This window comes from Sphingomonas sp. DMC6, from assembly GCF_056314225.1.
Map to the genome: position 1 here is coordinate 563339 of NZ_JBQUYT010000002.1, position 56341 is coordinate 619679.

The window sequence follows — 56341 nt, forward strand, 5'->3', positions numbered from 1 at the left end:
ACGGATGGCGAGGATGGGGTCGCATCGGCGGTGCGGGCCGGATCGTTGCGATTGCCCGATTGCACCAGCACCCCCGACTCGCGCGCTGCCTTCAGTTCTGCAGCCATTCGCTCCCGTTCGGTTACGGCGGCCTGATCGGCACGCGGCGTCCCGCTCTCCGCTGGCGGCGCGATAGCCATGGCGCGCTGATGCTCGAGGATCGGCCGACCGAGGTCGCCCGGCAAGGGCGGGCCGAGCTTCGGCACGTCGCCATAGCTGCCCGGCAGGCGGTTAAGGGTATCGGCGGGTGCCTTCACCGCTACGGGCGTGTCTTGTGTTGGTGCAGCCAGGTGCAGGTCCGTCGACCGAAGCGCCACCCAGGCCGTCGCCGCCAGACTGACCGAGCCGAGCGCCGCTATGCCGACAATGGCGCCTCGCTTGAAGCGGATCGCACGCGCGGGCTGTGCGCGAAGCGCCAGCGTTTCCGGATCCACCTTGGCCGGGATGGCAGGCGCTTCGGGTGCCGGTGGGGATGCTGCCTCGGCGGTCATGATGCCCTCCGGTCAGGCGAACCTTCCGCCACCCTGCGGATGCGGACAATCTGCTGATGCTTCGTGCCGAGACGAAGCTCGGCGACGTCGAAGATGCGATCGACGACATAGAAGCGCCCCTTCACGCGGTAGTTGACGAGCTGGACCTCGCCCTTCCCGTCCACGAGGAAGAGGGGCGGTGCCTCCCCCACCGCCAGCGTTGCCGGAAACTCGACGAAGGTCTGGCGCCCGTCGTCGAACGCGCGAAGGGGCCGCCAGGCGGGTCGATCGCCCGACACGGCATAATTGAAGTGCAACTGCTCGACCTCGATCCCGGTGGCCACCGGTGCAACCGCCTCGGCTGCTGCGGTGGCGCGCTTCAACGCGATCAGCGCGTCCTGCGGATAGGTCCAGGCGAGCGCGACCATTGCCGCCTTGGCCCTGCTGGTCAGGTTGAGGTGATAGGTGCGCCGGTCGGTGGTGATGACGAGGTTGGTCGAGAGGCCGGCGCTGAACGGCTTGACAAGCACATGCGTCCGCCGCTCCGCGGCCGAACCGCTGGTGGTATCGCCGATCACCCAGCGGGCCGTGTCGCCGCTCGCGACCGCGACCAGCGTTTCGCCCGGCTGCAAGGCAATGTCGGTTACCCGCTCGGGCGCCGTGGCGACGGAGTAGATGGCACCATCGGCGAACGGATATGTCTGCACGGCGTTGACGGAGCCCTGCACGACGGGAACGTTCGTAGCCCCCTCCTCGGCGCCGACAATCGGCGAGGGAACGCGCCCGGCATTATCGCGCGGCGAAATTGCCCCTGCGCTGGCGTCTGCAACGATCAGGCAAGGCACCAGCAGCGCGGCGATTGCGAAGGGTCTCGTCATGGCTGTGTCTCCGTATTGACGGTGGGTTGCGCATCAAGGTTCGGGTCGAGCGGCGAGCCGAGCGGCACATTGCTGGACGGGTGCGCAGTATGCGTCGAAGCAGGCGACGCTGCGGGCTCGAGTTCACGGCTCCAGTAGATCGCGTCGATGTAGATACCGAGCGGGTTCTTCCGGAGTGTGTCGGCGGATACCGGCGGTTTGCTCAGGATCGTCAGGATGCCGGTCCAATGGGAAGTGCCTGCACCGCTCCCGCGCTCATAGGCGGTCTCGGTCCACTTCACTTGAGACATGCGCCGACGCCTTTAGCCGCAAGCGGCTTGGACATGCGCGTCGGCCACCCGGCAGTCTCGATGGCGGGTCAAACTTTCCCAAGCGAGGTTCTCAAGCCTCGGCGCCGCCCTCGCGGCGCGGCCCCAGACTAATGCGACGAACCGCAGACGCAATACCCTATTACAGAATTCTCGCCCTTCTCCAATGAAATGAAACACCGGACGCGCAGGCACTCAAACGACGATGCCGCACCTAGACTTTCGTATTTCAGCGTGCAGCACCGCTGCCTAAACTTGTTATCACACGATTGCGATAAAGTTGTACAGCAACCATCTTCTTTTCCGAATCATTAAAAACTACGACCTCTCACATATTCTATTTCAAAGCCAACTGAATAAATTGACTCCAAAAGGCGAACGTGCCCGCTTAGGTCGTAAACTCATAAACGGCTGACATGCAGGACGCCCTCAGCGCGGTTGCGACAACGCTAAGTGCATTAAGCTGAGTTCCACTGCTACGAAGGCACCGGCGAACCAAAGCCAAACGACCTCCATCCCGATCCAATTTTGAAGCAATCCCAAGGGCAAAAGCCCCAGGACAAGCACGGCTCGGAGCCAAAGCAGCGCCGATGACCCGGCCCGGCTACCAAAGAGCCCCCAATCTGAATCACGAAACTTCTTCGGCCGGCCGGGCCAAGGGTCATTGCCCTGCATCTCTCGATTTGCGGCATCGACACCCCGCCGGTAAGTCCGGCTGAACAGCATCCTTAAGAAAAGGAGGACAGCTGTCGCGCCGACGAAGATCGTGCTCGGCAGCAGAATGAAGCGCATGGGAGCGAACAGAATGCTGGCCACCGACGCGAGCCCCGCGAAGGCCGCGATCCAGAAGCAAACCGCTCTGAGTTGTCCATCTATCATCGGCACATTGTTAGCGAGCTTCCATCCTGCCCCAAATGCTGATTCAGCGTCGGCATGACGCCGATACGACCTGACTGACTTCGAGTGGCGCGTGATCGAGCCGCTGCTGCCGAACAAGCCGCTAGGCCTGCCGCGGATTGATGATCGCCGCGTGCTAAACGGCATCTTCCGGGTGCTGCGATCTGGCGCGCCTTGGTGTGACCTACCCGAGCGCTATGGGCCACGCACCACCTGCTACAACCGCTTCGTGCGATGGCGAAAAGCGGCCGGCGCCGATGCGACCGACGACCAGAATGTCGACCAGTTCATCCGCCGCCTCACCTTCAGCGTGCTGGTCGGCAATGGCGACATGCACTTCAAAAGCTGGTCGCTCATCCTCACCATCGCCATCAGCTTTCAGGGTGACCGCGAATCCTCAACGTCGTCAGCCACAGCGTAGCGCATCGCTGAAATAGGCCTTTGACATGATCCCGCTCGGCGGCTGACAAAATTTGCACCGTTACATACGGTATTCCGCATAAGACTATTTTATTCGTTTTTTCGTATCACCTTGTTAAATTCGAAAAACCGTATATACGCGTCGCACACGAAACATCGTATGAGAGCATATGCGCACTGTCATTCGATCGGCCAAAACCCTTGGTTCCGCGCTCCGAGAAGCGCGTCGCGCGGCAGGCCTGACGCAACTGGAGCTCGGCCAGAAAACCAGCCTTCGACAAGCCACGATTTCGAGCCTTGAGAATGGCGAAGGCGGCACGCTCGACTCTCTCTTCAAGGTCGTGACCGAGCTCAAGCTCGAAATGCGCTTGGAAACGCGATCCACGTCCCCAGCTGATTTGGACGAGATCTTCTGATGGCCAAGCGCCGATCCTCGACGCTATCCATCCTGCTCAATGGCCGTCTGCTCGGCTGGCTCAACCGGGCCGCCAATGGCGCAATCGACTTCCGCTATGCGCCAGACTGGCTCGCCTGGGAATTTGCAATACCCGTCTCGCTCTCGCTGCCGCTCAGTGACAAGCGCTATACGGGCGCGGCGGTATCGGCTGTGTTCGACAATCTGCTGCCGGACAATGACAGCATCCGCCGGCGGATCGCCGAGCGGATCGGCGCCGACGGGACCGACGCCTACAGCCTGCTGTCAATCGTCGGACGAGACTGTGTCGGTGCGCTTCAGTTCCTGGAAACCGGCAAAGAAGAAGCCCTGCCCAAGGCCGTCCAGGCCGAACCGGTAAGCGATGACGACATCGCACATATTCTGGCCAATCTGGCCGCCGCTCCGCTGGGACTGGAGCCCGACGATCCCTTTCGAATCTCGATCGCCGGCGCGCAGGAGAAGACCGCACTGCTTTGGTGGGAGGAGCGATGGCAAAAGCCGATCAGCACGACGCCGACCACCCACATCTTCAAGCCGCAGATCGGTCAACTGCCCAACGGCATCGACCTTTCAAACAGTGTCGACAACGAGCATTTCTGCCTTACCCTGCTGGGCGAGCTCGGTCTTCCGGTCGCATCGACCCGGATGGCCGCATTTGGCGACCGCAAGGTTCTGATCGTCGAGCGCTTCGACCGGCAACACGGGCGGGGCGGGCGCTTGCTACGCCGTCCTCAGGAAGATGTCTGTCAGGCCCTCTCCGTTCCGCCTACCCGGAAATATGAGGATCATGGCGGGCCGGGCGTCCTACAGATCATGAAACTGCTCGCGGCAAGTGACACGCCCGACCGTGATCGCCGTAATTTCATGAAGGCGATGATCGCATTCTGGCTGATCGGCGCGACCGATGGGCACGCCAAAAATTTCAGCATCTTCCTGATGCCGGGCGGTCGCTTCACCACAACGCCGCTTTACGACGTGCTCTCGGTGGATCCTAGCTTGGCCGCGCAACAGATCAATCAGAAGCAGATGCGGCTCGCAATGGCGATCGGAGACAAGCGGCGCTACCGGATCACGGAGATCGCCCCCCGGCATTTCGTGCAAAGCGCGATCCGCGCCGAGTATGATGTACGCGAGATGATGGCGATCTTCGATGAACTCCGCGGCGGAGGGGAAGCCGCATTGGAGCGTGCAGTGGCGGCGATGCCGACCGGCACTTCCGACGCCGTCACTGGCCCGATCGGCGATGCCTTCCGCTCGCGCCTACGAAAGATCGATCTTTTGTAAGCGGGCGTCATCCTGTGGATTACTTCGCCAGACGAGACCGGCGACGTCGATAGGTGTGACTGGGCCGACTGCGAGGGGTGAGCCGATAGCGTGCCCCTTTCTGCTCACCGGTCCACATGAAACCGCCACGCCGGACCAGAGCAGCGAGATCACGCGTCGCCGTTGCCGTCGAAGCGCCGGTGACGGCCTAGGACACGTTCAAAAAGTCGCCGTCCGAGCTCAAACGCGTTTGCGAACGAAGCTGTGTATGCTAGTGTGACTTCTGGCGAGGGTTCGTTGGAATTCCCGCTTTGAAACCAAGCCTTTGCGGAGCGATCAAGCCTCCTCTTCTGGGCACCACTTCCCCCCTCACGGGCGGAAACCCTGGATTTCCTGAGTTTTTGGCGGCCGGTGGCACATAATCCTGTCACATACGAGGTCGCACAAGAAGTGGCTCGGAAGTCCTATCTCATTCCCCGAAACGGGCGCTGGTACTATAACCGGGCCTTTCCGAAAGACTTGTGGCCTGTGGTCGGCCGCAAGCCGTTCCGCATCGCACTGGGCACGTCGTCGCTCGATGAAGCGCAGCGGCAGCGCGGATTAGCGGAGCAGCGGTATTGGGCTGCAGTGGACCAAGCGCGGCAGAAGCTGGAAGCGGTGCAACCCCGCCAGCTATCGGAAAACGAGGCCGTAGCAATCGTGTCGCGTTGGTTCGCCCAGCGGAACCGCGAGCTTGATCACGACCACTTGCATTCCCCGACGCCAGCCGAAGCGTGGGAGGAGGCGGTCACGGGCAACGTGTTCACCGTGTCCAACACCACGGAGCGGCTCGGCAGAAACCAGATAGACGACTTCGCGCCATTGGCAGCGCGCGTGTTGGAGGCGGAAGGGATCGTGGTCAACACGACATCCCGCGCCTACCGGACATTGTTGCAGCTGCTGGTGCGGGCGAACAAGGAACTGGCAGCAATCGACCTCGCTCGCCTCAAGGGCGACTTTGGCTACAAGCCAAGCGATCCGATGATGCTCGCGGTATTGGACGCTCCAGCGACCCGCAAGCACACCATCGCCGACCTTATCCGCGAGTATCAGGCCTCCAAGGAGCAAAAGCGCCGGTGGAGCCAATCCACCATCACGGCGCACAAGCCCGTGTACAGGCTCCTGCGAGAGACCTTCGGGGACACCCGCGAGTTGCGGACCATCGGCCGCGAGGATGTGTCCGTCGTCAGGACATTTGGCGAGATGGGGGCGTAAATTAGCGGAGAGCGGGCCTCGTCTTGGGGTTAATGTTAGGCGGCGAGCTTGCGATCGCTGTAGCTCGCCTCGAATGGCGTGCGTGGTCTTGGCGCTGCCTTGAAGAATCTGGCCCATAGCTCCCTCAGCTGCGATGGCGATAAATCTACACCATCACATGCTGGGACCAAACGCCTAATTCGGGTGTGAGCCGCGGTTCACACCCAGCTCCATCGCTGCCAGACAACCGAGCGGCGACGACCCGTGACGGGCAGCCCCACGCCCTTCACCTGCGCGGGACCGCGTCAGGCGGCGGGCGCGCGCGCCCTCGCGACATCTCCCGGTGCTCCCCTATCATGTTCGTGATGAACCGCGGCAACGTGCCGGCGGATGCCGCCGCGACCGCAAACGGCGTGTAAGGAAGCGAGGATGTCTATGCCCATGCCCCCCGCCCCCTTCTCACTTGACGGCAAACTGGCGCTGGTTACCGGCAGCGGCCTTGTGCCGCAGGCGATCGCCACATTGTTCCGGGATGCCGGCGCTGCGGTCGTGCACGCTGCCGAGCCGGTGCTGGACGAGCCCTCGGTCGCTGCCCTGTTCGAACCGCTCGACGCCCTCGACGTTCTGGTGAACGGCTCGGTCCGCGCCGGTCCGTGGCCGATAGAGCGCCTCGATCTTTCCGAATGGGATCGCGTCCATGCGGTCAATGTGCGCGGCGCCTTCCTGCTGATGCGTGCGGCGGTTCGCGTCATGCGCACGCATGGTCGCGGCGGGCGGCTGATCAACCTCTCCACCATCGGCGCGGTACATCCGGTCCTGCACGGCAACTTCGCCTATGGTTCGTCGCGCGCGGGAACCAATGCTCTCACGCGCCAGTTCGCGCTTGATTTTGCCGCAGACAATATCCTCTCTAACGCGATCCTGGTGGGCGCCATCCGCTCCGATCCGTTCCCGCAAGGCTGCCCGATGCCGCCGACCGGCCCGGGCATGCATCCGGAACGATTGCCGCTCGGTCAGGGCAAGCCCGAAGATGTCGCGCCGCTGGCGCTGCTGCTGGCATCCGATGCCGGTCGATACATCAACGGCCAGGCGATCGCCGTCGATGGCGGCTTTTCGATCGCGTGATGCCCCGGCCCACTTCAGAAAGGAACGATTCCATGGGACCAGAAAGCGCCTTCCGCCTGGATGGCAGGACCGCCATCGTGACCGGCGCGGGATCCGGGATCGGACGCGCGACGGCAACGCTGTTCAGCGAGGTGGGCGCCCGCGTGCTGTTCGCCGATATCGACGAGGATGCCGTGCGTGCGGCCGCGCAGGCTGTCGGCGGGGACTGGGCGGTGTGCGACATCGCCGACGAAGCGCAGGTCACAGCACTCTACGAACGCGCCGCCAGGCTGTTAGGGCCGCGGCTCGACGTGCTCGCCAATGTGGCGGCATATCGCCGCAAGGCGGACACGATGACGATGCCCGCGTCCGAATGGGACGCGATGCATGCCGTCACGGCCCGGGGCACCTTCCTGATGATGCGCGCGGCGATTCGCGTCATGCGCGAACAGCCGGACGGCGGCGCGATCGTCAACGTGTCGTCGGTCAGCGCCGTGCGACCGACGATCTTCAGCAACATGCACTATGATTCGGCCAAGGCGGGCGTCGATGCGATGACGCGGGCGGCCGCGATCGAGTTTGCGCCGCACCGCATCCGCGTCAATTCAGTCCAGCCCGGCGGCACCGCGAGCGACGGTTCCGCCCGCATGAAGACGGAACTGCCGCCAGCCGGGCCGATGGTGCAGCCCGGCCGCATGCCGCTGCGTCGCCTTTCCGAGCCGGTGGAGCAGGCCCGCGCCATCCTGTTCCTGGCGAGCCCGGCCGCCGCCTACATCACCGGCCAGCATCTGGCAGTCGATGGTGGCTATCTCGTCTCCTGACGACACACGACGGGTGGCCGTTCGCGGCAATATCGCCAAAACCGCGTGCAGCCCCTTTCCATCATGCACGTGATCAAGCGCAGCGAACGCAGGACGGATGTTGTCCGCGCGGCAGCCCGCCGTTACCCGACAACATGCACAATTCAGCGCTGTGGATGCAGCGACAACGCGGTGCGGCTGACAATCGAGACAGGACAGCGCGAGCGGGTTTGGCACTCGTTCGTCATCGGATGATCCGACGGCCAGAAAGGCCGCGGACGTTGGGAGAGGCAGAAAATGAAGAAATCTTTGATCGTTGCAACTTTGGCTACCGGCGTTTGCCTGTCGAGCGTGGCCCAGGCGCAGAATGCCTCGCAATCGGGCACGGTCGCGACGCAGCCCGCTTCTGGTCAGACCGGAGCGGTGCCGGCCCCGGAGCCTCAGGCCGCAGAAGAGCCGACCGATATCGTCGTCACCGCCCAGCGTCGGGAAGAGCGCCTTCAGAACGTTCCGATCTCGATCTCGGCGCTGGGTTCCGGGCAGCTCGAGACGCGCGGCGTACGATCCGTCGCGGATCTGGCGCGCGTGCCGATCAACAGCGTTTCCGTGCAGCCCTTTGCCGGCAATCCGCAGATCCTGGTGCTCGATCTGCGCGGCGTGACGACCTCGGACCCCGGCCAGGGGACGATTGAACCCGGCGTGGCGATCTATGAGGATGACGTCTATGTCAGCCGCGCGCAGGCGGCGGGCAACACGCTTTCCGATCCCGAACGCGTCGAGGTGCTCCGCGGGCCGCAGGGCACGCTGTTCGGCCGCAATGCCGAGGGAGGCGCCATTCGCATCGTCACCAAGCGTCCAACCGGTGTGTTTGGCGGCGATCTCCGCGTGTCGGCGGGCGAGTATGGCAATCGCCATTATATCGGCCATTTGAACCTGCCGGAATTCGCCGGCTTCTCGATCAAGATCGACGCGCTTCACGACGACGTCGACGGCTATGTGAAGAACGGCACCGCGCCCAATCCGCTTGTCGCGCACCAATATAATTTCGGTTATCAGAACAACACGGGCCTGCGCGGCGCGGTTCGCTTCAAGCCGAGCAGCAAGCTCACCTTCGACTATTCCTTCACTCACCTCATCACGCACGTCTCGAACGATTATTTTTCGTTGACGAACCCGGGCGCGCGCGCGCCGGCTTCCTATCCGCAGTTTCTGGCGCCCGTGCGTGGCACAACGGAACCCGACCTGCACAGCTTCAACGGCACATCCTGGACCGGGCTCTATCAGGACGTCTATCGCACCACGACGGACGCGCATGCCTTCACCGCGCAATATGACGTCACCAACAGCTTGAAGCTGAAGGCGATCACCGGATATCGCCAGCTGAACTTCGGCGGCTCCAACAATCTGGACGGTGCCTTTGCGTTTGTGAACAGCCCGTTCCTCATCCCTGCAGGATCGACGGTCGCCTCGCTGAACATTCAGCCGGTCTATGCCAACCAGTCGCTCGGCGTTCCGGGAACGACGCCGGTATATGCGATCAGCGGATCCAATCCCGTCGTCAACAGCGTCCGTTCGCGCGCGTTCAGCCAGGAACTTCAGCTGATCGGGTCAACTGAGACGCTGCAATATCAGTTCGGTGCCTATTATTATCATGAAAACGTGTTCGACGCCCGTCAGAACGCGTTCACCATCCTCTACACCAATCCCAGCTACACCAGCTTCGTCTCGCTCAACCCGTTCCAACTACGCGGTCCGGCAGCCGCCGCCGCGCTGGGAACGGGCGGCATCACGCAGATCACGGCAGAGGCACGGACGCTGGCAGGCTATGGCCAGCTGACTTGGTCGCCGAGATTCGCCAACGGGCGACTGCACCTGACCGGCGGCCTGCGCTACACGGACGACAAGAAGGATTTCCTGCGCTCGCTAAACAACGGTGCGCCGGTGAACAACATCGGCACGCCGTTCCGCGCGACGCGCTTCGATCCCATGGGCACCATCGCCTTCGACCTGACGACGGACATCAACGTCTATGGGCGGTACGCGACCGGGTACAAGGCGGGGGGCGTCAGCGTTCGCTCGCCCAATTTCCTTCCCTTCGGTCTGGAATCGGTGCGCGCCTACGAGCTCGGCTTCAAGAGTCAGTTCCTCGATCGGAAGCTGACGTTCAACACGGCGCTGTTCCAGAACGACATCCTCAACCGTCAGCTTAACTTCCAACCCAATCCGCTGGCGGCGCCGTCGGTAGTCGATACGGTGAACACCCCGGGCACTACCCGCGTCCGCGGCGTCGAGGTCGAGTTCGGCATCCGGCCGAACCGCGACCTCTCGGTCAGCCTCAACGGCGCCTACACGACGTTCAAATTGCCCGCCGAACTGCTGGCCGCGAACGCCGCGCTCCCGGCATCGGCGCGCGGCATCTACACCGTGCAGAACACCCCTGAGCTCCAGGCCAGCACGTCCATCGACTGGACGATGCTGCGCACGGACGACAACATCACGCTGAACGCGCATGTCGACTATGCGTTCGCCGACAGCGTCCGCGGCACCGGGCGGATCGCCCTCACCCAATATGTCTGGCCGCTGGAGCGCCACCAGGGCAATGCCCGTCTCACGCTGGACGGGATCAAGCTGGGCCAGACCGACGTGCGCATCTCGGCCTATGTGAACAACTTCGCCAACGAGATCTATCCGATCTACTCGGCTCCCAGCGGCAACTACATCCAGAACCAGCCGCGCCAGTTCGGTGCGGAACTGGGGGTTCGCTTCTGAGCGGCTGACGCTACCTACCCGATGGGGCGGCGGGAATGCCGCCCCCTGCGATCGCTAACGCCGTTCGGCGCACGGACGCGGCTTGGGCCGCCCCCCGATCGGGGGGCGGCCAATGCGTTAGAGGACGCCCTGCCGCCGCGCTGCCGCGCTCGCCGCTGTGAACTCCTCGTACACCGTGTGCGGCTCGTGCGTGATGGTCGCGTCGCAGATCTGCGCCCAATGGGCAGCGATGTCTTCCAGGCTCGGCGGTGCATCGGCCATCGGGGCCACCCAGCCGTCGCAGGCGGCTATCCGGACCTGGGCATACCGCCCGCTGTTCTGCGTGAAGATGCCGTGGGTATGCCCGCACTGTTCGCTGACGAGATACAGCGCCAGCGGGCTGTTATAGGCCGGCTCGGTGCGGCCTCCGGCTGCGGCGGCGCGGTCCATGTCGGCAACGGCCTTGGCGAAGGACGGAATCTCCAGGAAGCCCTTGTCCATCTCGGCCGCAAGCCGCGAGGCTGCGGTAGGCAGCAGCAGGTTCGAGGTGATGCCATGCGCCGCCCCCTCGATCGCTACGACATGGCTGAGCCCCATCAAGCCGCCCTTCGCCGAGGCGTAATTGGCCTGCCAGGCATGTCCGAACATCGCGGAGGCGGAGCCGGTGAACAGAAACCGGCCATAGCCGCGTTGCCGCATTGCGCGATACGCCGGCTGCGCGACGTAGAAGGCTCCCTTGAGATGCACGTCGAGGATCGCGTCGATCTGATCGTCGGTCAGATCCTCGAAGCGCGCGTTGCGCAGGAACCCGGCATTGTTGATGCAGATATCGACCGCGCCGAACGCGTCGAGCGCCGCCTCGACGATCGCTGCACCACCGGTGCGGGTGGCGACACTGTCATAGCTGGCGACGGCCTCGCCACCGGCCGCACGGATTTCCGCAACCACCTGATCGGCAGGTGCGCCCGACGCCCCCTGCCCACTTCCCGTACCGCCGAGATCGTTGACCACCAGCTTGGCGCCCCGCCGGGCGAGCTCCAGCGCATATTCGCGCCCAAGGCCGTTGCCGGCCCCCGTGACGATCGCCACGCGCCCTTCGAAACCAATGCGTTCGCTCACCTTTTCCTCCACCGCTGACGTTCCGGGCGGAACCGCCGGGCGCGCGATCTCGCCACGCCCGGGGAATTGCGCCATGCCGAACCGGGCGATCGGTGTAGCGGCGCGGTCCGCCAAACCAAGCGAGGGGCGGCGCCCGATCACACACGTGATCATCGGCGCGCAGCTGCCACGCCCGGCTCGCGCGGCGGCAGGGGCAGGCGCATATCTGATGCTGGCCGGAGGGTTGGCGTTCCGGATACAAGTCACTGCGAAACAAAAGAAAATCGTGGATGACATCACTTCGTGGAGAGGAGCCTGCCCGCCATGCCCAACGACTATCCTTCGCCATTCCGCGCCTGGTGGACGCTCGCCACGCTCGTCGTGCTGTACATCGCCTCGATGCTTGATCGGCAGATCATCGCGCTGCTGATCGGCCCGATCAAGACATCGCTGAAGGTCAGCGATTTCGAGGTGAGCCTGGTCTATGGCCTCGCCTTCGCAGTGTTTTTCTGCCTTGCGGCATTGCCGATCGGCTGGGCGATCGACCGGTTCCCGCGCCGCCCGCTGGTATTCGCCGGCGTCGTCTTCTGGTCGATCGCGACCGCATGCTGCGGGCTGGCGACGCAATATTGGCATCTGGCCGTCTCGCGCTTCGCGGTCGGCGCGGGTGAGGCGGTGCTCTCCCCGGCAGCCTATTCGCTGTTGGCGGATTCGATGCCTAAGAAGCGGCTGGGCCTCGCGCTCGGTATCTTCGGCCTGGGCGGCGCGCTCGGTACGGGCCTGGCGCTGGGACTGGGCGGCTACCTCCTCTCCAAGGTACCCCTGCACGGAATCGAGACGCAATTGGGCCATTTCGAGCCTTGGCAGATCACCTTCGTGGTGGTGGCGATCCCCGCCCTGCTGCTCGCGCCGCTGATCTTCACCTTTCCCGAACCGCGGCGGCGCGACCGGCTGGCAACCGCGAAGCCGACGATCGGCGCCACGCTGCGCTTCCTGCGGGCGCGGGGAAGCTTTTTCGGCCGGTTCTTCGTCGGCAATGGTGCGCTGGTGCTGTGCAGCTATGCCTTCGCCGCCTGGGCACCGACGTTCCTGGTACGCCGCCATGGTCTTGACATGCCGACGGCGAGCCATTGGGTCGCCGGCTGTTCGATCGTCGCGGTGCCGTGCGGGCTGCTGCTGCTCGGGCATATCGCCGATCGAATGTTCGCACGCGGCCAGCGCGACGCGCACATGAAGCTTTTCAGCGTCATCGGCCTCCTCCTCGCGGGCCTGGGCGTACTGATGGCGGCAACCAGCAGCTTCGCGACCGCGATGGTCGCAATGTTCCTGATCTTCATGGCAAGCGGCGTGGCGGCGATCGCGGCGGCACTGCCGCTCACGACGCCGAACCAGTTTCGCGGGCAGGTCTCGTCGGTCTACCTGCTCGTGACGAACCTGCTCGGTGCCGGACTGGGGCCCTCGATGACCGCCCTGTTCACCGACTTCTATTTCAAGGAGGACGCGATGGTCGGGTGGAGCATCGCAGCGGTGCTGACGGTCTTCGGCCCGCTCTCGTCGCTGTTGCTGTTCAGCGCCCGGCGGCCGATGCTGCGCGCGATCGATGCCGCCGACGCATGGGCCGAGCATCCTGCAGTTCCTCCAACGAGCGACTAGGGCGGAGGATGGGGCGGAGAGGTGTCAGGCGAGCAGCACCGCGCGCAGCGTCTCGCGACGTCCGCAATCCCACCCCGCTGCGGCGAAATAGGAGTCGATCGCGCCGTAGCGATCGCGGATCACCGCGAAGCTGGCATCGAGATACTGCGCGTCGACGCCGGTGAGCGCCGCCACCGCGCGGTCGGAGGGTAATGCGCCGAGCCTCGCCGCGAGCAGATCGCGCGTAAAGCAGACCACCCTCAGGTTTCGCCGCCGGCCGCTCTCCAGATAATCCGCGACGATTTCCCCGTGCTCAATCCCGATCGCGGCGAGCAGCAGCGCGATGACGACACCGGTGCGATCCTTGCCGGCACTGCAATGCACAAGCGTCGCCCCCCGCCCCGCGGCGATCGTCGTGAACAGCCGATCGAGATGCGGCAGCACCGCGAGGGGAAGTGCCGCATAGGTCGCCAGCATCATGGCACGCCCGCCCTCGTCCGGATTCTCGACGAGTGCGCGCCAGTGATCGCCGGCATGACGGACATCGGCGACGAGATCGATCGCCTCGATCGAGGCGCCCTGCGCGCGCCACCAGTCGTTGGGCGCAGCGTCCCGCTCCCCCGGGCCGCGCAGATCGAATACCGCGCCGATGCCGAGTGCTGCCAGGATCGCGGCATCCTCGCCACGGGGCGCAGGGAGCGCTTCGGAGCGATAGACCAGGCCTTCGCGGACCAGGCGGCCGTCCGGGGCGCGAATGCCGCCGATCGAGCGCAGATTGGGGAAGGTCTCACAGATCATCGTAGGCACCGTGATCGATCGCCGCGAGCGCGAAGCGCGGCGCCACCGCGGCGTTGTTGGCCTCGGCCTGGAACGCCACCGGATTGGTGAGCCACACAAACAGGCCATAGGCGAGATGCACGCGGAAAGCCTCCATGGCCGCCGCATGATCGGGCACGCCGCGCACGCCCTGCGCCGCCAACCGCTCCAGATAGAAGGCCATCAACGCGTCGATCCATGCTCGACGATCCAGCATGTCGAGCGCCGAGACGAGGAAATAGGTCACGTCATGCGCCCAATGGCCGCGCGACCATGTCTGCCAGTCGAGCACGCCCGGCCGGCCCTGGCCATCGTGGTACAGATTGCCGAGGTGGAAATCGCCATGGACCATGCACCAGGGCGCTTCGCGGCCCAGCCGATTGGCGCGCTCCAGCGCGGCACGCATGCGCCCGCTATCGTGGAAGATGCGCGGCAGCGCGCGTCCGCGCGGCAGGTCCAGATACTGGGCGAACACCGCCTCTTCGAGTTGCCCCTGCGCATAGGCGCCGCGCGGCAGCGCCGGCAGCGCTTCCCAATGGTTGATCCCGTCGAATTGCCCGCCCGGTTTCAACGCGGCCGAGTCCCAGAACCGGGCGTGGAGCCGGGCGAGCACGTCGAGATAGCCCTTCGCCGCGTCAAAGCCGATCGGCCGCTCCACGCGCTGGAAGCGCGTACCGCTGCAGTCGAGATCCTCGAGCACGCAGAGATATTGCCGCTGCCCGGGATCCTCGCCCGTCGCGAGGCAGCGGGGAACCCGGACATCGAGCAAGGGCGCAACCTCGCGGAAGAAACGCGCCTCGTGCGCGTAGATATAGTTCATCTTCAGCCGGTGGGCGGAGAAGCCGCCCTTGACAATCACGCTCGTCGGCCTGCCCGCAGGATCCTCCCATTCGAGCCGCACTCGCGCCTTGGTGGCGGTGCCGTTCATCGACTCGCACGGCGTCGCACGGCGCAGGCCCGCAAGGCCGCGCTGCGCGAGCAGGTCTGCGAGCCAGCCCGCAGTCAGTGCGTCGATCGTCGTGGGAACAGGCTGCGGCCCGATCGCCTCCAGGCCTTCGCCGGGCAAGGTGAAATAGGACGGTTCTTCCACTATTTCGGTCATGTCGAACCAGCCTTCCTGTTCGCGCGGGGGCAGGTCCGACGCGCATCGACGGACCTCCGCAGCAATGTGCCGCGCAACGGCAGGCCCGGCCATCGGGTCGGCGGGTTTCATCACGGTTGTGCGCAATGCCGCGCCCCGGCGCTTCGCCTTGTCGGCCCCCTCCGGCAGTGGCAGCCCTAGTGCATGCCCGCTGATCCACCCCCCATTTCCCTGCGCGGAGATCCCACCGCAGCCTTGCCGCTTCCGCTGACGCCGGCGGCGATCGATGCCGCCTGGCTGAGCCGGGCGCTTGCGACCAACATTCCCGGACTGGTCGTGCGCCGCGCCGAGGTGCGCGACGTGATGCTCGGCACCTCGACCAAGATCCGCGTGGAAGTCGAATATCGCGACCCGGCGCATGCGCGCACGCTGCCATCGCGCCTGATCGTGAAGGGCGGCTTCGAGGCGCACAGCCCGATCCTGGCCGCCATGTACCTGAACGAGGTCCGTTCCTATCGCGATGTAGCGCCGCTCGTCGAACTGCGCACGCCCCGCGCCTTCTTCGCCGCGAGCGATCCGTCGAGCCACCAGTCGATCGTGATCATGGAGGATCTCGTCCAGCGGGGCGTCACCTTCTGTTCGCCGCTGCGTCCCCAATCGTTCGAGACGACGGCGGCGCGCCTGCGCGCGCTGGCGCGCTACCACGCGCGCAGCTGGAACGCCGCCGACTTTGCTGCCGGCGGCTGCTGGGACTGGGTGCGCGATCGCTTCTCGAGCCATAGCGCGGCCTATCAGGCGCGCTATCTCGAACCGGACATATGGACAGAATATGTAGGCCTGCCGCGCGGCGCGGCCGCGTCGGCATCGCTGCACGACCGCGAATGGATGCAGCTGGCGCTGGCACGGCTGGGCGAACTCGATCGGGCCGCCGACCGCTGCATCCTCCACGGCGACACGCATCTGGGGAACCTCTATGTCGATACCGACGGCACGCCGGGCTTTCTCGACATGCAGGTCGCCAAAGGGAATTGGTCGCTCGAAATCGCCTATCACATCGCGGTTTCGCTCGATCTGGCCGATCGCAGGCGCTGGGAAGGCGCGCTGCTCGCAACCTATCTCGCGGCGCTGCGCAATGCGGGCGTCGCGGCCCCGGATTTCGACGCGGCATGGCAGGCCTATGTGCGGGCGCTGGCCTATGGCTATTTCATCTTCCTGATCAACGAAGTTCGCTTCCAGACCGAAGCCGTGAACACGGCGAGCGTCGCCCGCTTCTCGGCTGCCATGATCGACCATGGCACCAAGCAGGCCCTGTGCTGAGCCCCCACCAACAGTATCGAATATGTGCTGATGCTGGGCACGCTCTGGCACGCGGCGCGGCAGCAACTACCGTAGGGGTCCTGCACCACACGGCATCCGTCGCAACCGAAAGGGGCTTCAGGTTGGAACGCGTTCGATCGACACCGCGATGTTCTAGCAAAGGGATGCGCGGCGTCCGCCGTGCGTGGGGCGCGGGGCGATGAGCGAAGCTGTGCGCGCGCACTATTTCACCTCGCAGCGGCTTCGCCTTCACTATGCGGAATGGGGCTCACCGGACAAGCCGCCGCTGCTCCTCGTCCACGGATCGCGCGACCATTGCCGGGCCTGGGACTGGACGGCCGAACGCCTCGCCGCCGACTGGCACATCCTCGCGCCGGATGCGCGCGGCCATGGCGACAGCGACTGGGCATTGGACGGCGTCTACACCAGCGCAGCCTATATCTACGATCTCGCCGAGCTGGTTCGGCTTCGCTGCACGGCGCCGGTCACGATCGTCGCGCATTCGGCCGGCGGCAGCATATCAGCGGGCTTTGCGGCGCTCTATCCGGAGCGCATGCGCAAGCTGGTGCTGATCGACGGACTCGGCATCTCGCCCGAGTCCGGCCTGACCACGAGCCATACCAACCTCGTCCGGCGCCAGCTACCCGCCGACGAGGAACTCCGCAGTTGGATCGACGCGCGGCGCAGCTTCGCGGAGAAGGCGCCACGCCGCTATCCGTCCGTCGATGCCGCTGCCGAGCGCTTGCTGCGCGAAAACGCCTTTCTGCGCATCGAGCAGGCGCTGCACCTCACCACGCATGGCCTGCGCCGCACCGAGGACGGCGGCTTCGTGTGGAAGTTCGACAATCTGGTGCGGCTCGCGCATCCCCAGGACCGCCGCGACGACGCTTTTCTGCTGATGCTCAGCAAGATCGCCTGTCCCACGCTGCTGCTATGGGGTTCGGCGAGCTACACGCCCGATCCCCGGCACGACATCCGGGCACATGCCGTCCGCGATGCCCGCATCGAGGTTCTGGAAGGCGCAAGCCATTGGCTCCACCATGACGGCTTCGACTGGTTCATGGCGCAGTTGAAGGCGTTTCTCTGAAAGTCCGTTCAGCGCTTCCCGCCGCACACTTCGAGATTGACGCCCGTCACCATCGCCGCGCGGTCGGAACACAGGAACACCACCGCCTCGGCGATTTCCCGCGGCTGCACCGCGCGGCGGATGAGCTGGCCCTGCGCCGCGATGTCGGCCTGCTGCTCGATTGTGAACATGGTGGCGACGATCGCCGTGGCGGTAAGGCCGGGCGAGACGCTGTTGACGCGGACCCCGTCGGCGGCATGGGCATGTGCCGCATAGTGGGTGAGATGCACGACACCGGCCTTGGCCGCCGAATAGGCCGGCGAGGCGCCCGCCGAATAGCGCACGCCCGCCATCGACGCGGTGTTGACGATGGCGCCCCCGCCGGCCGCGATCATCGCGGGGATCTGGTGCTTCATCCCGAGCCAGGTCGAGGTCAACGACAGCGCGATCGTGCGGTCCCAGTCTTCCCGGGACTGGTCGACCACAGAAACCCCGGTGCTGCCGACGCCGACATTGTTGTGTGCGCAATCGAGCCGCCCGAAGCTTTCCAGCGTGTGCCGCACCAGCGCGGCGACCTGGGCTTCGTCGGTTGCATCCGCCGGGAAGAACGCTGCCCGCCCGCCCGCCGCGACGATCTCGCGCGCGACGTCGCTGCCGGCTGCGGCGATATCGCTCAGCATCACCGCCGCGCCGTCCTCGGCGAGCGCGATCGCCGACGCCCGGCCGATCCCCGATGCAGCGCCAGTCACCAGCGCGACGCGCCCGTCGAGCCGCTTCATCGGCGCCCACCCGCGGGCGGCGATGCCGGGTGTCCGGCGAAGCGGTCGGCGCGCGTGGCGCTTTGCATGGGAAGGAAAAGCGATTGTACCATCGCACAACCGCTACCGCCGGCCCTCCCGCGACGCGAGCGACACGGCCATCGCTTTGTCGCTCATCACATATGCGACGGCTAAGAGCTTGATCGGTATCGACGTTGCCGCGTGCCAGCCGTGCTGCCATCCTTCCCGCCATGCATTCGACCCAGGAAAAGTCGGCACTGCTGCTGACATCGGGCTGCGCGATCGCCTGGCTGGAAAGCGCCTTGCAGGCGGCCGGTTGGCGCGTCCACAGCCCCGCGTCCGATTTCGGCGACCGGGCGCAGCTCGAACGCGACGCCCGCCGGCTACTGGGCGAGAACGCCCCCGATCTCGTCCTGCACTGCCATTTGCCGGAGGACGCCGCCGCGATACCGCTGCGCGACACCGGCACGACGCAATGGCGGCATGGCTGCGAGGCGCCGCTGCGTCGAACCCTGATCTCGCTGCAGGTTGCGCATGCGCTGCTGGGGAACCGGGGGGCGATCATCGGCCTGGGACCGGCGTTCCCGCTCAACGGCGTAGCCGGCCTCGCCGCGCTGGGCGCCGCGGTGGAAGGTCAGCGCACGCTGGTCAAGGCGGCCGCGCGGCAATGGATCGGAAGCGAGATTGCGATCAACTGGATCGCGCTGAAAGCGGAGCGCTTGCTCCCGCGGCTCGCCGACGTCCCGCAACTCGGCCGCCTGGATATCGGTGGCCATGGCCGCCGCCCGCCCGATGCGGCGAGGCTCGCCGCGCTGATCACGGCGCTGGCGGGCGCCCCCGGCCTGGCGCTGGCCGGGCAAACGCTGATCGCCGATGGCGGAGACTGGATGACACCATGACGGAACGGCTACTCGAAGGGCGCACCGCGCTGTTGACCGGCGTGGGATCCGGCCTGGGGCGCGGCCTCGCCACGAGCTTCGCGGCCGCCGGCGCCAAGGTCGCCCTCGTCGCGCGCAGCAGCGCCGTGCCGGAGGCACTCGTCCAGGAGATTCGCGCGGCCGGCGGCACCGCGGCGTTCCTGAAAGGGGACATCACCGATCCAGCGTCGATCGCCCAGGCGGTGGACGAGACGGTCGCGACCTTTGGCGGGATCGACATCGTCGTCCAGATCGCCGCGCATGGCCAATCGCATCTGTCCCGCCCGCTCGACGACATCACGCTCGACGAATGGGACCAGCATGTCGCGATCACGCTGTCCGGCTGCTACCAGGTCGCGCATGCCGCCTATCCCGCACTCAAGGCCAGCGGGCGCGGGCGCTTGATCGCGATCACCTCGGCCCATGGTCTCGCCGGCGATGCCAGCAACCCGATCTACGCATCGCTCAAGGGCGCGATCCGCGGCTTCGCCAAGGCGCTGGCCAAGGAGTGGGGCGACGACGGGATCGCCGTGAACCTCTTCTCCCCCTCGAGCGAGAGCGAGTCGAGCAAGGCCTATTTCGCGTTGCATCCCGAAGCCTGGGAGGCGCTCCGCGCCGCCTTTCCGATGCGCCGGATGGGCGATCCGGCAATCGACATCGCACCGGCAATCGTCGCGCTGGCCGGCGAGCAGTTCCGCTTCGTCTCCGGCCAGACGATCCCGATCGACGGCGGCTTCTACACCACGCTGTAGCGCGGCAGAACGCGCTCATACCAACCTGCACGGATAAGAACCTATCTTCGTCCTCCACATCGTCACCCCGGCGAAAGCCGGGGTCCATTGCGGTCTCGCTATCGGCGTTTGCTGAGACCGAGAGGCGAATGGATCCCGGCTTTCGCCGGGATGACGGGGAGAGGCTGGAGGAGTCGGTATCAACGCAGCCTGGTATCAGGCGTTGGTATCGGCCAGGATCAGGTCGGCCGCACGCCAGGCGCTCGCCATGATCGGGCCGTTGGTATTGGCGGAAACCATGGTCGGCATGATCGAACCGTCGACCACCCGCAGGCGCGTCACGCCGCGGACGCGCAGCTTCTCGTCCAGCACGGCATCGGCGAAGTCGCCCATGCGGCACGTGCTGCAGGCGTGATAGCCGGCCATGCCCCGCGCGCGATACGCCGCCAGAATGTCTTCATCGCGCACCAGATCGCGCGTCGTCTCGCGCTCGGCGACGACCATCTTGGCGATCGCCGGGCGCGCCATCCATGCGCGCAGGAACCGGTGCATCGCCACGGTCACCCGCTGGTCATAGGGATCGCTGAGATAGCCCGCACGGATCGTCGCCGGCGCCGCGGGATCAGCCGAACTGATATGGATCGCGCCTTCGCTGCGCGACCGCAGCGGATAGCCGAACAACTGCACGCTGTGCACCTTGTCGGGGCGATAGACGCCCTTCGCATCGGGCTTGGCGACGGCAGGACTGTATAGCACCTCGATATCCGGCGTCGCCGATTCCTGGAGGACGGTGGCGAACGCGCCGACCGCGCCATAGCCCGATGCCATCGGCCCGGACCGCAGCAGATAATAGCGCAGCACGTTCAGCGGCAGCCGCCATCCCTGCAGCTTCGCATTGTGGCTGAAGGGCACATTGACCTCGAACTGCATCATCATCAGGCGATGCTCGAGCATGTGTTCGCCGACCCCGGGGCTGTTCGCGTGCACGGCGATCCCCAGATCGCGCAGCCGATCGGCCGCGCCGATACCGGAGCGCTCGAGGATCTGCGGCGACATCAGCGTGCCGGCGCTCAGGATCACCTCGCCCTGGGTGTGGAAATCGGTGGGTGACCCGTTGACGATCGCGCGCACGCCGCTCGCGCGGATGCCGTCGAACAGCACCCGATCGACCATCGCGCCCGTGACGATCCGCAGGTTGGGCCGATTCCGCGCGCGCTTCAGGAAGGTCTGCGCGGTACTTTGCCGCCGCCCCTTCCAGATCGTCCGTGTCGCATAGCCAACCACCCCGCCCTGGTCGGGCCGGTTGAGATCGTCGACGCGCTTCAGGCCCAACTGCTCGCCGGCCCTGATGAACGCCTCGCTCAGCGGCGTACGCTCGCGCTCCACCGAGATGCCGAGGGGGCCATCCCCGCCGCGAACGTCGTCGCCGCCCAGGGCATGCCGTTCCATCGCGCGAAACGCGGGCGCCATCGCGTTCCAGCCCCACCCCTTCGCGCCGAGCGCTTCCCAGCAGTCATAATCCTGGGGCTGCCCCCGGAAATACATCATGCCGTTCACCGAAGACGACCCGCCCAGCATCTTGCCGCGGATCCACATCTCCGGCGGCACGTCGTCATGGCCCTGGGTTTGGAAATGCCAGACATAGCGCGGATCGCCGAACAGCTTGGCGGAGGCTTTCGGCATGTGCACGAAGGGGTGATTGTCGGACGGCCCCGCTTCGAGAAGCAGGACGCGGTTGCGCCCGTTTTCCGACAGGCGATCGGCCAATACGCACCCCGCCGAGCCGGCACCGGCGATGATATAGTCCCAGCTTTCCATGGCGTCGCTCACAACGCCGCCCGGATCGCGTCGCCGATCAGGGTGCGGCTGTCCTGGTCAATCTCGCGGGTATCGAACATGCGGTTGTGACAGAAGGCGACGGCGAGCTTCAGATCGGGATCGGCCCAGCCGATCGATCCGCCCATGCCCGGATGACACAGCGCCCGCATGTTGCGCGGCGCGGATACCGGCGGCGCCGCCGCCCCGCCCAGCCAATAGCCCGACCAGGCGATCGGCACGACCATCCCGAAGAACACCGGATCGGCGTCCTCGAAATGCGGGCGCGGCGCGGCGAAACTTGCCACCCGATCGGCCGACAGCAGGCGCACCCCGTTCAGTTCCCCGCCATTGGCGAGCATCGCCCAGAAGCGCGCCTCGCTGCGGGCATTGAAAATGCCGCCGACCGCCGGAATGCACGCCCGGCGTACATAGGGGCGCTCGAACGGGTCGGGCATCAGATCGACGATCTTGGGCTGCGCCTCGCGCATCAGGTTGCCCTCCGGCGCGACATAGACCGAGACGGCATCGAGCGTCGCGATGCGCGGCTCGACGCCGTCCGGTATTCCCAGCCAGAGATCGGTCGCGCCCAGCGGCTCGGCGATCTCCTCGCGCACGAACTGTCCGAAGGGCCGTCGCTTCGGATCGGTCCGCCGTACGATCTCGCCCACCAGCCAGCCGAAGGTCATCGACTGATAGGAGGAACGGCTGCCGGCCGGATAGACGCCCGGCATCTCGGCGATCCGCCGGCACATCCAGTCCCAATTGGTCATCAGCTCCGGCGTGACGTCCGGCGGCATGCGCAGCACGCCGGAGACGTGGCTCAGCACATGGCGAACGGTGACGTCGCCCTTGCCCGCCTGCGCGAAATCGGGCCAATAGTCCGCGACCGGCGCATCATAGTCGATCAGCCCGCGCTCCGCCTGGAGATGCACCGCCGTCGCGCTGACCGCCTTCGACACCGAAAAGACGTTGAACAGCGTGTCCGCATCCACCTTGCTGCCGCTCGCCGCATCGGCCAGCCCCGCCCAGCAGTCGACGATCTGATCCTCGCCCTGCCAGGCGCAAATCTGGATGCCGATCTCGCGTCCTTCGGCAACCAGCCGGTCCAGAATGGGCTGGACGACGGCGTTCAGGCGATTGGAATGTGCCATGCTATGTCCTTGGGTCGTCAGGCGACCAGATCGGGGTCGGCGAGCCGCTCGGCAATGAAACGCACGAAGCGCGCGGCATCGGCGCCGTTGATGACGCGGTGGTCGTAGCTGAGCGACAGCGGCAGCATCTCCCGCCACACGACGGCGCCGTCCGCACCCGGCGTGGCGACGGGCCGCGCGCGCGTGACGCCCAGGATCGCCACCTCCGGCGCGTTCACGATGGGGGTGAAGGCGGTTCCGCCGATATGGCCGAGCGACGTCAGGGTGATGCACCCGCCGGCCATGTCGCTCATCGGCAATCCCTTCGTCCGCGCCTTTTCGGACAGCGCGGTGATCTCGCCGGCGATCTCGCTCACGGTCTTGGTGTCGCAGTCGCGGAGCACCGGAACGAGCAGCCCGCCGGGCGTATCTACCGCCACGCCGACATGCACATATTTCTTCAGGACCAGCGTCCCGGCCTTGGGGTCCAGCGACGCATTGAACTGCGGAAACGCGGCCAGCGCTTCGGCCAGCGCCTTCACGAGCAGCGGCACGATCGTCAGCTTGGTCCCGCCGCCGGCATTGTGCGTGCGGCGGCGCGCCTCCAGATCGGTGATGTCCGCCTCGTCATGGTGCGTGACGTGCGGAATCGCGACCCAGTTGCGGCCGAGGAACGATCCCACCAGCGTCTGGATGCGGCCGAGCTTCTTGACTTCGATCGCGCCGAACTCGGCGAAATCGGCGGCGGGCCATGGCGCCAGTCCGGACAGCAGGTCGCTCATGCGCGCGTCACCTTTTCGGTCAGGCTGCGGAACACCTCGGTCCGCACCGACGAGACATCCAGGGCGTCGGAAATCTGCAGCCCGCCGGGGCGCAACTGGCCCAGCACGGCGCCCAGATCGTCGGTTTCGATCTCGTACACCGCGAGATAGGTATCCGGCGGCGGTGCGTCGGGCGCGAGCGGAACGGGGGCGAAACGCTCGCCGGTGAGGAAGCCGCGCAGGCCGACCACGTCGGCGAGGTGCGTCTCGTCGTACCAGCGATGATACTCCTCCTCGCGTCCCGGCACCGGGCGCGTATGCAGATGCAACTGATAGCGCATTACTCGATGACCGCGAGCAGGGTGCCCACTTCATAGGTCTCGCCGACCGGCTTCAGGATGCGCAGGGTGCCGGAGGCGGGCGATTCGACTTCCTGCGTCGACTTGTCGCTCTCCAGCGCATAGAGCGGCTCGCCTTCGACGGCCTGGCCGCCATCGGGCACCAGCCATTCGGCGAGCAGACCTTCGTTCATCGAGAAGCCGATCTTGGGCAGCAGCACTTCGGTGCTCATTTCGTTCTCCTGGTCAATACGGTCAGAGATGGGCGGCGAGCGTCTGGGCGGCCGCAACGATGTCGGCCGTTCGCGGCGCGAAGGCGCTTTCGAGGGGCTTCGAGAAGGGCACCGGGCAGAAGGCACCGCCAAGGCGCTTCACCGGCGCGGCGAGCTGGCCGAACAATGCCTCGCCGACGGTCGCCGCGATTTCCGCCCCAACGCCGAAGGGAGTCACCGCCTCGTGCACGATCAGCAGGCGACGCGTCTTGGCGACCGACGCCAGCACCGTCTCGCGATCCCAGGGCGCGATGGTGCGCAGATCGATCAGTTCGGCCGAGATGCCGGCCTCCGCCAGTTGCGCCAGCGCCGGCGTCGCTTCCTGAATCATGCGCGCATAGGCCAGGATGGTGACGTCGCGGCCTTCCGCCAGAACCTTGGCGCGGCCGATCGGCACGCGATAGCCGCTCGGCGCGGCCTCCGCCTGGTTCCAGTAGGTCGGCAGGTTTTCGATGAACAGCACGGGATCGGGGTCGTCGATCGCCGAGCGCATGAGGCCATAGGCGTCGGCCGGGCTGGAGGGCGCGACCACCTTGATGCCCGCCGTATGCGCGAACCAGGCTTCGAGATAATCGCAATGCTGCCCGCCCGAACCGAAGCCGGTGCCCGTCATCGTGCGGATGACGATCGGCACGTTGGTCTGGCCGCCCGACATGAACCGCAGCTTGGCGGCATGATTGACGATCATGTCCATCGCAACGGTGGTGAAGTTCATCAGCATGATCTCGGCCACCGGCTTGAACCCGGCGAGGCTCGCGCCGATTGCGGCACCGATGATCGCCTGCTCGGAAATCGGCGTCGTGCGGACGCGATGTTCGCCGAACCGGGTCGACAGGCCACGGGTCACCCCGACAACGCCGCCCTCCTCCGCGTCGCCGATGTCCTCACCTAGCACCAGCACCGCTTCGTCCTCGGCCAGCGCATCAGCCAGCGCGGCATTCACGGACTGCAGGATATTCGACTTGCCCTCGGCAAGGGCCGCACCACGGCTCATGCTGCCACCTCCTCGCCAAAGACATCGCGCGTCAATTCCACCGGTTCGGGGAAATCGCTCGCCAGCGCGAAGTCGACGGCGTCGTCGAGCGCGGCCTCGATCTCGGCCTCCATCGCTGCGAGCTGCGCCTCGTCGGCGATGCCGCTGTCGATCAGGTGCGTGCGGAAACGCGGCACCGGATCGGCGGCGACCGCCGCGGCCTTGCGATCCTTGTCCATATAGCCGTCCGCATCGCCGAAGACGTGGCCGAAGAAGCGATAGGTCATCGCCTCGATCAGCGTCGGCCCTTCCCCGGCGCGCGCGCGCTCGATCGCGGTACGGGCGGCGTGATACATTTCGAAGACGTCGTTGCCGTCGACCCGTACGCCCGGCATGCCATAGGCGCCGCCGCGCGCCGCGACCGGCACGTTGCTGGTCTTGTCATAGGCGGTGTGCTCGCCCCATTCGTTGTTCTGGCACACGAACACTACCGGCAGCTTCCAGACGGCCGCAAGATTGAGCGATTCGTGAAACGCGCCGATGTTGGCGGCGCCGTCGCCGAAATTCGCAATCGTCACCCGGCCGTCGCCCTTGAGCTGCGCCGCCCAGGCGAGGCCGTTGGCGATCGGCATCGACGATCCGACGATTCCGGTCGTCACCATCACGCCCGATGCGGGATGGGTGATGTGCATCGGCCCGCCCTTGCCCTTGCACGTGCCGGTAACGCGCCCTGCGAGTTCCGCCCACAGGTCGCGCAGCGGAACGCCTTTCGCGAGCATGTCGTGGGTGCCGCGATAGATGGTGCAGATATAGTCGTCGTCGGTCAGGCAGGCGGAGATGCAGCTCGGAATCACCTCCTGCCCGCGCGGGCTGTAATAGGGCATCACCAGCCGGCCGGAGCGGATCACCTTGCGGCTGCGCTCGTCGTTCGCCTTGATGAGCGCCATGCGGCGATAGATGCCGAGCTGGGTGGCCGCGTCGAGCGAGAATCTGTTGTCCATAGGGCGAGGAGTGCCATGCTTGGGGACCCGTCGCCACCGGGGGCGGCTTGGATATCCCGGTTGTGAAAAGTGCGGGGCCCCGGCCGACGACCCGGCCCCGATCGATCAGGCCGGCAAGTCCAGCACGTCCCGCGCCAAGATGCCGCGCTGGATCTCGCTGGTGCCGCCATAGATCGTCGTCGGGCGCGACTGGATGAAGAAACCCGCCGGGTTGATCGCCCGGTCGCCTTCCACCGGATCGAACAGGCCGGCATCGGTACCGGCAATCTCGATCATCAGGTCCGTGATGCGCTGGTACAGGTCGGTCTGGTGCAGCTTCAGCATCGAGACATCGGATCCCAGCGGCTCGCCGCGCCGGACCTGGTCGGCAAAGCGCTCGAACAGGTCCGAATGGTCGGCAATATCCATGTGCAGCCGCACGAACTTGTCGTGGAACAGCGGATCCTCGGCGACGCCATAGTGCGCCGCGAGGTGGCGCAGCCGCTCCAGCGCGAACGCGGATTGTTTCGGGCTGCCGAAAAAGATCCGCTCGAACCCGAGCAGCGCCTTCGCCATCGACCAGCCGCGATTGACCTCCCCGACCAGATAGCTCGCCGGAACCCGCACGTTGTCGAAAAACACCTCGAAATATTCGTCGTGCATCTCGAGGTTGATGATCGGCCGCACGGTGACCCCGGGGGCATCCATCGGCACCAGCAGGAAGCTGATCCCCGCCTGCTTCTTGGCGGTCTTGTCCGTCCGCGCGAGCAGGAACATCCACTGCGCGTCGGAGGCGAGCGTGGTCCAGGTCTTCTGGCCGTTGATGACCCATTCGTCGCCGTCGCGCACCGCCTCGGTCCGCAGCGCGGCCAGGTCGGATCCCGCGCCGGGCTCCGAATAGCCCTGGCACCAGATGTGCTCGCCGGACAAGATCTTGGGCAGGAACCGTTCGCGCTGCGCGTCGCTGCCGTAGCGGATCAGCAACGGCCCCAGCATGATGATGCCATGGTCGGGCACGCGCGGGGCGCCGTGACGCTCGAATTCGTCGATCAGGATCAGTTGGCGCGCGGGCGACAATCCCATCCCGCCATGCTCGCGCGGCCAGCCGGGCGCGAGCCAGCCCTTTTCCGACAGGATCATGTACCATTCGCGGACATCGGCGAAGTGCAGCCGCTTCGCCGGAAATCGCAGATGGTCGGGGCAAGCGCGTGTCACCCAGTCGCGGACGACCTCCCGGAAGGCGTCATCTTCCAGCCGGTCGAGCGCTTCGTGCGCGGCGCGATGCTCGGAATGCATCACGATCTCTCCTTCTCGCGCCTGCGAAGCGCAACCTTGTCGATCTTGCCGTTGGCGATCCTCGGCAGCGCCTCGACGAATTCGATATGCTTCGGGCATTTGTAGCGGGCGATGCGGGTGCGGGTATGCTCGATGACCAGTTCCGCCGAGAGCACCGCACCTGCCGCCAGCACGACATAGGCCTTGACCGCCTCGCCCCATTTCTCGTCCTGGACACCGATCACCGCCGCCTCGATGACGTCGGGATGGGCGTGCAGCGCGTCCTCGACCTCGCGGCTGTAGATATTCTCGCCGCCGGAGATGATCATGTCCTTCTTGCGGTCGACCAGATAGAGGAAGTTGTCCTCGTCGACATAGCCGACATCGCCCGAATGCATCCAGCCGTCGCGCAGTGCCTCGGCGGTCGCGACCGAATTGTTCCAATAGCCCGCGAAAACGTTCGGCGACCGGAAGACGACTTCGCCCGGCACGTTCGGGGGACAGACCCTTCCCGCCTCGTCGCGAATCTCGACCTCGACCTGCGGCGCCGGCCGGCCGACCGAGCGGAGATGCTTCACCGCGTCCGGCCCGGCATCGGGATCGACTTCGTACCGGTAGAGGCCCGATACGCGGCCTTCGGTCATCCCGTATTGGATGATGAAGATCTTGCCGAGCTTGGCGATTGCGCGTCGCATCAGTTCGGGTGAAGCCGGTGCGCCCGCCACCATCCAGGACTGCATCGACGACAGGTCGTAATCGTCCGCCACGTCGAGCACGGCCTGCAGCATCGTCCCGACCGTCATCGTTCCGGTCACACGCTCCTGCTCGATGTCGCGCAGAGCGCGGGCCGGATCAAAGCTGCGGTGCAGGACGACGCGGCCCGATCGCACCTGCTGGCTCAATCGTGTCCCGTTGCCGCCGATGTGAAACTGCGGCGAGTGAACGAGCCAGGTGCCCCCCTTCACCATTTCCGATTCCGAAGCACCGATTTCCGCGCCTGCCAGTACCGCATGCTGGACGAGCATCGCGCCCTTGGGGCGGCCGGTGGTGCCGCTGGTATACATCAGATAGCACAGGTCGTCCGGCAGGGCGCGGATCGGCGGCCCTTCGCTGGCCCCGCTGTTGAGGAAATCCTCAAAGTGCTGCGTGGTGTCGCCGCGGGCACTCTCGCGCAGCCGCAGCCAGACAAGGTCCGGCCGCTGGGCGCGAAACGTCGCCGCGAGCGGCATCAGGTCCGCCTCGCACACCACGGCGGCCGGCTGGATATCGGAGAGGAGATAGTCGATCTCCGCCTGGACGAGACGGAAATTGAGCGGGACTGCGGCGAACCCGGCGAGTTCGGCGGCCCCCATGATCTCGTAGATTTCGAGGCAATTGAGCGCGAGCACCGCAATCCGGTCACCGCGGCGGAGGCCCGCCGCGTAAAAGGCGTCGGCAAGACGGCGGATGCGGTCCAGAAAGGATGCGTGGGTAAGGCGCCGCTCTTCGAAAACGAACGCCTCGCTCCTCCCGAAGTAACGGGCGTTATATTCGTGGAGATCCCCTACCGTCTTCATCGCGGCAGACCCAGCACGCGTTCGGCCAGCACATTCTTCAGGACCTCGTTGGTCCCGCCCGAAATGGTCCAGCTATAGGCGGACAGATAGTCGTCCATATGATTCTCGGTCAGCTTTCCTGCGCCCAGGGCCTTGGGCCGCGCCACCTGCGCAGCAAGACCGTCTCGCTTCAGAGTGAAGGTGGTGTACCGCCGCAGCAGCTCGGAATAGCTCAGCTTGACGAGCGTCGGCGTCGGGGACGTGCCCATGTGCGGATTGTGCACGATCTCGTCGATCATGCGGTCCACCAGCGCGCGCACAGCGACCGCCTGCGCGTAGAGCCGCAGGAACTGCCGCCGCAGGTCGAGGTCGCGCCACCAGGGAAGCTTCCCGCCGCGTGCATCGGCCAGCACACCCTCCAGCACGAACTGCATCCGCTGGGCCTGGTCGACGATGATGAGCCCGCGCTCGGCGGACAGCGTCGACTGGGCGATCGCCCAGCCTTCGTTCTCGCGCCCGATCAGATTCTCGGCGGGGATCTCGACATCGTCGAGAAACACCTCGCAGAATTCCGCATCGCCGTTGATCTGCCGGATGGGGCGCCGGATCAGCCCGGGCGTATCCATCGGCAGCAGGAAGAAGCTGATGCCGGCCTGCTTCTTAGGCGCATCCGGATCGGTGCGCGCGAGCAGCATGTAATAATCGGCATGCATGCCGAACGAAGACCAGACCTTCTGGCCGTTGACGACATAAACCACGCTGCCATCGGGCTTCACCTTGCGCTCCGCACGGGTGCGCAGCGACGCGAGGTCGGACCCGGCGCCGGGCTCCGAAAAGCCCTGGCACCACAATTCGCCGCGCTCGCGCACCCCCGTCAGAAACCGGTCGCGCTGTTCGGGCGTGCCATGCGCGAACAGGGTGGCAGGGAGATGATAAAGCGAGACGGTGTACAGCAGCGGCCGCGGCGCGCGGACCTTGCCGAACTCCTCGTTCATCACGACCTGGTATTGGAGCGGCAGTTCCTCGCCGCCCCACGCCTTCGGCCAATGGGCGGTCGCGAGGCCGACCTTCATCAGTTCGCGGAACCACCAGCGCTGAAAATCGACATAGGCCTGTTCGCCGCCACCGGTGATGGTGGCGAGCCAGTCCGCGGGAAGCGTGGCCGCCAGCCACGCGCGCACCTCGGCGCGAAAGGCTTCGGTGTCGCCCAGCTTGGCCAAAGGCTCGAAACGCCGCTCCGTCGTTGCGACCGTCACGCCGTCTGCTCCATCAGATGATCGGCGGCGCGATCGAGATGACGCTCGGCATCGCCGTAGAGCATCTCGTTCAGCCGCGCGCGTTTCAGATACAGGTGGCAATCATGCTCCCAGGTGAAGCCGATGCCGCCGTGCAGCTGCACCGCATCGTCGGCGATCGCGGCATAGACTTCGGCCGCCTGCACCCGCGCCAGTGCCGCCAATACCTCGTGTTCGACACCGCCATCCTGCGCCGCGATCGCCGTATCCAGCAGCGACCGCGCCAGTTCCAGCGTCAGATGATGGTCGGCCACGCGGTGCTTCAACGCCTGAAACGCGCCGATCGGCTTGCCGAACTGCACCCGCACCTTCAGATAGTCGATCGTCTTCTCGAGGATTGCCTCGGCCCCGCCGATACAGTCGGATGCCACGCCCAGCGCGGCATGGACGGCCAGGGCCTCCGCGTCGACGGCGATGCGCTCGCACGCCGCAGCCTCCAGGGTAACGCTCGCCAGGCTGCGGGTACGGTCGACCGCCGGAAGCAGCGCGACAGTAACCCCCGGCTGCTCCGTCGGGACCAGCACATAGGATTCGCCCGCCCGCACCAGGAGAACGCCGGCATCGCCGCCGTCGACGACGATGTCGAGCCGGCCGGTCACGCGGTCGCCGGCAAGCGTGGCGGTGCCGTCGAGCCCCAGCGCGGCAAAGCAGGTGGCGGCCGCGAACGCCGGCAACCACCGTGCCTGCTGCTCGGGCGTGCCGCCGCGCGCCACGATGTCGGCGACGATCATGGTCGACAGGAACGGCAGCGGCACCGGCCCGCGCCCGAGTTCGCGGTACAGCACCGCCAGCTCGCGCAGACCGAGGCCCAGGCCGCCATGGTCTTCCGGGATGCCGAGCGCACTCCAGCCGAGCTCGCCGGTAATCCGCTTCAGTTCCGCGAGGATGCTCGTATCGCCGTCGTAATGGCGATGGATACGCTCGCTCGTCGCCTCGACGTCCAGGACGGACCGGATGCCGCTGCGCAACTCCTCCAGATCGATGGCTTCGCTCACCTCGACTCCCGTCTCCGCCGGAATGGACATGCGGTGGTTATGGCAGGTGGCCGGCGACCGGCAACGGCGCCCTGCCCCCCATCACGCTTGTGAAGATCGCCCCGTCAGAGGCCGCCAAAATCGGGCTTGCGCCGTTCCAGCAATGCGCGGACCGCCTCGCCATGATCGGCGCTCAGCATGGTCAGCGCCTCATAGGCGATCGACACGTCGAACACCGTATTCAGCTGCGCCTTGATGCCCTTGTTGATACTGGCCTTGGTCCAGCGGACGGAGAGCGGCGGCAGGCGCGCGATCTCCTCCGCAATTTCCTTTGCCCGGGCGAGCACCTGATCGGCGGGGGCGACATAGTTGCAGATGCCCTGCCGCTCGGCTTCGATGCCGTCGATCACGCGCCCGCGCATCAGGAAATCCTTCGCCCGATTGGCGCCGATCAGCAGCGGCCAGATCACCGCGCCGCCATCGCCCGCCACCAGGCCGACCCGGACATGGGTGTCGCCGAACTTCGCGGTCTCGGCGATGACGCTCACGTCACAGGCAAGCGCGATCGTGGCGCCAAGGCCCATTGCATCGCCGTTGACCGCGGCGATGATCGGCGTTTCCACCTCGAACATCGCCTGGAGCAACGTTCTGGCCAGCCCGGGCACGCCCATCGCATGGTCCCTGCCCGCATCGGTGCCGAAGCGGGCTGCCATCGCCTTGAGATCGCCGCCCGCCGAAAAGGCGCGGCCCGCGCCGGTCAGGACGATCGCGCGCACGTCGCGGTCCTCCGACAGCGCCAGCAGCACCTGCGGGATCGCGTGGTGGAGATCGCGGTCGATCGCGTTCAAGGCCTCGGGCCGGTTGAGCGTGACGATGGCGACGTGCCCCTCGCGGGTCACGGTCAGCGTGTCGGTGCCGGTGACTGCGTTGCTCATGTTCAGGCCATTCCCATCTGGATGTAACGACGTCGGTGCGCGGCGGCATTGCCCAGCCAGGCGGAAAGCGTCAGCGCCCGTTTGAGGTACAGGCCGATGTCATGCTCATCGGTGAAGCCGATGGCGCCGTGAAGATGCAGCGCCTCGCGACCGATCCGGTTCGCGACCGCGCTTGTTCGTCCCTTGGCACGCAGCGCTCCGGCGGCGCGTTCGCCCCGTGCCGCGAGCTGCAGGCCATACGCGGCGGTGGCGACCGCGATTTCCTTCTGGATGTAGAGATCGACGGTCTTGTGCTGCAGCGCCTGGAAGGATCCAAGCGGCGCGTCGAACTGGTGGCGAACCTTCAGATATTCGATCGTCATTTCGAGCATCTGTTCGCACAGGCCGACCAGCCCGGCGGCCGCCACCAGCCGCGTCTCGTCGATCGCTGCCTCGATGGCCGCCTGCCCCCGGTCGGCCTCGGCCACCCGCGTCGCATCGGCAACCCCGTCCAGCGTGACGCGGGCGACCGGCGTCTCGTCGGCGCGCCAGCGCTGCGCCTGCGTTATGCCGTCGGCGTCCACCGGCACCGCATACAGGGCAACCCCCTCCGCCGCCCGCGCGGGGACAAGCAGATGCGTGGCTGCCGCGCCGCCGGCAACGGCGTCGCATCGCCCGTGCAGGCGCCCGTCGACGCGCTGCACGTCCGGGATCGCTTCGTCGAAATCGAGCGCCAGGGCAGGACGGACCGTCCCCTCCATCACCCCCGCCAGCAGCGCGTCGGCCGCGGCGTTCTCCGCATGGACCAGCGTGCGCGTGCCCAGGACCGCGATCGGCAACAGCGGATCGGAGATCAGGCCCTTTTCGAGAACCCGGACCAGCACCGCCATATCGGCAAGGCCCAAGCCCAGCCCGCCCTTCTCCTCGGGCACGAGCACGCCGAACCAGCCGAGCTCGACAAAGGTGTCGACCAGTCCGGTGTCGAACCCCGGCGCGGTGCGGCGCAGGCGGCGTGTGCGGGCGTGATCGGTCGAATCGGCTACCACGCGCTCCGCCGTGTTGCGCAGCTCGGCGATCATGCCCTGATCGGTATCGTCTTGCGTCATCTCGCTCATCGGTTCAGCCCGGCAGGCCAAGCACTTGCTTGGCCAGGATGTTGCGGTGGATCTGCACGGTGCCGCCATAGATCATCGGCGCGCGCGCAAAGAGGAAGGTCTTCAGCAGGTTCGACGATCCCTCGCCGAAATCCACGTCCCCGAACATCGCGCCACGCTCGCTCGCCATTTCGAGCATCAGTTCGGTCACGCGCGCGAACGTTTCGGTATTGGCGACCTTCAGGGTCGAGACCTCGAAACCGAAGCTGTGGCCCTTGCGCACTTCCTGCGCCAGCGCCTCGAAGGCGACGGCGATGTCCTCCACCTCCAGCTTCAGCTCGGCAAGCCGGTCGACCATCACCGGATCGCGGTCGAGGCCCGTCAGGACCAGCATCTCGGCAGCCTGGGCCACGGCGTTCCGGCTGAAATGCGGGGCGCCCGCGAAGATGCGCTCGAAGCCGAGCAGCGACTTGGCGACGGTCCACCCGCGGTTCAGCCCGCCGACCACGTTCTTCAGCGGCGCGCGCACCTCGTCGAAAAACACTTCGGCGAAATCGGTATCGTGATTGACCGTGACGATCGGCTTCACCGTGATGCCCGGCTGGTCCATGTCGACCAGGATGAAGCTGATGCCCTTCTGCTTCTGCACGCTCTTGTCGGTGCGCGCGAGCACGTAGATGTGGTTGGCGTCGAGCGCTCCGGACGTCCAGATCTTCTGGCCGTTGATGACGAACTCATCGCCTTCGATCCGCGCCTCGGTGCGCAGGCCAGCGAGGTCCGAACCCGCGCCCGGCTCGGAAAAGCCCTGGCACCAGCGATGCTCGCCCGAGAGGATCTTGGGCAGATATTCCTCGATCTGCTCCGCCGTGCCGTTGGCCAGCAGCGCCGGGCCGACGTTGAGCGGCCCTTGCGGAAGGATCGTGGGCACGCCAAGCCGCGTCCATTCCTCCAGATAGATGAGGTATTTGGCAGGCTTCAGCGCCATGCCGCCATGTTCCACCGGCCAGCTCGGCGCGAGCCAGCCATGTTCCGACATGCGGTGATACCATATCGCCGCCTCGTCCCAGCGCGGATGCTCCTTGCGATGGCGCAGCTCCGGCGGGCAGTAGGTTTCGATGAAATCGATCGTCGCGCGGCGAAATTCGCCATCCGACATCGCGTTCCAGTCCGGCATGCAATCCTCCTTGGCCGCCAAGGGTATTCCTCCCGCACGCGGGACGCCACGTCGCGCCCCACCTCATCAGGGATATGAACGGTACGCGCCTTCCGCCGCGCTCAGCGCCCGGTGAAGACCGGCTTTCGCTTCTCCACGAACGCCTTGCGCTTCTCCGCCGTGTCCTCGGTCGAGGTGCTGGTGAAGATCCCTCGATTTTCCAGCTCGATCGCGTGCGCCAGGCTCGCGGCATCGGCATTCATGTGCATGCTCTGCTTGGTGATGGCGATGCCGATCGGGCTATTGACCATGATCGCCTCCGCCAGCTTCAGCGTCTCCGCCTCCAGCTCCGCGTCCTCGACCATGCGGAGGGCGAGGCCGATCTGCGCGGCCTCCTCCGCCAGCACGGGGCGGCCGGTGAGCAGGATTTCCGCCGCACGCTGGGTCCCGATCGCCCGCGGCAGCAGATAGCTGAACCCCATCTCATGCCCGGTGCCGGCATTGTGGAAGGCGTTGACGAACTTGGCGGAGCGCGCGGCGAGAACGAGATCGCCGGCCAGGGCGAAGGCATAGCCCGCGCCGGCGGCGACACCGTTCACCGCGACGATGATCGGCTGGGGCAGCGCCCGCATCAGCAGCGGGATCTGGCCCAGGCGGGCCAGTGTGGCCCGATTGCGCTGCGCGCGGCCGAGATCCTCGTCCACCCAGCCGGGCTTGCCGCCGGCGCGCAGGTCGTGCCCCGCGCAGAACCCGCGACCCGCGCCGGTCAGGACGACGACCTGGATTTTGTGGTCGAAGCGGATGCGTTCCAGCTGCTCGATCAGCGCTTCGTACATGGCGAAGGTGAGCGCGTTGAGCGCATCCGGCCGGTTGAAGGTCAACCGGCACACGCCCTCGATAGGGCTGTCGATTGCTATGTCGCTCATGCGCGCCTCCCGATGTGGTCCTGTCCGCAGCCCTTACGCGATTGCCGCCCGTTCACCAGAATGCCGCGCCAGCCATCACAAGACTGAAATGATGCACCGCCGCGGCCGCCAACCTTGCCGCCGCGGGCCAGCGCGATAGGCGCTGTCGCTGACGGGCCGAGACCCACTCCTCTTCACAGCAAGCGAGGCAGCGACATGAGCAGCATCAACGATAAGGTATCGGTGCGACGGGACGGCGAGATCGGCGTCATCCTCGTCGATAATCCGCCGGTCAATGCCCTGGGCCACGCGGTGCGGGACGGCCTGGTCAAGGCCTGTGCGGAACTGGCCGCTGATCCCGCCATTCACGCCATCGTGGTGGCCTGCGCGGGCCGGACCTTCTTCGCCGGTGCCGACATCACCGAATTCGGCAAGCCGCGGCAGGAGCCCTGGCTTCAGGAAGCGATCGAGCGGATCGAACAGTGCGGCAAGCCCACGGTCGCCGCGATTCACGGCACGGCGCTGGGGGGCGGATTCGAGGTCGCGCTTGGCTGCACCTATCGGGTGATGGTGGAGCGCGCCCAGGTCGGCCTGCCGGAAATCCATCTGGGCCTGCTGGCGGCCGGCGGTGGCACGAAGCGCCTGCCGCGCCTGATCGGCCCGGAAGCGACGCTGAAGCTCTGCCTGTCCGGTGAACGCCTGTCCGCAGCCAAGGCGCTCGAACTGGGCGTCGCCGATCATGTCGGCGGCGAGGACCCGATCGCCGCCGGCATCGCCTTCGCGCGCACCATCGTCGACAAGCCGTTCGTTCCCGTCAGCGAGCGGGAAGACAAGCTCGCGGCCGCACGTGCCGACTCCGCGGCGTTCGACGCGCTGGCTGCCAAGCTGACCGCCCGCGCCGCCGGCCAGGCAGCCCCGCACGCCAATGTCGAATCGGTCCGCGATTCGTTCACCCTTCCCTTTGCCGAAGGCATGGCGAAGGACGCGCGGACCATCGATGCGCTGATCGCCGGCAGCCAGTCGCGCGCCTTGCGTCACCTGTTCTTCGCCGAGCGCGAAGCCGCGCGGATCCCGGGCCAGCCCGCGGCCGTGCAGCCGCGCCGCGTGCGCACCGCCGCGGTGATCGGCGCCGGCACGATGGGCGGCGGCATCGCCATGTCCTTCGCCGGCGCGGGCATTCCCGTCACCGTGGTCGACACGACCCAGGAAGCGCTCGACCGCGGTCTGGACCGGGTGCGCGCGAACTACGCCACCTCGGTCAAGCGCGGCTCCATGACCCAGGCGGCGATGGACGAACGGCTGGCGCGGATCTCCGGCACCACCGATCGCGCCGCCGCCGCCGCGGCAGACCTCGTCGTCGAGGCGGTGTTCGAAGACATGGACGTGAAGCGGGAGATCTTCGCCGATCTCGGCGCGTCGGCGGCGGCCGGTATCATCCTGTCGTCCAACACCTCCGCGCTCGATGTCGACGCGATCGCCGAGGTGCTCGAACGCCCCGAGGATTTCGTCGGCATGCATTTCTTCGCCCCGGCGAACGTCATGAAGCTGGTCGAGGTGATCCGCGGCGCCAGGACCTCGTCGGAGACGATCGCCACGGCGATGGCCGCCGGCCGCGCGATCGGCAAGATCCCCGTGGTGGCGGGCAATTGCGACGGGTTCATCGGCAACCGCATGCTCGCCCGGCGCTCGCAGGAAGTGGAGCGCCTCCTCCAGCGCGGCGCCACCCCGCGCCAGATAGACGAGGCGGCCAAGGCCTTTGGCTTCCCGATGGGGCCGCTGGCGATCGCCGACATGTCCGGCCTCGATGTCGGCTGGTTCATCCGCAAGCGCCGCGGCACGCCCTTCCCGATCGCCGATGCGATCTGCGAGAAGGGCTGGTTCGGCCAGAAGACGGGAGCGGGCTATTATCGCTACGAGGCCGGCGCCCGCGAAGGCACCGACAATCCCGACGTCGCCGCGCTGGTGGCGGAGGTTGCGGGCCGGCTCGGCATCGCGCAGCAACGCTTCGACAACGAAGCGATGATCGAGCGGATTCTGTTTCCGCTCGTCAACGAAGGCGCCCGCATTCTTGAAGAAGGCATCGCCTATCGCGCCTCCGACATCGATGTGGTCTGGGTGAACGGCTATGGCTGGCCGCGGCATGGCGGTGGCCCGATGTTCTGGGCCGACGAGGTCGGGCTGGCGGCGATCGTCGCGCGGCTGGACGCCTTTGCTGCGGACACGCCGGAAGACCCGTCGCTGCGGCCGGCCGAGCTGCTCAGAACGCTGGCGGCCAGCGGGTCGAGCTTTGCCGAATGGCAGCAAGACCGGGCGAAGCACGGCTGACGAAAAAGGGGCGGCCCCGGCATGGGACCGCCCCTCTCGTCTGGCGGCTTCACCATGGGGCGAAGCCGCGCACGCCGCAAAGGATCAGGAAAGTTCGGGCAGCCTGCCTGCGGCGGCGATGCGCCCCAGATGATGGTCGGCATCGCCGAACAGCGCGTCGATCGCGGTCAGTCGCTTGAACAGGTGGCCGACCTTGTATTCCCCCGTGAAGCCGATCGCGCCGTGCAGTTGCACGGCGTTCTGGCCGACCATGCGCCCGGCACGCCCGATCTGGGCCTTCGCGGCGGACAGGTTCAGCGCACGCTCGGCGGCCGGAGCACCATCGACCGACAGCGCCGCATGCACCGCCATCGAGCGGGACAGCTCGACCTGGATCAGCATGTCGACCAGCCGATGCTGCAGCGCCTGGAACGCGGCGAGCGGCGTGCCGAACTGCTGCCGCGTCTTGAGATACGCGCTGGTCAGATCGATGATCTCGGCCATGGCGCCGACCGCCTCGGCGCACAGCGCCGCAACCGCCTCGTCGATCACTGCGGCCAGCACGTCGCCGCTCGCCGCCGCGCCTGCGAGCGGCTCCGCCGCCGCCGCGTCGAACCGCACGGTGGCGACCGGGATACCGTCATATCCGGTGACGCTGTCGCGCGCCACGCCCGCCGCCGCACCGTCGACCAGGAACAGGCGCGTCCCCGCATCGGTCCGGGCGCTGACGACCAGTTCGTCGGCATCGCCGCCGTGCAGCACGGCGATCTTCGTGCCGGTCAAGGTCCAGCCGGCAGCCCCATCCTGCGCCACCGTACCGATGGCATCGAGGGTGTGGCGCGGCGCACCGGGTTCGGCATGGGCGAGCGCCATGGTCCGTTCCCCTGCGATGATCGCCGGAATGCGTGCAGCGCGCTGCTCCGCATCCGCCCCGCGCCGGAGCGCCCCGCCTGCAAGTACAGTAGTCGCCAGCCAGGGTTCGAGCGACAGGGCACGGCCGAGCGCCTCGGCCACGATCATCGTCTCGACGCCGCCGCCGTCCAGCCCGCCGTCCTCCGCCGAAAAGCCGAGGCCCAGCAGGCCCAGTTCCGCCATGTCGCGCCACAATGCGCGGTTCCAGCCGCGACCGTCGCGCAGAAGGGCGGAGCGCGTCTCGAAATTGGCGCGTTCGGCCAGCAGCCGCCCGACGCTATCCGCCAGCAGCCGCTGGTCGTCGTTCAGATCGAAGTCCATGCTCTCAGAGTCCCAGTACGCTCTTGGCGATAATGTTCTTCTGGATCTCGTTCGCGCCGCCGTAGATCGAAACCGCGCGCTTGGAGAAATAGAAGGGTGCGGCCGTGCCGATCCAGCTGTCGAGCGTGCCCGCGCGGTGATCGCCTTCGCCATAGCCGGGCGGCACCGCCAGCCCGGCGGGACCTGCCAGTTCCAGCAGCAATTCGGTCATGCGTTGCTGAAGCTCGCTGCCCCGGATCTTGAGGATCGACGCCGCCGCGGCGGCCCCGCCCCCCTGCGCATCGGCCGCGACCACGCGAAGCTGGGTCAGCTCCAGCGCGCGAAGCTCCACCTCCACCTCGGCCAGTTTCCACGCCAGCCGCTGCTGTTCCGCCGCATCCAGCATGCCGCGGGCGGTCAAGTCGGCCTGGAGGTGCCGCAGTTGGAGCAAGCGCTCCTTCGACAGGCCGATCCGGGCGATGCCGCTGCGTTCGTTGCCGAGGAGGAACTTGGCATAGTCCCAGCCCTTGCCCTCCTCGCCGATCAGGTTCTCGACCGGTAGCCGTACATCGTCGAAGAACACCTCATTGAGATCCTCGACGCCGTCGATCGAGCCGATCGGACGCACCGTTATCCCCGGCGTCTTCATGTCGAGCAGCAGGAACGAGATGCCCTGCTGCTTCTTCACGTCGGGATTGGTGCGAGCGAGGAGAAACATCCAGTCGGCATATTGCGCCTGGGTGGTCCAGATCTTCTGCCCGTTCAGCACATAGTGGTCGCCCTCGCGCACCGCGCGGGTCTTCAGGCTGGCAAGATCGGATCCGGAGCCCGGTTCCGAAAAGCCCTGGCACCACCAGATGTCGAGATTCGCCGTCGGCTTCAGGAACTTCGCCTTCTGCGACTCGCTGCCGAAGCGGCACAAGATCGGCCCGATCATGTTGATGTTGAACGGCAGCCACTCGGGCGCATGAGCCAGCGCCATCTCTTCCTGGAAGATGTAGCGCTGGGCCGGCGACCAGCCCATGCCGCCATATTCGACCGGCCAGTTGATCGTCGCCCAGCCCTGGGCATAAAGAATGCGCTGCCAGGCGACATAGTCGTCGCGGGTCAGATGGCCGCGATCGATCATCTTGGCGCGCAGTTCCGGCGTGAGTGCCGATGCGAAAAACGCCCGGACTTCGGCGCGGAAGGCGCGCTCTTCCTCGGTGAAGCTAAGATCCATGGCGAACGCTCTGCCCCTGCCTGGCAGCGAAATCCATGCCGCCGCCCACTTCATCGTATTCGTGAAAAGCGGGGGGCAGCAATTGCGGCGGCCGCCGCAAAGGCCGACGATACTGTCCGATTGATGGGAGAGTTTCGTTGCGCGACCTGACGCTACCGCACGACCTCGCTGCCTTCGTGCGCGCGCAGAAGGACCGGTTCGAGATCGAACAATGCCTGCTCCGCTACACCCGCGGCGTCGATCGGTTCGATGTCGCGCTGATGCGTTCTGCCTATCACGACGATGCCTGGGACGAGCACGGCGTCGCGGCGGGCGACCCTGACAGCTTCTGCCGCTGGGCGATAGGCTGGCATGGCAATACGCAGCACAGCCACCATCATTGCATCTCGAACACCACGATCGACCTCGACGGCGACACCGCGCACGTCGAGACCTATTATCTGTTCCTGGGCGACAATCGCGAAGGCCCGCCGACCTTGTCCTATGGCCGCTATGTCGACCGGTTCGAGAAGCGCGGCGACGATTGGCGCATCGCGCACCGCGTGTGCATTATCGAATATTCGGGCTATTTCGGCGAGACGCGCGTGTCCGAAGAAGTCCGCGCCCGCATCGCGCTGGGGCCGCCGAGCCGCGATCGCCAGGACCCTTCCTATCACCGCCCGCTTCGCCATGTCGCCGAACCGGCCGCCTGACGCTTGCTACGCTCCACCGATCGGCAGCAGAACCACCAACGGCCAACCGGCAGGGACAGGAAATAGGCGATGACCATCGAATACTCGGTTGAAGGCGGCGTTGCGCGGCTCGTCATGAACCGGCCGGAACGGCGCAATGCGCTCGATGCGACGATGCGCGTGGAGATGGCGGACCGCGTCGACCAGGCCGCCGCAGATCCGGCCGTCCGCGTGCTGATGATCGAAGCCGTAGGCGCGCATTTCTGCTCGGGTGCCGATCTCGGGCAGTTCAAGGGCGAATCCATTCCGTCCTCGCGCCGCCGCATGCAGCATGGCGGCCTGCGGCTGGTACGCGGACTTTGGGAGATGGAAAAGCCGGTGGTAGCGGTCGTCCGCGGTGCGGCGATCGGGCTGGGTGCCGCCATCGCGCTCGCCTGCGATCAGGTGCTTGCCGATTCCACCGCACGCTATGCCTTCACCTATGCGCGGGTCGGGCTCGTGCCCGATACCGGCGCGGCCTATCTGCTGACGCGGCAGATGGGGTTGCTGCGCGCGAAATCGTTGCTCTTCTCCAGCCGCTTCGTCGGCGCGGCCGAAGCCCTGTCGCTGGGCCTCGTCAGCGAGGTGATCGAGGACGAGCAACTCGCCGCGCGGGCGGAGGCGGTCGCGCAGGAACTCGCCGCGGGCCCCACCTTCGGCCTGGGCATGATGAAGCGGCTGCTCCATCGCGCGTCCGAACCCTCGCTCGCAGACTTCATGGATTATGAGGCGCTGATTGCGCCGCAGATGCGCTTCACCGAGGACTATGCCGAGGGAACCAGCGCCTTTCGCGAAAAGCGGACACCACAGTTCAAAGGATATTGAAGATGGGCGTGCGGATCGAACGCAACGGGCATGCCGTGGTGGCAACCCTGGACTGGCCGGAGCAGCGCAACGCGATGGGCCCCGACGAGTGCCGGGAGCTGACCGCGGCACTGACGAACATCGCGGACGATCCCGATATCCACGGGGTCGTGATCACCGGCAACGGCGCCTTCTGCGCCGGCGGCAACATCCGGGGCGCGGTGGCGCGTCGGGAAATGTCGCCCGAGGAGCGCAAGTCGATCGTCTATGCCGCCTATCAGGGGATGATCCGCTCGGTCATCGCCATTCCCGTGCCGACGGTCGCGGCCGTGGACGGTGCGTGCGTGGGGATGGGGCTGGACATCGCACTCGCCTGCGACAGCCGTTTCTTCGGTCCGAAGGGCTGGTGCATCCAGGGCTGGGGCCGGGTCGGGCTGATCCCCGGCACCGGCGGCGAATGGCTGCTGCGGCTGAAGGCGCCCGGCCTGCTGTGGAAGATGCTCGAGGAGCAGGAACGGATCTACGCCGATGCGGCGGCGGCACTCGGCCTCGCCGAGGTTGCCGGCGAAGACGGTGCCTTGGCCCGCGCGCTGGTCCGGGTCGAGAAGCTGGCGGCGATGGGGCGCCGTCCGCTCGAAGGCTATGTCGACCTCCATCGCGCCGACCTGCGCGCGGGCTTGGAAGCCCATCTCGAAGCCGCTGTCGATCGCCAGATCGCGCTGCTGCAGAGCCCCGGCATCACCAACCGCGTCGAGGCCATTCTCGGCAAGGCGGAATAAGGTAGGCGCGGGCGCGCTACAACGTCGCCCGCGTCCCCAGCACTACCGTCGCCTGGCTCGACAGGACACCGCCATTGCCGTGCGCGACCGCGATGTTCGCACCGATCTGCCGATCCCCCGCTTCGCCCCGCAGCTGCCGCGTCGCCTCCACCAGCAGGAACAGGCCGTACATGCCCGGGTGGACGCAGGACAGGCCGCCGCCATTGGTGTTGACCGCCAGCCGCCCGCCGGGCGCGATGGCGCCGTTCGCGACGAACGGGCCGCCCTCGCCCTTGGCGCAGAAGCCCAGATCTTCCAGGAACAGGATCGGCGTGATCGTGAAGGCATCGTAGAGCATCACCACATCGATGTCGCTGATGCCGATGCCCGCCTGCGCAAAAGCCTGCGGGCCGGTGATCGCCGCCCCGGTGACCGTCAGGTCCGGCATCGCACTGATCTCGCGATGGGTGACGACGCTGGCGGCGCCGAGCACGAAGACCGGCGGCTTCGCACAGTCCTTCGCGCGATCGGCGCGGGTCATCACGATCGCGGCGGCCCCGTCGTTGAACAGGCACGCATCCCGCACGCTGAGCGGATCGGAGAGCATCCGCGCGCCGAGCACGTCCTCGATCGTCAGCGGATCGCGCACGGCCGCCTCGGGGTTCAACTGCGCCCAGCGCCGCGCCGCCACCGCGACCTCCGCGAGATCGCGCCGCGTCGTGCCATAGAGGTGCATGTGGCGGCTGGCGGCAAGCGCATAGGAGGAAGCGGGCGCGATCGGACGATAGGGCGCCTCCCACACGCTCTGCCGCGACATGCCCACGGCGCCGGGCGGGTTGCTCGCGGGGTTCGATCCATAGGTGATCAGCGCGCAGTCGATCAGCCCGGCGTCGAGCGCGAGTGCCGCCTGCTGCGCATAGATCTCGAAGGCGGAGCCGCCGGTGCGGTTGCAGTCCGTCACCCGCGGCTGGATGCCGAGATATTCGGCCAGTTCCAGCCCGCCAAGCGCCTCATAGGGGGCGGAGGTGTAGATCGCATCGACGTCGGCCAGCGTGAGGCCGGCATCGTCGAGCGCCATCAGCGACGCCCGCGCCGCCATGTCGACAGCGGAAACGCCCGGGCAGCGGCCGATCCCATAGGTGGCGGCGCCGACGATCGCGGCACGCCCGCGCGGAAAACCATTCGTCATCGTCTCACTCCACCACGAAAACCAGCCGCGACCCGGCCTCGCCATGATCGATCCTTGCGCGCACCGGCATGCCGATCGTCACCGTCTCGGGTGCGATATCGACCACCTCGCTCATCAGGCGCACGCCTTCGGCCAGGTCGATCAGCGCCACGCTGTAGCTGGGCTCCGGCGGCTTGCGGCGCACCACCGTCGTCGCGTGGACGGTGCCGCGGCCCGATGCTTCCACCCAGTCGAGGTCCTGCGCACCGGTGCAGGGTGCCGCCACGCGCGGATAGAAGACGAATTGCCCGGTCGACCGGCTGCGCTGCAACATCAGCCTGCCCGCCGCCAGATGTGCCTGCCATTCCTGTACCGGTCGCAGATCCTCGCTCATTCGCAGCGCTTTCCTTCGACATGGGTGATCCGATCGCGGACGTTCCTTCACCGCGGCGCGAGCGACGTCAAAGGCGGGGCCGGCATCATCATGAGTGCGATCTCCGGGCCCGAGGCCGGGTTCGGGCGCCGCCGGGGCTGGCACCCGGCGCACGCCGACCCTAGTCGCATGGTGTACGCATTCACCAGGATGATCTGACCATGAAAGAAGCCGCGATCGTCGCTACCGCCCGCACGCCCATCGGCAAGGCATTCCGGGGCGCATTGAACAACGTCCATGGCGCCACCCTCGCCGCGCATGTCATCAAGGCGGCAGTCGAACGCGCGCGGCTCGATCCTGCCGAGGTCAGCGACGTGCTGCTGGGTGCGGCCCGGATCGAAGGCGCGGTGGGAAACAATGTCGCGCGGCAGGCCGCCATCCGCGCCGGCCTGCCGGACAGCGTGCCGGGCGTATCGCTCGATCGGAAATGCTCCTCGGGCCTGCAGACGATCGCCATGGCGGCGCAGCGCATCCGCGCCGGCGAAGGCGGCATCATGATCGCCGGCGGCCTCGACTCGGTATCGCTGGTCGAGCCCCACCGGAACGTCTTCCGCTTCGAGGACGAATGGCTCGCCGCCGAACGCCCCGACGTCTATCTTCCGATGATCGACACGGCCGACATCGTCGCGCGTCGCTATGGCATCACCCGCGAAGCGCAGGACGCCTATGCCGTCGAAAGCCAGCGGCGCACCGCCGCCGCGCAGGAAGCCGGCCGGCTCAGCGAGGAAATCGTCCCTATCACCGCGGTAAAGAACGTGGTCGACAAGAGCGGGCAGATCGTCGGCCAGGAAGAAGTCACGCTCACCCGCGACGAGGGCAACCGTCCCGGCACGACGATCGAGGATCTTGCGCGCCTCAAGCCGATCCGCGAGAACGGCTTCGTCACCGCCGGCAACGCCAGCCAGCTCTCCGACGGCGCCAGCGTCTGCGTCGTCATGGACGCGGACGAGGCGAGCCGGCGCGGCCTGCCGATCCTGGGGCTCTATCGCGGCTTCGAGGCGGTAGGCTGCGCGCCCGACGAGATGGGGATCGGCCCGGTGCTGGCGGTGCCCAGGCTGCTCGATCGCCTGGGCCTCACCATCGCGGACATCGACCTGTGGGAACTGAACGAGGCGTTCGCCAGCCAGGTGCTCTACTGCCGCGACACGCTGGGCCTGCCGCAGGACCGATTCAACGTCGACGGCGGTGCCATTTCGATCGGCCACCCCTATGGCATGTCGGGCTCCCGCCTTGCCGGCCATGCGCTCATCGAGGGCAAGCGGCGCGGCGCCAGGCGCGTGGTGACGACGATGTGCGTCGGTGGGGGCATGGGCGCCGCCGCCGTGTTCGAGATCGCCTGACCGCCTTCCCCGGCGCCTCATCACAGACGGGATATCGCCCGCCCGCGTTTGAGCCGCCCTGCGCCGGGGAGTAGGTTGCCCGGCAACGCACTGCGTTGCGAGGAAATCATGGCAACACTACCGAAAATCCGCGACTTCGATGATCCGGCCTATAACCCGATGGAGCTCGATGCCCTGTCGTTCGGACGGCATGAAGATCCCTATCCGCTCTACCACCGCATGCGTGCCGAAGGCCCGGTCCATCCGGTCAGCTTCCGCGAGGCGGTGGGCCTGCCGGACAAGGTCTTTGGCGGCCGGCGGTCGTTCTGCGTCGTTGGGTTCGAGGAAGCCAGCAAAATCCTGGTCGATCCGGTCAACTTCTCGAACAAGGCCTATGGCGAGAATCTCGGCCGCGCCTTCGGCCAGTCGATCACGATCATGGACCCGCCCGACCATACGCCGTGGCGGCGGATCTTCCAGAAGATCTTCCTGCCGCAATATGTGACCCAATGGGGCGACACCATCGTCGATCCGGTGGTGGACCAGCTGATGTCCGCCTTCCAGCCGACCGGCCGTGCCGACCTCGTCGCGCAGTTCACCCACCTCTACCCGTTCCACGTGATCTACGAGCAGCTCGCCCTGCCCAAGGACGATATCGACCTGTTCCACAAGCTGGCGATCGCGCAGACCGACTATGTCAACATGGACAAGGCGGTGGAGGCCGGCGAAAAGCTGGGCGAATATTTCAAGGCGATCGTCGATCAGCGCCGCGCGGAACCGGGCGACGATCTGATCACCCGCCTGGCGCTGACCGAGGTTGAGGGCCAGTTTCTCCCCGAAGAGGTGCTGATCTCGTTCCTGCGCCAGCTGATGAACGCCGCCGGCGACACCACCTATCGCGGCACCAGCGTGCTGCTGACCGCTCTGCTTCAGAATCCCGAGCAGCTGGAAGCCATCCGCCAGGACCGCGCACTGATCCCGGCCGCGATCGAGGAAGCGCTGCGCTGGGACGGCCCGGTAGGCATGCTGATGCGGACCGCGGTCAACGACCTGGAACTCGGCGGCACGTTCGTACCTGCCGGTTCCATGGTCTTCGTGCTCGCCGCCGCCGTCAACCGCGATCCCGCGATCTGGCCCGAACCGGACCGGTTCGACATCTTCCGCGCGAAGAAGCCGCATTTCTCGTTCGCCCGCGGGCCGCACATGTGCGTCGGCCAGCATCTGGCCCGCGTGGAGATGACACGGGCGCTGCATGCCGTGCTCGACCGCCTGGCCGGTCTCCGGCTCGATCCGGACATGCCGCCGCCCCAGCTTCGCGGCGCGATGATGCGCGTGCCCGAACATATCCATGTGCGCTTCGAGCCGAACTGATCGCCGCCGCCTCGCTGCAGCGCGCAGCGAAAACTACCGAACGAACCTGTTAGGAGAGATCCGTGACCCGCACCCCCGTAATGGATCGCATCACCGTCCCCAGGCCGGAAAACGTGCCGGCCGATCGTGTCGTGGACATTGACTATTACAACCTGGTCCACGGCGACGAGGACGTGCACCTCGCCTGGAAACACCTGCAGGACGGGCCCGACATCGTGTGGACCCCCCACAATGGCGGCCACTGGATCTTCACGCGCTTCGAAGACATCAAGGCCGCGCAGACCGACCATGCCCATTTCTCGATGCGGAGCGTCGGCGCGCCTTATTCCCCCACCAATTTCAAGCCGCTCAATCTCGATCCGCCCGAGCATGCGCCCTATCGCCGGCTGATCATGCCGCACTTCCTGCCCAAGCAGGTCGATCGCCTGGAAGGGGTCGCCCGCCAGACCGCGATCGAGCTGATCGAAGGCTTTGCCGACGCCGGGCATTGCGAGTTCATCACCGATTTTGCCAAGATCCTGCCCGTCACCGTCTTTCTCGGGCTGATCGACCTGCCGATGTCGGATCGCGACCAGATCCAGCCTTATGCGGACCAGGCCACGCGCGGCACCCAGGAAGAGCGGGCGAACGCCCACCGCCAGATGGCCGCCTATCTCAGCGCAAGGCTCGACGAACGCATCGCCGCTCCGGGCGACGACCTGTTCGGACAGATCATCAAGGCGGAGGTCGATGGTGCTCCCATCACCCGCGCCGATCTGATGAGCATCTGCCTGCTGCTGCTGTTCGGCGGCCTGGACACCGTCGCCTCGATGCTGGGCTTCATCGCACGCTTCCTCGCGATGAATCCCGATCATCGGCGCCAGCTCGCCGAACGGATCGATGATGTACCGTTCATCCGGCATGCGGTGGAAGAGCTGATCCGCCGCCACGGCGTCGCCAACACCAGTCGCGTCGTGACGATGGACTATGCGTACAAGGACGTGCTGCTGCGAGAGGGCGACATCGTGCAGGCGCCCAACCTGTTCGCCGGGCTGGACGACCGGGTGGTCCCCAACCCGCTGACGGTCGACTTCTCCCGCAAGTTTCCGATTCCCCATGCCGCGTTCGGGAATGGTCCACACACCTGCCCCGGTGCCGTGCTCGCCCGGCGCGAGATCGAAGTGTTTCTGCGCGAATGGCTGCGCCGCATTCCGGACTTCGAGCTGGCGGGACCCGCACGCATGGCATCGGGTGCCGTCAACGGCGTGGAAGCGCTGCCGCTGCGCTGGCCTTCCCAGGGCGGATAAAGACGTTAGATCGTGCTGGGCGGAATGCGAAATCGCGTTTCGCCATAGCCGGCCTCCTCGGGGATCGTGATCTCGATCCCGTCCTCGGTCGGCACCAGCACCGGCTCCACCGTGAACGGCTTGCGCATCCGCGCACGGTCCACGGCATCCGCTACCGAATCGCTCTCGGCCAGGCGTTTCAGGTTCATCAGCGTCGGAAACAGCAGCTGGCTCTCGCCCCGCGCGACCTGATCGAGCAGCGCCGCCGGCGATACCCATTCGAGCGCGACCGTCTCGCTCCCATCGGCACGTGCCTGCTGTCCGGCAGGCATGCGCGTGAGGAAGAAATGCGTATCGAACCGCTTGGCGCGATGCGCGGGCGTGATCCAGTGGCCGAAGGATACCAGCCGATCGAGCGCCAGCGGGCCACCGGCCTGTGCCGCCAGCGCGCGAAAGTCCGCCGATGCCGGCACCGCCTTGGGCAGCGGCCCCAGAAACACGCCGCACTCCTCATGCACCTCGCGCAGCGCGGCGATCCGCAGGGCCCGCTCCTCGGCGGCGAGATCGTCCGGCGCAACCAGCGTGCGCCACGCCTCCGATGCATCGGTGGGTTCCACCGCGCCGCCGGGAAAGACGAGTGCCGAGGCGAAGGACTGGCGTGCGTTGCGCCGCACCATCAGCACCTCGAACGGATCGTCGCGGAGCACCAGCACCGATGCGGCGCGGCGCGGCGCCGCGGCAGGCGCGGTGCTCACCGAACAGCCGCCGGTACGGGCTGCCCGATGAACCGGCCCAGCCGAGCGGCGATGATCGCCTCCGCCTCGGCGACCATGCGCGAAACCAGTTCGCTGCAGGTCGGCACATCGTGGATCAGGCCCTGCACCATGCTCGCCCAGAAGACGCCGGCTTCGAGATCGCCGGTCTTGAGCACCACCCGGCCCGCCGCCCCGGCGACGAGCGGCGCGACGTCCTGGAACGTCGATTCCGGGGCGGCCAGCCGCCGCACGACTTCGTCCGACACCGCGCTCTTGGCCACGCGCGCGGTGTTGTGAAACTTGCGCAGGATCAGGTTGGTGCCGCGTTCGTCGTTCGCCAGGATCGCCTGCTTCACCTTGTCATGGATCGGCGCTTCCACCGTCGCACAGAACCGGGTGCCCATATTGACCCCGTCGGCGCCCAGCGCGAGCGCCGCCACCAGCCCGCGGCCATCGCCGATCCCGCCGCTCGCCAGCATCGGGATCTTCACCTGATCCGCCGCCGCCGGGATCAGCACAAGGCCCGGAACATCGTCTTCGCCCGGGTGCCCGGCGCATTCGAATCCGTCGATCGAAATGACGTCCACCCCCTTGCGCTCCGCCGACACGGCGTGGCGAACCGAGGTGCACTTGTGGAGGATGCGGATGTCGGCCGCCTTGAACATTTCCCACAGCTCGGCAACGGCGGACGTACCGGCCGTCTCGACCACGCGAATACCGGCATCGATGATCGCCTGGGCATAGCCGCGATAGTCGGGCGAGTTCATCGTCGGAAACACGGTGAGGTTCACGCCGAAGGGACGGGCGGTCATGCTGCGGCAGCGCTCGATCTCGTCGCGCAGTGCGTCAGGGCTGGGTTGCGTCAGCGCGGTCAGCATGCCGAGCGCACCCGCGTTCGATACCGCGCTTGCCATCTCGGCCAGCCCCACCGATTGCATGCCGCCCTGCACGATCGGATGCTCGATGCCGAGCAACTCCGTGATCCGCGTCCTCAATGCCATACCGGTATCGCCTCATCGCTAAACTCTAGATCGCGCGATTGATGGCAGAAGAGCGTTGCTGCGTTAACGCGCGACGGCGGCGTTCCGCGCCTTAGCACATATTTGATGAGCATGCGGCCGGCCACGCACGGCTTGCATTGGCGAACCATCTCGGTTGCAAGCAGCGGAAGAAGTGGAGCAGCGTGACGGCATGGTGAGCATAGCATTCGTCGAGCCCGACGGTACCGTCCGCACCATCGACGGACGCGAGGGGCTTACCGTCATGGAGACGGCGAAGCGGGTCGGCATCGCCGGGATCGAGGCAGAATGCGGGGGGGCGTGCAGCTGCGCGACCTGCCATGTCATCGTCGATCCCGCGTGGTTCGCGCGCGTCGGCCCGCCGGGCGACGAGGAACGCGAACTGCTCGATTTCGCGCGCCAGGTCACGCCCACGTCGCGGCTCTCCTGCCAGATCCACCTGACGCGCGCACTCGATGGACTGCGGGTGGCCGTGCCGCCCGCCCACCCCTGATCCAGCGGAGACATGGTATGACGACGGGCTATCTCGAACGCTATGACAACATCGCCTTCCGCCGCGAGGACGGGGTACTGGAAGTGCGTCTGCACACTCGCGGCGGGCCCGCCCGATGGGCGGCATGGGGCGGGCTGCACCGCCAGCTGGGCCCCGCCTTCCACGACATCGCACAGGATCGCGAGGTCCGAGCGATCATCCTCACCGGGACCGGCGACAGCTTCTGCCAGGGCTATGACGATCAGGGCGAGGCAATGCCCAAGATGGGGCCGGCGGTGTGGGACGCGCTCTTCAACGAAGGGCGCCGGATGCTGCACAATCTGCTGGCGATCGAGGTCCCTGTGATCGCCGCCGTCAACGGTCCGGCGCTGATCCATGCCGAACTGGCGGTCCTCTCGGATATCGTCCTCGCCTCCCAGACCGCCCGCTTCGCGGACAAGGCCCATGCGATCGCCGGCGTCGTGCCCGGCGACGGCGTCCACAGCGTCTGGCCGATGCTGCTGGGCCCCAATCGCGGCCGCTACTTCCTGCTCACCGGCGAGGAGATCGATGCGCAGGAAGCGCTGCGCCTCGGCATCGTCGGCGAGGTCCTGTCGCCGGATGCGCTGCTGCCGCGGGCGTGGGAGCATGCCCGCCGGCTCGCGGCGCTGCCCCCACAGGCGATGCGCTACACGCGCATCGCGCTGACCGAGCGACTCCGCGCCGAGATGGGGCGGAGCCTGGGCTATGGGCTGATGCTGGAGGGGATGGCGATCCTCGGCGGTCGCGAGGCCCGCGGGGCTTCCTAGGCCAGGCCCCGCCCCTCACCCCCGGGCGTTGAGGGTCACGATGCTATTGCCGAACGGCTCGTCGCGATTCTTCAGCGCCTGCTTCAGCCCGACTTCGCCGACATCCTTGCGAAACTGCACCCGCCGCGGCCCCTGCGCGAGATGCGCGCGGGCATCGAGTTCCGCCGTCAGCCGCATCGCCGTCTTGGCACCCATCAGCTCCATCTGGAGATTGACGGCGCGCTTGTGCGTCGAAAGGATCTCGGCGTCGACGTTCGAGATACGGCGTGCCATTTCGGCTACCGCCGCGTCGAGTTCGTCGGCCGGCCAGGAATCGAGCACCAGGCCGATGCGGGCAGCGTCGCGCCCCAGCAGCGTGTCGCCGGTGAACAGCATGCGCTTCGTCCATTGCGGGCCGAGATGGTACAACCACATGTTGGTCGGCGGGGTGCCGTTGGCCCGTGCGGCGGGAAAGCCGATCTTCGCGTCGTCGGCCGCCATCACCAGGTCGCAGCTGAGCGCGAGATCGGTGCCGCCGGCAAGGCAATAGCCCTGCACCTTGCAGAGAACCGGCTTGTGCAGGTCGAGCAGGATCGCGGTGAGCGCCTGCTGACGCTCGAGGTGCCAGCAGTCATTGTCGATCGTCGTCGAGCGGCCGCGATAGCGGTCGGCATCGAATTCGGGCTCGGCGTCCTTGCCGCCGCCATAGCTGCCGGTCAGGTCATAGCCGGCGCAAAAATCGCGGCCCTCGCCGCCGAGGACAATAACGTTCACCTCTGCGAGATCGTCCGCCTCCAGCAGCGCCTGGTGGAGCTCGCCGAGCATCTGGGCATTCAGCGTGTTGCGCTTGTCGGGGCGATTCAGCGTGATCCATGCCACGCGGTCGCGCACGTCGAAGCGCAGCGTTTCGCTGCTCTTGAGCCACTTGGCCGTCGACGTCATGCTTCTCTCCTGTGATCGATATTCGAAACCAATGTAACGGCCGGATGCCGCTCAGCGAGCCCCTGTCAGGAACCGGTTGATGATATCGCCGACCAGATATTCGGCGACGCCAGGCGCATCGAGCGCATCGAGCGTGAAGCCGTCCGCGGCGAAGACCGCGCGATGCAGCTCCGGCTCCGGGAACACGCCGATCTCGTCTCCCTGGACGAAGAAGTCGCGCCCGGACACATGCGCCGCAGCATCGCTGCACAGCCACACGGCAAGCGCGGCGACGCTCTCGGGCATGGGCATGGTGCGGCGCAGGGCGAGGGGGCGGTTCCAGTTGAACGTCTGCCCCAGCGCGCGCGAGCGCTCGATCGTCCGCATCACGCCTTCGGTCCGGGTCGTCGTCTGCGCCGAGATCGGCCGGATCATGTTGCAGCGGACGCCGAACTCGCCCAGGTCGCGCGCCACGGTGCGCGTCAGCCCCGCCACCCCTTCCTTGGCGGCGGAATAGTTGCTCATCCCGTAATGGCCATAGCCGGAGGTCGAGCCGGTATTGACGATCACCCCGCCCTTCTGGGCGATGAACACGGGCGCCGCGGCCCGGATCGTCGCGAAGCTGCCCTTCAGGCTGACGTCGAGCACCAGGTCCCAGTCCTGCTCGGTCAGCTGGTCGATGCGGCCGGCGCGGACGATGCCGGCATTGTTCACCAGAATGTCGATCCGCCCCCAGGTATCCACCGCCTTGGCGACGATAGCCGCGCCTCCGTCCATGCTGGCGACGCTCGAGCCTTCCGCCACCGCCTCGCCGCCGGCCGCAACGATCTCGTCGACGACCTGCTGCGCGACATCGGCATTACCCGACTCGTCCCCGTTCGGGCCACCCCCCAGGTCGTTGACGACCACGCGCGCGCCTTCCCGGGCGAACAGCAGCGCCTGTGCGCGGCCGATATTGCGGCCTGCACCCGTGACCACGGCCACCTTGCCTGCGAAACGACCGGACATTGCGATGCTCCTGCTTGAATACTAGATCGCGCATGGGATGCCCCGGCACAGGAGCGAAGAAAACCGCGACACCGCTTCCGCCCCACCCTCATCATGAATGTGGACGACCGCGGTCGGATCGTCCGGCAGCGGAGCACCCGATCGCCGGCGACCGTCAGACGCCCTTTCCGAACGGCCCGATCTCCGCCTTGCCGATGAAGGTCCGCAGGTTTTCGTCCGAACCTTCCAGGATGCGGGCGACGCGCAGGTCGCGCAGCCACGCCTCGAGCGGCAGTTCCTTCGACAACCCCATCGCGCCCATGATCTGGATCATGCGGTCGACCGTCGCGCCGGCCGCCTCGACGGCCTTCAGCTTGGCGATGTTGGCGGCGGTGCGGGCATCCTCTCCTCGATCGTGCTTCCAGGCCGCTTCCCAGGTAAGCCAGCGCGCCGCGTTGATGGCGGCGCGGCTGTCCGCGATCGCGAACTGGGTCGCCTGCTGGGCGGCGAGTGGCTTGCCGAACACCTCACGCTCGCGCGCCCATTCGGTGCCGAGCCGCAGCGCCTCTTCGGCCACACCGATCGCACGGGCGGCATAGAGCAGCCGCGCCCGCAGCACCCAGGCGCCGGCGAGCGCAAGCCCGCCGCCATCGGTCCCGATCAGATTCTCCCCGGGAACGCGCACTTGCTCCAGCCGTAGCTCGCACGGCCAGTGGTCGCGCAGCACGGGAAGTTCGCGCACGACCTCCAGTCCCGGCATGCCCGCTTCTACCAGGAACGCGCTGATGCCCGCTTCCGTGCGGGCATAGACCACGCCATAGCGGGCATATTGGGCATGGGTGATCCACATCTTGGTACCGGTCAGCACCCAGCTATCGCCATCGCGCACCGCTCTCGTCCGAATGGCGCGGACCGGATCGCTTCCGCCGGTCGCCTCGGCGATGCCGGTGAAGCCGTACCAGCCCTGCTCGATCGAGGGCACGACCCAACGCGCGATCTGATCCGCATTGGCCTGATACATCACGATAGGCGGCGGATGCCCGAAGACGCCGCCGCCCGGCTGCGGAAAGCAGAATTTGTGCTTGCTCGCCTGTTCCACCACCACGACGAAGGCGAACGACGACAGCCCCGCGCCGCCGAAGCGCTCCGGCGCGTCGAAGCACCAATAGCCCGCCTCTCGCGCGCGGCGCTGCAACGCGAAGAGCTGGTCGTGCGGGATCTGCCGCGCTTCCGTCGGCAATGCCGCCTCGACCGGCCGGATCTCCTCGCGAACGAAGCGCTCGACGGCACCCGCAAGCATCGCCAGATCCTCCGGCAAGGCAAAGCCGTTGAAGCTCATCGGCGCGCTGACCGGCCGCCCACCTTCAGATGACGCCGGCCGCCCGCAGGGCTTCGCGCCGCTCTGCGTTGATGCCGAGCTTCGCTTCCAGCACCTCGTCGGTGTGCTGACCGAACATCGGTGGCGGCGCATAGTCGGTGATCGGCGTTTCGGAGAAGCGCATCGGGCTGCGGATAAGGCCCAGCGCCGGGCTGAGTGGATGGTCGACATCGACCCGGAGGCCGCGATGGCGAACCTGTTCGTCCTGGAACACCTCGCCGAGATCGTTGACCGGACCGCTCGGCACGCCGGCCGCGTCGAGCCGCCGCAGCCATTCCGCGCGCGGCCGCGCCATGAAGATCGCGTTGAACACCTCGGTCAGCGCGTTGCGGTTGCGGACCCGGTCTGCATTGGTGCGGAACCGCTCGTCCTCGATCAGTTCGGGGTGCTCGACGGCGTGGCACAGGCGGACATATTGCGTCTCGTTGCCGGCGGTCAGCATGATCGGCCGATCCGCTGTCGGGAACATCGCCGCCGGCATGCCGCCATTGCCCTGCGTCCCCCGCCGCACCGGAATCTCGCCGGAGACGAGGTGGATCTGTGCATAATGCGACATCGCGGCGACAACGGAATCGAGCAGCGCGATATCGATATATTGGCCGCTGCCCCCCTGCCCGTCGCGATGGTACAGCGCGCCGAGCACCGCGGATAGCGCGTTCATCGACGCCAGCACATCGGCGATCGACGGCCCCATCTTCATCGGGCCGCCGCCCTCCTCCCCATCGGGCAGCCCGGTGACGCTCATCAGCCCCCCCATGCCCTGGAAGATCGCATCATAGCCCGGGCGCTTGGCATAGGGACCATCCTGGCCATAGCCGGTGATCGAGCAATAGATCAGGCGCGGGTTGATCGCCTTCAGGCTTTCATAGTCGAGCCCGTAGCGTTTCAGATCGCCGACCTTGTAGTTCTCGAGCAGGACATCGGAATCGGCCGCCAGCCGACGAATCAGCTCCTGCCCCTCGTGCTTGGCGATATTGATCGTGACCGACTTCTTGTTGCGATTGGCCGAGAGATAAAAGGCGTTCTCCCGCGTCTGCGCGCCGTCCGCGTCGGTCAGATAGGGGCCGCCATAGATGCGCGAGTCGTCGCCGCTGCCGGGACGTTCGACCTTGGTCACCTCGGCACCCAGATCGCCGAGCATCTGCGCCGTAAGGGGGCCGGCGAGCACACGGGTGAGGTCCAGCACGCGGATGCCAGAAAGCGGGCGTTGAGCCATGATATATCCTTGTCACCTTGGGCCTATCCGTGGCGGATCGACCAATCACGCCCCCTGGCGTTTCGCCGGAAGGAGCAACAATTCTATTGTAGATTCAAACGCATCGCCCGCCGCGCCGCGCGCAGTCCGAAGATGAACGACGCCGCGATCGACGCGCCTGCGCCGGGATATACCCCACCCGTCACCGAGGCGGTGCAATTGCCCGTCGCATACAGGCCCGGAATGGCGGTGCCGTCGGGCCTGAGCACGCGGCCGTCCTCGTCGGTCACGAGACCACCATAGGTCCCGACGTCGCCTGGAAACATCTGCACCGCGTAAAAGGGAGGACGATCGATCGCGCCGAGGCAGGGGTTGGGCTTCACTGAGGCATCGCCGCCGAACCGATCATAATGGCGTGCACCCTTGGCGAAATCCTCGTCTACGCCGCGCTCGGCGAAGCGGGTCATCCGCTCAGCACTTCGAACCAGGCCGGCGGCATCGACGCCGATCTTACCGGCGAGTGCCTCCAGGCTGTCCGCTTTGACCATATAGCCTTTTTCGAACCAGCTCGGGGGGGTCAACAGCGGCGGGAACTTGCCCCACACATAATTATTGCGATGGCGGCTATCCAGAATGGCCCAGACTGGCTTGCCGGTGCGTTCGACGACATCGTGCATGCGCTCGCCGGTTTCCATGTAGCTGCCGGCCTCGTTGCAGAAGCGCTCGCCCTTGGCGTCCACCAGCATCATGTACGGCTTGGCCAAGTCCTGAGGATGCATCAGCGGCACGCTGGCACCGGGCGGCAGGGAT

The 56341-nt window shown here is 66.7% G+C and carries 54 protein-coding genes and 2 pseudogenes (2 of these 56 cut by a window edge); 21 read left to right on the forward strand and 35 right to left on the reverse strand.

All coding sequences use genetic code 11. The annotated features are described in order from the left end of the window. From ACT53M_RS06525 to ACT53M_RS06540, 4 genes are all read right to left on the reverse strand, one after another. Positions 1-530, reverse strand: the start of a protein-coding gene (locus ACT53M_RS06525) for a TraB/TrbI/VirB10 family type IV secretion system protein (RefSeq protein ID WP_476232207.1). It extends 694 nt beyond the left edge of the window; 530 of the gene's 1224 nt are visible here — the first part of the coding sequence; it begins with the start codon at positions 528-530; its stop codon lies off the left edge, out of view. Beyond that, positions 527-1387, reverse strand: a complete 861-nt coding sequence (gene trbG, locus ACT53M_RS06530) for a P-type conjugative transfer protein TrbG (protein WP_476232209.1) — start codon at positions 1385-1387, stop codon at positions 527-529. Before trbG ends, ACT53M_RS06525 begins: the two co-directional genes overlap by 4 nt. Then, a complete protein-coding gene (locus tag ACT53M_RS06535) occupies positions 1384-1677 on the reverse strand; it encodes a VirB8/TrbF family protein (protein WP_476232211.1) in 294 nt (97 codons plus the stop codon). Before ACT53M_RS06535 ends, trbG begins: the two co-directional genes overlap by 4 nt. Positions 1678-2124: 447 nt before the next feature. Continuing rightward, positions 2125-2511 carry a hypothetical protein gene (locus ACT53M_RS06540; RefSeq protein ID WP_157105510.1) on the reverse strand — a complete coding sequence of 129 codons (387 nt, stop codon included), beginning with the start codon at positions 2509-2511 and terminating at the stop codon, positions 2125-2127. A 133-nt stretch (positions 2512-2644) separates the two neighbouring features. Here ACT53M_RS06540 and ACT53M_RS06545 point away from each other — a divergent pair. The 4 genes and pseudogenes from ACT53M_RS06545 to ACT53M_RS06560 form a co-directional block, all read left to right on the forward strand. Next, positions 2645-2866 (forward strand): annotated as a pseudogene (locus tag ACT53M_RS06545) (transposase); the annotation flags it as partial. A 316-nt stretch (positions 2867-3182) separates the two neighbouring features. Next, on the forward strand, positions 3183-3428 hold the full coding sequence (locus tag ACT53M_RS06550; RefSeq protein WP_064310811.1) for a helix-turn-helix domain-containing protein: 246 nt from the start codon (positions 3183-3185) through the stop codon (positions 3426-3428). After that, a complete protein-coding gene (locus tag ACT53M_RS06555) occupies positions 3428-4732 on the forward strand; it encodes a type II toxin-antitoxin system HipA family toxin (RefSeq protein ID WP_476232213.1) in 1305 nt (434 codons plus the stop codon). Before ACT53M_RS06550 ends, ACT53M_RS06555 begins: the two co-directional genes overlap by 1 nt. 429 nt (positions 4733-5161) lie before the next feature. Beyond that, positions 5162-5965 carry a DUF6538 domain-containing protein gene (locus ACT53M_RS06560; protein WP_476232405.1) on the forward strand — a complete coding sequence of 268 codons (804 nt, stop codon included), beginning with the start codon at positions 5162-5164 and terminating at the stop codon, positions 5963-5965. Between the two features lie 15 nt (positions 5966-5980). Here ACT53M_RS06560 and ACT53M_RS06565 read toward each other — a convergent pair. Next, a pseudogene (locus ACT53M_RS06565) lies at positions 5981-6082 on the reverse strand (IS481 family transposase); the annotation flags it as partial. Between the two features lie 291 nt (positions 6083-6373). Between ACT53M_RS06565 and ACT53M_RS06570 the strand changes: the two are divergent. The 3 genes from ACT53M_RS06570 (at position 6374) to ACT53M_RS06580 (ending at position 10617) form a co-directional block, all read left to right on the forward strand. Further along, positions 6374-7069 carry an SDR family NAD(P)-dependent oxidoreductase gene (locus ACT53M_RS06570; RefSeq protein WP_476232215.1) on the forward strand — a complete coding sequence of 232 codons (696 nt, stop codon included), beginning with the start codon at positions 6374-6376 and terminating at the stop codon, positions 7067-7069. 32 nt (positions 7070-7101) lie between these two features. Beyond that, complete coding sequence (locus ACT53M_RS06575) at positions 7102-7869, forward strand: SDR family NAD(P)-dependent oxidoreductase (protein ID WP_476232216.1); 768 nt, start codon at positions 7102-7104, stop codon at positions 7867-7869. 276 nt (positions 7870-8145) lie between these two features. Further along, positions 8146-10617: a TonB-dependent receptor gene (locus ACT53M_RS06580; RefSeq protein ID WP_476232217.1), complete on the forward strand. Its 2472-nt coding sequence runs from the start codon at positions 8146-8148 to the stop codon at positions 10615-10617. A 117-nt stretch (positions 10618-10734) separates the two neighbouring features. On the opposite strand, the gene ACT53M_RS06585 is transcribed toward ACT53M_RS06580, so the two are convergent. Continuing rightward, positions 10735-11715 carry an SDR family NAD(P)-dependent oxidoreductase gene (locus ACT53M_RS06585; RefSeq protein WP_476232219.1) on the reverse strand — a complete coding sequence of 327 codons (981 nt, stop codon included), beginning with the start codon at positions 11713-11715 and terminating at the stop codon, positions 10735-10737. A 303-nt stretch (positions 11716-12018) separates the two neighbouring features. Here ACT53M_RS06585 and ACT53M_RS06590 point away from each other — a divergent pair, with 303 nt between their 5' ends. Next, positions 12019-13347 (forward strand): MFS transporter, encoded by a 1329-nt coding sequence (locus tag ACT53M_RS06590; RefSeq protein WP_476232221.1) that lies wholly within the window; start codon positions 12019-12021, stop codon positions 13345-13347. A gap of 24 nt (positions 13348-13371) precedes the next feature. Here ACT53M_RS06590 and ACT53M_RS06595 read toward each other — a convergent pair whose 3' ends face one another. Together ACT53M_RS06595 and ACT53M_RS06600 are read right to left on the reverse strand one after the other, a co-directional pair. Beyond that, complete coding sequence (locus ACT53M_RS06595) at positions 13372-14124, reverse strand: tyrosine-protein phosphatase (RefSeq protein WP_476232222.1); 753 nt, start codon at positions 14122-14124, stop codon at positions 13372-13374. Then, positions 14114-15355, reverse strand: coding sequence for a phosphotransferase family protein (locus ACT53M_RS06600; RefSeq protein WP_476232407.1), 1242 nt, complete (start codon positions 15353-15355; stop codon positions 14114-14116). Before ACT53M_RS06600 ends, ACT53M_RS06595 begins: the two co-directional genes overlap by 11 nt. A gap of 72 nt (positions 15356-15427) precedes the next feature. Between ACT53M_RS06600 and ACT53M_RS06605 the strand changes: the two genes are divergently transcribed. Beyond that, positions 15428-16540 (forward strand): protein kinase family protein, encoded by a 1113-nt coding sequence (locus ACT53M_RS06605; RefSeq protein ID WP_476232224.1) that lies wholly within the window; start codon positions 15428-15430, stop codon positions 16538-16540. Between the two features lie 199 nt (positions 16541-16739). Next, positions 16740-17627 (forward strand): alpha/beta fold hydrolase, encoded by an 888-nt coding sequence (locus ACT53M_RS06610; protein WP_476232226.1) that lies wholly within the window; start codon positions 16740-16742, stop codon positions 17625-17627. 8 nt (positions 17628-17635) lie between these two features. Here the strand turns inward: ACT53M_RS06610 and ACT53M_RS06615 are convergent, their stop codons facing one another. Further along, positions 17636-18385: an SDR family NAD(P)-dependent oxidoreductase gene (locus tag ACT53M_RS06615; RefSeq protein ID WP_476232227.1), complete on the reverse strand. Its 750-nt coding sequence runs from the start codon at positions 18383-18385 to the stop codon at positions 17636-17638. A gap of 230 nt (positions 18386-18615) precedes the next feature. Between ACT53M_RS06615 and ACT53M_RS06620 the strand changes: the two genes are divergently transcribed. Both ACT53M_RS06620 and ACT53M_RS06625 read left to right on the forward strand, forming a co-directional pair. Then, complete coding sequence (locus ACT53M_RS06620) at positions 18616-19284, forward strand: hypothetical protein (protein WP_476232228.1); 669 nt, start codon at positions 18616-18618, stop codon at positions 19282-19284. Then, positions 19281-20054 carry an SDR family NAD(P)-dependent oxidoreductase gene (locus ACT53M_RS06625; protein ID WP_476232230.1) on the forward strand — a complete coding sequence of 258 codons (774 nt, stop codon included), beginning with the start codon at positions 19281-19283 and terminating at the stop codon, positions 20052-20054. Before ACT53M_RS06620 ends, ACT53M_RS06625 begins: the two co-directional genes overlap by 4 nt. A gap of 195 nt (positions 20055-20249) precedes the next feature. On the opposite strand, the gene ACT53M_RS06630 is transcribed toward ACT53M_RS06625, so the two are convergent. The 15 genes from ACT53M_RS06630 to ACT53M_RS06700 form a co-directional block, all read right to left on the reverse strand. Continuing rightward, a complete protein-coding gene (locus ACT53M_RS06630; RefSeq protein WP_476232231.1) occupies positions 20250-21863 on the reverse strand; it encodes a GMC family oxidoreductase in 1614 nt (537 codons plus the stop codon). Then, entirely contained in the window at positions 21860-23002 is a 1143-nt protein-coding gene (locus tag ACT53M_RS06635) for a serine hydrolase domain-containing protein (protein ID WP_476232232.1), read from the reverse strand. The genes ACT53M_RS06630 and ACT53M_RS06635 overlap by 4 nt, the downstream gene beginning before the upstream one ends. Before the next feature lie 17 nt (positions 23003-23019). Then, positions 23020-23763 (reverse strand): 2-oxo acid dehydrogenase subunit E2, encoded by a 744-nt coding sequence (locus ACT53M_RS06640; RefSeq protein WP_476232233.1) that lies wholly within the window; start codon positions 23761-23763, stop codon positions 23020-23022. Next, positions 23760-24083, reverse strand: coding sequence for a hypothetical protein (locus ACT53M_RS06645; RefSeq protein WP_084581197.1), 324 nt, complete (start codon positions 24081-24083; stop codon positions 23760-23762). The genes ACT53M_RS06640 and ACT53M_RS06645 overlap by 4 nt, the downstream gene beginning before the upstream one ends. Further along, positions 24083-24313, reverse strand: coding sequence for a biotin/lipoyl-containing protein (locus ACT53M_RS06650; RefSeq protein ID WP_084581199.1), 231 nt, complete (start codon positions 24311-24313; stop codon positions 24083-24085). Before ACT53M_RS06650 ends, ACT53M_RS06645 begins: the two co-directional genes overlap by 1 nt. A 22-nt stretch (positions 24314-24335) precedes the next feature. Next, positions 24336-25346, reverse strand: coding sequence for an alpha-ketoacid dehydrogenase subunit beta (locus tag ACT53M_RS06655; RefSeq protein ID WP_084581201.1), 1011 nt, complete (start codon positions 25344-25346; stop codon positions 24336-24338). Next, positions 25343-26326 carry a thiamine pyrophosphate-dependent dehydrogenase E1 component subunit alpha gene (locus ACT53M_RS06660; protein WP_476232235.1) on the reverse strand — a complete coding sequence of 328 codons (984 nt, stop codon included), beginning with the start codon at positions 26324-26326 and terminating at the stop codon, positions 25343-25345. Before ACT53M_RS06660 ends, ACT53M_RS06655 begins: the two co-directional genes overlap by 4 nt. Before the next feature lie 105 nt (positions 26327-26431). Then, a complete protein-coding gene (locus ACT53M_RS06665; protein ID WP_476232409.1) occupies positions 26432-27601 on the reverse strand; it encodes an acyl-CoA dehydrogenase family protein in 1170 nt (389 codons plus the stop codon). Then, positions 27601-29136, reverse strand: coding sequence for an AMP-binding protein (locus tag ACT53M_RS06670; RefSeq protein WP_476232237.1), 1536 nt, complete (start codon positions 29134-29136; stop codon positions 27601-27603). Before ACT53M_RS06670 ends, ACT53M_RS06665 begins: the two co-directional genes overlap by 1 nt. Continuing rightward, a complete protein-coding gene (locus ACT53M_RS06675) occupies positions 29133-30371 on the reverse strand; it encodes an acyl-CoA dehydrogenase family protein (RefSeq protein ID WP_476232239.1) in 1239 nt (412 codons plus the stop codon). Before ACT53M_RS06675 ends, ACT53M_RS06670 begins: the two co-directional genes overlap by 4 nt. Beyond that, positions 30368-31405 (reverse strand): acyl-CoA dehydrogenase family protein, encoded by a 1038-nt coding sequence (locus ACT53M_RS06680; RefSeq protein WP_476232240.1) that lies wholly within the window; start codon positions 31403-31405, stop codon positions 30368-30370. The genes ACT53M_RS06675 and ACT53M_RS06680 overlap by 4 nt, the downstream gene beginning before the upstream one ends. Positions 31406-31509: 104 nt before the next feature. Next, positions 31510-32319, reverse strand: a complete 810-nt coding sequence (locus ACT53M_RS06685) for an enoyl-CoA hydratase/isomerase family protein (RefSeq protein ID WP_084581213.1) — start codon at positions 32317-32319, stop codon at positions 31510-31512. A 2-nt stretch (positions 32320-32321) separates the two neighbouring features. Continuing rightward, positions 32322-33413, reverse strand: coding sequence for an acyl-CoA dehydrogenase family protein (locus ACT53M_RS06690; protein WP_476232242.1), 1092 nt, complete (start codon positions 33411-33413; stop codon positions 32322-32324). 4 nt (positions 33414-33417) lie between these two features. Beyond that, a complete protein-coding gene (locus ACT53M_RS06695; RefSeq protein ID WP_476232243.1) occupies positions 33418-34566 on the reverse strand; it encodes an acyl-CoA dehydrogenase family protein in 1149 nt (382 codons plus the stop codon). 101 nt (positions 34567-34667) lie between these two features. Next, complete coding sequence (locus ACT53M_RS06700) at positions 34668-35471, reverse strand: enoyl-CoA hydratase/isomerase family protein (RefSeq protein ID WP_476232244.1); 804 nt, start codon at positions 35469-35471, stop codon at positions 34668-34670. A gap of 195 nt (positions 35472-35666) precedes the next feature. Here ACT53M_RS06700 and ACT53M_RS06705 point away from each other — a divergent pair, with 195 nt between their 5' ends. Next, the gene (locus ACT53M_RS06705) at positions 35667-37775 is read left to right on the forward strand and encodes a 3-hydroxyacyl-CoA dehydrogenase NAD-binding domain-containing protein (RefSeq protein WP_476232245.1); all 2109 of its coding nucleotides are present in this window, start codon (positions 35667-35669) and stop codon (positions 37773-37775) included. Positions 37776-37859: 84 nt separating this feature from the next. Here ACT53M_RS06705 and ACT53M_RS06710 read toward each other — a convergent pair whose 3' ends face one another. After that, on the reverse strand, positions 37860-38987 hold the full coding sequence (locus tag ACT53M_RS06710) for an acyl-CoA dehydrogenase family protein (protein ID WP_476232246.1): 1128 nt from the start codon (positions 38985-38987) through the stop codon (positions 37860-37862). A 4-nt stretch (positions 38988-38991) separates the two neighbouring features. Further along, on the reverse strand, positions 38992-40188 hold the full coding sequence (locus ACT53M_RS06715; RefSeq protein WP_476232247.1) for an acyl-CoA dehydrogenase family protein: 1197 nt from the start codon (positions 40186-40188) through the stop codon (positions 38992-38994). A 137-nt stretch (positions 40189-40325) separates the two neighbouring features. Here ACT53M_RS06715 and ACT53M_RS06720 point away from each other — a divergent pair, with 137 nt between their 5' ends. From ACT53M_RS06720 to ACT53M_RS06730, 3 genes are all read left to right on the forward strand, one after another. Beyond that, a complete protein-coding gene (locus ACT53M_RS06720) occupies positions 40326-40880 on the forward strand; it encodes a nuclear transport factor 2 family protein (protein WP_476232249.1) in 555 nt (184 codons plus the stop codon). A 69-nt stretch (positions 40881-40949) separates the two neighbouring features. After that, on the forward strand, positions 40950-41723 hold the full coding sequence (locus tag ACT53M_RS06725; RefSeq protein WP_476232250.1) for an enoyl-CoA hydratase/isomerase family protein: 774 nt from the start codon (positions 40950-40952) through the stop codon (positions 41721-41723). Between the two features lie 2 nt (positions 41724-41725). Further along, the gene (locus tag ACT53M_RS06730) at positions 41726-42481 is read left to right on the forward strand and encodes an enoyl-CoA hydratase/isomerase family protein (RefSeq protein ID WP_084581231.1); all 756 of its coding nucleotides are present in this window, start codon (positions 41726-41728) and stop codon (positions 42479-42481) included. 16 nt (positions 42482-42497) lie between these two features. Here ACT53M_RS06730 and ACT53M_RS06735 read toward each other — a convergent pair whose 3' ends face one another. After that, on the reverse strand, positions 42498-43649 hold the full coding sequence (locus tag ACT53M_RS06735; protein WP_476232252.1) for a thiolase: 1152 nt from the start codon (positions 43647-43649) through the stop codon (positions 42498-42500). Between the two features lie 4 nt (positions 43650-43653). Continuing rightward, positions 43654-44022, reverse strand: coding sequence for a Zn-ribbon domain-containing OB-fold protein (locus tag ACT53M_RS06740; protein WP_476232253.1), 369 nt, complete (start codon positions 44020-44022; stop codon positions 43654-43656). A 200-nt stretch (positions 44023-44222) separates the two neighbouring features. On the opposite strand from ACT53M_RS06740, the gene ACT53M_RS06745 reads away from it, so the two are divergent. From ACT53M_RS06745 to ACT53M_RS06755, 3 genes are all read left to right on the forward strand, one after another. Continuing rightward, positions 44223-45401, forward strand: a complete 1179-nt coding sequence (locus ACT53M_RS06745; protein ID WP_476232254.1) for an acetyl-CoA C-acyltransferase — start codon at positions 44223-44225, stop codon at positions 45399-45401. Positions 45402-45509: 108 nt separating this feature from the next. Next, a complete protein-coding gene (locus ACT53M_RS06750; protein WP_476232256.1) occupies positions 45510-46751 on the forward strand; it encodes a cytochrome P450 in 1242 nt (413 codons plus the stop codon). A 62-nt stretch (positions 46752-46813) separates the two neighbouring features. Continuing rightward, positions 46814-48037 (forward strand): cytochrome P450, encoded by a 1224-nt coding sequence (locus tag ACT53M_RS06755; RefSeq protein WP_476232258.1) that lies wholly within the window; start codon positions 46814-46816, stop codon positions 48035-48037. A gap of 5 nt (positions 48038-48042) precedes the next feature. Here ACT53M_RS06755 and ACT53M_RS06760 read toward each other — a convergent pair whose 3' ends face one another. Both ACT53M_RS06760 and ACT53M_RS06765 read right to left on the reverse strand, forming a co-directional pair. Then, the gene (locus tag ACT53M_RS06760) at positions 48043-48771 is read right to left on the reverse strand and encodes an NUDIX hydrolase (protein WP_476232259.1); all 729 of its coding nucleotides are present in this window, start codon (positions 48769-48771) and stop codon (positions 48043-48045) included. Continuing rightward, positions 48768-49772: an NAD(P)H-dependent flavin oxidoreductase gene (locus ACT53M_RS06765; RefSeq protein WP_476232260.1), complete on the reverse strand. Its 1005-nt coding sequence runs from the start codon at positions 49770-49772 to the stop codon at positions 48768-48770. The genes ACT53M_RS06760 and ACT53M_RS06765 overlap by 4 nt, the downstream gene beginning before the upstream one ends. 190 nt (positions 49773-49962) lie before the next feature. Here ACT53M_RS06765 and ACT53M_RS06770 point away from each other — a divergent pair, with 190 nt between their 5' ends. Together ACT53M_RS06770 and ACT53M_RS06775 are read left to right on the forward strand one after the other, a co-directional pair. Next, complete coding sequence (locus ACT53M_RS06770; RefSeq protein WP_476232261.1) at positions 49963-50283, forward strand: 2Fe-2S iron-sulfur cluster-binding protein; 321 nt, start codon at positions 49963-49965, stop codon at positions 50281-50283. 17 nt (positions 50284-50300) lie between these two features. Beyond that, the gene (locus ACT53M_RS06775) at positions 50301-51071 is read left to right on the forward strand and encodes an enoyl-CoA hydratase/isomerase family protein (RefSeq protein ID WP_084581245.1); all 771 of its coding nucleotides are present in this window, start codon (positions 50301-50303) and stop codon (positions 51069-51071) included. Between the two features lie 15 nt (positions 51072-51086). Here the strand turns inward: ACT53M_RS06775 and ACT53M_RS06780 are convergent, their stop codons facing one another. The 5 genes from ACT53M_RS06780 to ACT53M_RS06800 all read right to left on the reverse strand — a co-directional run. Further along, complete coding sequence (locus ACT53M_RS06780; RefSeq protein WP_476232262.1) at positions 51087-51992, reverse strand: crotonase/enoyl-CoA hydratase family protein; 906 nt, start codon at positions 51990-51992, stop codon at positions 51087-51089. Positions 51993-52043: 51 nt separating this feature from the next. After that, complete coding sequence (locus ACT53M_RS06785) at positions 52044-52979, reverse strand: SDR family oxidoreductase (RefSeq protein ID WP_476232263.1); 936 nt, start codon at positions 52977-52979, stop codon at positions 52044-52046. A 154-nt stretch (positions 52980-53133) separates the two neighbouring features. Beyond that, positions 53134-54297, reverse strand: a complete 1164-nt coding sequence (locus ACT53M_RS06790) for an acyl-CoA dehydrogenase family protein (protein ID WP_476232265.1) — start codon at positions 54295-54297, stop codon at positions 53134-53136. Between the two features lie 25 nt (positions 54298-54322). Next, positions 54323-55552, reverse strand: a complete 1230-nt coding sequence (locus ACT53M_RS06795) for a CaiB/BaiF CoA transferase family protein (protein WP_476232266.1) — start codon at positions 55550-55552, stop codon at positions 54323-54325. An 83-nt stretch (positions 55553-55635) separates the two neighbouring features. Continuing rightward, a protein-coding gene (locus ACT53M_RS06800) for an FAD-binding protein (RefSeq protein WP_476232410.1) crosses the window boundary here: on the reverse strand, positions 55636-56341 show its 3' end. It continues 950 nt past the right edge of the window; the window shows 706 of its 1656 coding nt (coding positions 951-1656); its start codon lies off the right edge, out of view; it ends in the stop codon at positions 55636-55638.

Coding starts and splice junctions, on each gene's coding strand:
- trbG (WP_476232209.1), bottom strand. CDS start 1,387: ATGACGAGACCCTTCGCAATCGCCGCGCTGCTGGTGCCTTGCCTGATC.
- ACT53M_RS06535 (WP_476232211.1), bottom strand. CDS start 1,677: ATGTCTCAAGTGAAGTGGACCGAGACCGCCTATGAGCGCGGGAGCGGT.
- ACT53M_RS06550 (WP_064310811.1), top strand. CDS start 3,183: ATGCGCACTGTCATTCGATCGGCCAAAACCCTTGGTTCCGCGCTCCGA.
- ACT53M_RS06555 (WP_476232213.1), top strand. CDS start 3,428: ATGGCCAAGCGCCGATCCTCGACGCTATCCATCCTGCTCAATGGCCGT.
- ACT53M_RS06570 (WP_476232215.1), top strand. CDS start 6,374: ATGTCTATGCCCATGCCCCCCGCCCCCTTCTCACTTGACGGCAAACTG.
- ACT53M_RS06575 (WP_476232216.1), top strand. CDS start 7,102: ATGGGACCAGAAAGCGCCTTCCGCCTGGATGGCAGGACCGCCATCGTG.
- ACT53M_RS06580 (WP_476232217.1), top strand. CDS start 8,146: ATGAAGAAATCTTTGATCGTTGCAACTTTGGCTACCGGCGTTTGCCTG.
- ACT53M_RS06590 (WP_476232221.1), top strand. CDS start 12,019: ATGCCCAACGACTATCCTTCGCCATTCCGCGCCTGGTGGACGCTCGCC.
- ACT53M_RS06595 (WP_476232222.1), bottom strand. CDS start 14,124: ATGATCTGTGAGACCTTCCCCAATCTGCGCTCGATCGGCGGCATTCGC.
- ACT53M_RS06600 (WP_476232407.1), bottom strand. CDS start 15,355: ATGAAACCCGCCGACCCGATGGCCGGGCCTGCCGTTGCGCGGCACATT.
- ACT53M_RS06605 (WP_476232224.1), top strand. CDS start 15,428: ATGCCCGCTGATCCACCCCCCATTTCCCTGCGCGGAGATCCCACCGCA.
- ACT53M_RS06610 (WP_476232226.1), top strand. CDS start 16,740: ATGAGCGAAGCTGTGCGCGCGCACTATTTCACCTCGCAGCGGCTTCGC.
- ACT53M_RS06615 (WP_476232227.1), bottom strand. CDS start 18,385: ATGAAGCGGCTCGACGGGCGCGTCGCGCTGGTGACTGGCGCTGCATCG.
- ACT53M_RS06620 (WP_476232228.1), top strand. CDS start 18,616: ATGCATTCGACCCAGGAAAAGTCGGCACTGCTGCTGACATCGGGCTGC.
- ACT53M_RS06625 (WP_476232230.1), top strand. CDS start 19,281: ATGACGGAACGGCTACTCGAAGGGCGCACCGCGCTGTTGACCGGCGTG.
- ACT53M_RS06635 (WP_476232232.1), bottom strand. CDS start 23,002: ATGGCACATTCCAATCGCCTGAACGCCGTCGTCCAGCCCATTCTGGAC.
- ACT53M_RS06640 (WP_476232233.1), bottom strand. CDS start 23,763: ATGAGCGACCTGCTGTCCGGACTGGCGCCATGGCCCGCCGCCGATTTC.
- ACT53M_RS06645 (WP_084581197.1), bottom strand. CDS start 24,083: ATGCGCTATCAGTTGCATCTGCATACGCGCCCGGTGCCGGGACGCGAG.
- ACT53M_RS06650 (WP_084581199.1), bottom strand. CDS start 24,313: ATGAGCACCGAAGTGCTGCTGCCCAAGATCGGCTTCTCGATGAACGAA.
- ACT53M_RS06655 (WP_084581201.1), bottom strand. CDS start 25,346: ATGAGCCGTGGTGCGGCCCTTGCCGAGGGCAAGTCGAATATCCTGCAG.
- ACT53M_RS06660 (WP_476232235.1), bottom strand. CDS start 26,326: ATGGACAACAGATTCTCGCTCGACGCGGCCACCCAGCTCGGCATCTAT.
- ACT53M_RS06665 (WP_476232409.1), bottom strand. CDS start 27,601: ATGCATTCCGAGCATCGCGCCGCGCACGAAGCGCTCGACCGGCTGGAA.
- ACT53M_RS06670 (WP_476232237.1), bottom strand. CDS start 29,136: ATGAAGACGGTAGGGGATCTCCACGAATATAACGCCCGTTACTTCGGG.
- ACT53M_RS06685 (WP_084581213.1), bottom strand. CDS start 32,319: ATGAGCAACGCAGTCACCGGCACCGACACGCTGACCGTGACCCGCGAG.
- ACT53M_RS06690 (WP_476232242.1), bottom strand. CDS start 33,413: ATGAGCGAGATGACGCAAGACGATACCGATCAGGGCATGATCGCCGAG.
- ACT53M_RS06695 (WP_476232243.1), bottom strand. CDS start 34,566: ATGCCGGACTGGAACGCGATGTCGGATGGCGAATTTCGCCGCGCGACG.
- ACT53M_RS06700 (WP_476232244.1), bottom strand. CDS start 35,471: ATGAGCGACATAGCAATCGACAGCCCTATCGAGGGCGTGTGCCGGTTG.
- ACT53M_RS06705 (WP_476232245.1), top strand. CDS start 35,667: ATGAGCAGCATCAACGATAAGGTATCGGTGCGACGGGACGGCGAGATC.
- ACT53M_RS06710 (WP_476232246.1), bottom strand. CDS start 38,987: ATGGACTTCGATCTGAACGACGACCAGCGGCTGCTGGCGGATAGCGTC.
- ACT53M_RS06715 (WP_476232247.1), bottom strand. CDS start 40,188: ATGGATCTTAGCTTCACCGAGGAAGAGCGCGCCTTCCGCGCCGAAGTC.
- ACT53M_RS06725 (WP_476232250.1), top strand. CDS start 40,950: ATGACCATCGAATACTCGGTTGAAGGCGGCGTTGCGCGGCTCGTCATG.
- ACT53M_RS06730 (WP_084581231.1), top strand. CDS start 41,726: ATGGGCGTGCGGATCGAACGCAACGGGCATGCCGTGGTGGCAACCCTG.
- ACT53M_RS06735 (WP_476232252.1), bottom strand. CDS start 43,649: ATGACGAATGGTTTTCCGCGCGGGCGTGCCGCGATCGTCGGCGCCGCC.
- ACT53M_RS06740 (WP_476232253.1), bottom strand. CDS start 44,022: ATGAGCGAGGATCTGCGACCGGTACAGGAATGGCAGGCACATCTGGCG.
- ACT53M_RS06745 (WP_476232254.1), top strand. CDS start 44,223: ATGAAAGAAGCCGCGATCGTCGCTACCGCCCGCACGCCCATCGGCAAG.
- ACT53M_RS06750 (WP_476232256.1), top strand. CDS start 45,510: ATGGCAACACTACCGAAAATCCGCGACTTCGATGATCCGGCCTATAAC.
- ACT53M_RS06765 (WP_476232260.1), bottom strand. CDS start 49,772: ATGGCATTGAGGACGCGGATCACGGAGTTGCTCGGCATCGAGCATCCG.
- ACT53M_RS06770 (WP_476232261.1), top strand. CDS start 49,963: ATGGTGAGCATAGCATTCGTCGAGCCCGACGGTACCGTCCGCACCATC.
- ACT53M_RS06775 (WP_084581245.1), top strand. CDS start 50,301: ATGACGACGGGCTATCTCGAACGCTATGACAACATCGCCTTCCGCCGC.
- ACT53M_RS06780 (WP_476232262.1), bottom strand. CDS start 51,992: ATGACGTCGACGGCCAAGTGGCTCAAGAGCAGCGAAACGCTGCGCTTC.
- ACT53M_RS06785 (WP_476232263.1), bottom strand. CDS start 52,979: ATGTCCGGTCGTTTCGCAGGCAAGGTGGCCGTGGTCACGGGTGCAGGC.
- ACT53M_RS06790 (WP_476232265.1), bottom strand. CDS start 54,297: ATGAGCTTCAACGGCTTTGCCTTGCCGGAGGATCTGGCGATGCTTGCG.
- ACT53M_RS06795 (WP_476232266.1), bottom strand. CDS start 55,552: ATGGCTCAACGCCCGCTTTCTGGCATCCGCGTGCTGGACCTCACCCGT.